We start from the raw sequence: 45,420 nt of genomic DNA on the forward strand, positions 1-45,420 counted from the left end.
GGCGAACAGAGCACTCTACGCGACACGACAGGCAATCATCGAACATGTCTTTGGCACCCTAAAACGAAGCATGGGGTTCACGTACTTTCTGACTCGTGGGTTAGAGTCAGTCAGAGCGGAGGCTTCTTTGGCATTTTTAGGGTATAACCTCAAGCGGGCGATTTCGCTGCTCGGCGTGGAACGGATACTCAAGGAACTGGCTAGTAAGGCGGTAGCCATTTCTTTTGTGCTCTGGCCGAACCGGGTTCGCATCGTCATTTTCCGCGAAATACTCGGTTAACCACGCAATTATCATCTGCTACAACTCCCGTTTGAGCACGGTCTGACGTCCCTCAGCGACAGTTCCCGCAACAGCTTCTCCGGCACGCGGTTTGGCGCGGAGGTCATCAGGCACTGGGCGCTTGTGGTTTTGGGGAAAGCGATGCAGTCGCGGATGGAGTCGCGCCCGGCGAGCAGCATGACCAAACGGTCGAGGCCTAAGGCGATGCCGCCGTGCGGCGGTGTGCCGTACTCGAAGGCTTCCAGCAAAAAGCCGAACTTCTCCGTGCATTCCTCGGGCGTGAGGCCGAGGCAGGCGAACATGCGCTCTTGCAGCTCGCGGCTGTGAATGCGGATGCTGCCGCCGCCAAGCTCTACCCCGTTAAGCACAAGGTCGTAAGCGCGCGCGCGGGCTTCTGCCGGCGCACTGTCTAGTTTTCCTAAGTCCTCGGGCAGCGGCGAGGTAAAGGGATGATGACACGCGGCAAAGCGGCGTTCGTCTTCGTCCCACTCTAGGAGCGGAAACTCGGTTACCCACAGGTAATTGAACTGCCCGCTCTTCTTTAAGCCCAATTGCTCACCTAACTGCAGCCTCACCGCCCCAAGTGATGTAAGCACCACTTTAGGTTTGCCGGCTACGAACAAGAGCAGGTCTCCCGGCTCGGCGGTAAGCCGCGCGACGAGGTTGTCAAGCACTTCTGTACTTAGGAACTTGGCAATCGGCGAGCGGATGCCGGTTGGTTCTACGGCCATCCACCCTAGCCCTTTGGCGCCGTATTTCCCGGCTATTTCGCTTAGCCAATCGATGTCCTTGCGGCTGTAGCCGCCACAGCCTTTGGCGTTAAGCGCACGCACGGTTCCGCTCTTAGCTGCTTCTGCAAAAACTTTGAAGTCACACCCCACTACCACATCGGTCACATCGACTAGTTCCAAGCCAAAGCGGGTATCAGGCTTATCTGAGCCAAAGCGGTCCATCGCCTCGCGGTAAGTAAGGCGCGGGAAAGGAAGCTCGACTTTCTGCCCTAAAGCCTGCTCCGAAATGTGAGCAATCAAGCCTTCGGTCATCGCCTGCACGTCTGCCTCGCTGACGAAAGACATTTCTATATCTATTTGGGTAAACTCGGGCTGCCGGTCGGCGCGCAGGTCCTCGTCGCGGAAGCAGCGCGCGAGCTGAAAGTATTTGTCATAACCCGCGACCATTAAGAGCTGCTTAAAGAGCTGCGGCGACTGCGGTAGCGCATAAAACAGGCCTGGATTGACGCGGCTCGGCACCACATAGTCACGCGCGCCCTCGGGCGTAGACCGCGTAAGCTGCGGCGTTTCTATTTCGAGGAAACCCTCGCCGTCAAGAAACTTCCGCGCGGCCATGGCGACTTTGTGCCGCAGCACAAGCGCGCCCTGGAGCTCCGGGCGCCTTAAATCTAGGTAGCGGTAGCGCAGGCGCAAGCTCTCGTCCGCTTTAAGCTCCGCCTGAATGTAGAAGGGCGGGGTCTTGGCTGCGTTAAACACGATGAGCCGGCTTGCCCTCACTTCTACCTCACCCGTCGCCATATGGCGATTAATGCCCTCCTCCGGCCGCAAGGCCACGCGTCCCGTGACCTCGATTACGTACTCACCGCGCAATGACTCGGCCGCCATATGTACGTCCTTTTCGTCCGGGGAAAAAACCACCTGCACGATGCCGCTGATGTCGCGCAGGTCGACGAAAATTAGCCCGCCGAGGTCGCGGCGCTTAGCCACCCAGCCGCACAGCCTAATCTCCTCTCCCACCCTGCCGCTGTCCACGTGACCGGCATAACTACGCTTAAGAATCATCTTTCTTCCTCCATGCGCTAAGCAGTGCGCGCTTTTCTTTAATTAGCTCGGGCAAACGCTGCAGGTAGAGGGCCGCATCTTTGGGGTTCGCGTGACGCTGCCACTCTTGGCCCGGCACCGGAAAGATGCTGTTGGCTCCCGCACCTACGCCGATAACCCCGTGCGTTTCGGCAATCATCATAACATTATACAAGCACTCCCGCCCCGGCCGACTCCACCCGGTGTTCTCTAGTCCGCCTAGAATAGCGCGCTGGCGGTAGAGGTAGTACGGGTGCATGGCAGGCCGCAGCTTACCCACGGCCAAATCGCTCGCCGCACGGGCATCCGCGTCGCTCATGCGCTCCCACGCCTCGCCCCCGCCAAAGCGCGAGGCGCGCTTTGGGGAAAACATGTGCAGCGTCACGCTCTCAGGCTCTAGGTCTAGTACCTGCTCTAGACTCGCGGCGATGTCGGCGGGAGTCTCCCCCGGCAAGCCGACAATTAGGTCCATATTGATGTTGTTAAAACCTAGCTGCCGCGCCAGCGCAAAGCTTTCCCGCACGTCTGTGGCCGAATGGCGCCGCCCGATGGCCAGAAGGGTTCGGTCGTGCATGCTCTGTGGGTTGATGGAAAGGCGGTAGTCGCGCGGGATTGCGTCTAGCTTGCCCTCGTCTAGCGTGTCCGGGCGACCGGCTTCAAAGGTGGCTTCCCTTGGCCGCTCCCACGTAGGACATGCCGCGAGTGCCGGCAGCAATACGCCAATCTGGGACGCCTCGAGCGTAGTAGGTGTACCCCCGCCAATGTAGAGGGCAGAGAGCAGGAGCCCGCAGTTATCCATGGCCTCGGCGACAGCTTCTATCTCGCGCAGCAGTCCAACTAAGTACTGCTCTCTCTTTGCGCGCCGGTACTGCTCTAGGCTGTGGCTGGGGAAACTGCAGTAGGCGCAGCGCGACGGGCAAAAAGGAATACTTACGTACATTGCCACAAGCTCTTGGCGCCCCTTAAACGGCGCAAGTATAGCCTGCTGCGTAAGCGCTATTTCTACCAAGAGACGCGCGCGCACAGGGTCCACCCCGCGCTCAAGCACCAAGCGATGCGCCACTTCCGCGGCAGGGAAACCAAGTGCGAGCATGCTGTCCGCTAGTTTTCCCGGGCGCACCCCGACTAAATCTCCGTACGGCTTGCTCACCAATAGCGGTTGCTCATCCTCTCTTTGCCGATGGTCGTGGCTGGACCGTGCCCGGGGTAGACCTCTACCTCCGCCGGCAGTTCCTTCAGGCGTGCTAACGAACGCGCGAGGGTTTTGGCGTCACCACCTTGCAGGTCCGAACGGCCGATGCTCCCGCGAAACAACGTGTCGCCCGAAAACAGGACCTGTTCCTTGGCATTATACAGACAGCAGGAGCCGGGTGTATGGCCGGGCGTAGCCAGCACGGCAAATTCTATACCTGCCAAGCTGACCGACTTAGCGTCCGACAGGTCTACATCGGGCACGATGACCTCGGTTAGGCCTAAAGCTCTGGCAATCATATTCTCCGTCGCGCGCAAAAGATAGCTGTCCGCCGGATGGGCCAAGATAGGCGCCCCCGTTAGGCGCTTCAGCGCGGCAGCCGCCGCCACATGGTCGGCGTGACCATGTGTAAGCACAATGCTCTTTACTGCGGCCCCTTCGCCGGCTAAAAGTGCCATAATGCTGCCCTCATCTGCTCCCGGGTCAATGACAGCAGCAGAGTTTTCGTGCACGACTATGTAGCAATTCGTCTGTAAACTTCCGACAGGGCATGTCAGTACTTTCATCTCAGTCCTCCGTTAAAACTGCCGCGCGCTATCGAGTAGTAGCGTCACCGGCCCAGAATTTACTAGCTCAACCTCCATCATGGCCCCAAACACGCCGGTCTGCACACTGCCTACCCTGCCGCAGAGCTCGGCGACAAATCTATCAAACAGGGCGACAGCTGCGCTTCCCTCCGCTGCGGCCGAGAAGCTCGGGCGTTTGCCGCGGCGGCAGTCGCCAAGCAGCGTAAACTGCGACACCGCCAGCACTTCGCCGCCCGCCTCCGTTACGCAGAGGTTCATCTTGCCCTCACTGTCAGGGAAGATGCGCAGGCCCGCGACCTTCTCGGCAAGAAACTGCGCATCGCTTGCGGCATCTGTCTGCGCTACGCCAACGAGCACCAACAGACCCGAGCCGATGCTTGCCACTGCTTCGCCCGCTACGCTTACTTTCGCCCGACTAACTCGTTGTACTACCGCTCGCACTGCTCTCGCCCTCTCTGTGTGGAGTAACGTACGTTACACGCCGCACGGTAAACACGTCGCGCAGCTTGCGTAAGCGCGACAGCACCCGTTCGAGGTGAATCAGGTCCTTGACGACAATCGTAAAACTCACGTGCGCTTCCTGTTCTTTTGTGGCGCGCGCCTGCATGGCGGCGATGTTTGTCTTGTACTCGGCCAAAGAGTGCACCACGTCTGCCAAAAGCCCGGGCCTGTCCATGCCGATAAGCTCTACCCGCACGGGATAACCCGGCGCCGTCTGGTTACCCCAACTGACGGAAATTAGCCTCTCCTTCTCCCGCTGCAGCGACGGCACATTAGGGCAAGTACTGGTGTGTACCGTGACTCCGCGCCCGCGCGTGACAAAGCCGATTATCTCATCTCCGGGAAGAGGGTTGCAGCACTTCGCAAACTTTAGCAGGGCATTCTCAAGCCCAACTACCTGTACTTCGGCGAAAAGCTCAGTAGGAGCACTAGGTGGCAGCACAGGCAGAGGTGCCTCCTGCGGCTTAGCGCGCGCGTGCGCTGCCGTGAGGCGGTTTACCACCTGCACCAAACTGACGGCGCCATAACCAAGTGCCGCTAACAGATCTTCGTCGGACACGTAGTTTAAGTGCTCTGCCGCCTCCTCCAAGTAGGCCTCTACCAGCAGTTCGTCCACCGGTAAGAGCAGGCGCCGCAGTTCGCGCTGCAGCATCTCGCGTCCCCGCTCGATGTTCTCCGCCTTCTGCTCTTTTCTAAACCACTGGCGGATTTTGCTGCGGGCCTGCGGCGTGCGCACTAACTTCATCCAGTCCCGGCTCGGCCCGCTCGCCTGCTTGGAAGTAACTATCTCCACGATATCGCCGGTCTTTAGCTCATGAGTTAGCGGCACCATGCGCCCATTGACCTTTGCGCCTACACAACGGTGCCCAACATCAGTGTGCACGCGGTAAGCAAAGTCTAGCGGCACTGAACCTACCGGCAAGTCGATGACGTCTCCTTTGGGCGTAAATACGAACACTTCATCGGTAAACAAATCCATCTTAATGCCGTCCACGAACTCGTCGGCGCCCGGAAGTTCCTGCTGCCACTCGAGGATGGAGCGCAGCCAGGTAAGTTTGTCAATTAGGCTCTTCTCTAGCCTGCCGCCCTCCTTATACTTCCAGTGCGCGGCAATGCCGTGTTCGGCAACCTGATGCATAGCCACAGTCCTAATCTGAAACTCGAGTGGCTGACCGCGCTCGCCTACTACCGTAGTGTGCAGGCTCTGGTACATATTGGGCTTAGGCGTGCCGATATAGTCTTTGATGCGCCCGGGGATAGGGTGCCAGAGGTTATGCACTATGCCAAGGACGGCGTAGCAGTCGCTGACTGTGTCGACGATGACGCGCAGTGCCGTCAGGTCGTAAATCTCCTCAAAGCTTTTGCCTGCCTGCATTTTTTTGTAGATGCTGTAGAAATGCTTAGATCGTCCGCTCACGTCAGCTCTAATGCCTGCGTCGGCTAACTGGCCGCGCAAAGCATCGAGCACCTCGGCAATCACGGCCTGCCTGTCTTCGCGCCTAGCCGAGACGCGCGCCGCAATGTCGTGGTAGGCGGTGGGCTCTAGATAACGAAAGGCCAGGTCTTCAAGTTCCCACTGCATACTGCTGATACCGAGGCGGTTCGCCAAGGGGGCGTAAATATCTAGCGTCTCTTTGGCGGTGGCCTTTTGCTTGACGGGCGGCCTAAACTTAAGCGTGCGCATATTGTGCAAGCGGTCCGCAAGCTTTATGAGCACTACCCGCAAGTCTTCGGCCATGGCGAGAAACATCTTGCGCAAGGATTCGGCCTGCTGCTCCTGCCTACTGGTGTACTCAAGCCGCGAGAGCTTCGTTACGCCGTCTACCAGTTTGGCGACGCGCGGGCCAAACTCCTGTGCCACTTGAGCTAAGTCAACCTCTGTATCTTCAGCTACATCGTGTAAAATGGCTGCCGAGAGCGTCTCCATATCCATATGGATGTCGGCTAAGATGAGAGCTACCTCTAGCGGGTGACCGATATATTCGTCGCCGGACTCCCTAAGCTGCCCGGCATGGGCACGCTCGGCAAAGTCAAAAGCCCGCCTAAGCACCGCCACATCGGCTTGCGGGCTGTGTGTTTTCACCCGAGCTACCAGAGTCTCAAAGAGCTCCGCCTTGTCCATACTCACGCCCCCGCGCCGAACATTGCTGCCTTAATACTGCTTAATACTGAATCAAAGAGAAAACGGGATACCCGCCGAGCAACTTTCGCCCATCTAGGGCGGTTAACTCGATAAGAAACGCTGCACCTACGACCTTGCCGCCTAACGACTCCACTAAGTCTACCGTGGAGCGAATAGTGCCGCCCGTAGCCAACAAGTCGTCAACCACTAGGACGCGCGTGCCTGCCGCGATGGCGTCCTCGTGGATTTCGAGTTTGTCCTCACCATACTCAAGCGTATAACTAGCGCGACGCGTCTTCGCCGGCAGCTTACCGGCTTTGCGCACCGGCACAAAACCCTTGTGCAAGCTATACGCCAGGGGTACGCCCACAATGAAGCCGCGCGCCTCCGGCGCTACCACGAGGTCAAACTCGATGTCGCGGCAGAGCACGGCAAAGTCGTCTATCGCTTGCCGCAGCGCGGGCCCGTCCTTTAACAGCGTCGTAATGTCCCGAAACAGAATCCCTGGCTTCGGAAAATCTGGGATATCCCTAATCTTGTGCATAAGACCTTGACCGAGACCTAAACCCGACATAACTTAACCTCCTTGTTTGCTCCAAGCGGCAAGCGCCACAAAGGTAGCTGACTGAGACAAATCCTGCTTAGTTATAGGTTGAACCGTGCAGTGCACGGCGACGCCATCGAAGCTATACACAAGCAAGTTGAGCTCCGCATAAATCCTAAGCGCGGCAGCTGCGACGCTTAGGGCTACAGCCTGCGGGAGCCTAAACTCCTCCGCAAACTGCGCGGGCGTAAAGCTTTGGCGGCTGGCCATAAAGCGGTACATAGCCAAGAGGGCCCTGCGGTCAGGCACAAGTAGGGCACACTGCCCTGTACCATTATACATTACATCCGCCTCGGCAAAAGAGCAAGCAGGAGCAACTACGACACACGCGTCGGCTTCGTCTAAGGCGAGTTTGGGGTGAACTTCAAACTGCGCGCCCTTACGCCGCAAGTAGAGTGGCGTAAAGAGATGCGGCGGCGTAAAGAACGCGGACTTTACTGCTTGCGGCAGGCGAACAAAGTGTGCGTCGGAAAGGAGAGGCGACATTATCGCCCACCACTCGGCGCCGACTTTAATGTCCTGCAGGCGAAAGGACACCTGTGTTTGCCCGCGATACTCGTCGGTACCTAGGCGAAAGGCAATGCTTAGCCGGTCCCCCACCGCCAAATCGACAGCGCGCTCGGCGGCTCTAAACATAATGCCCGCGCCCGTCCTTCCTTCTGTCGACGCCCACATAATGCGCAGGTGCTCCTGTGCTTTGCCGACAAGGCGCTTCTCGGTAAGGGTGAGATTTTTGCCGCCAAACACGGGCTCCGGATTCCCTACCCCAAACGGGGCCAAGAGCTCGATGGCCGCAGCCAAATCGGCGGTCGCGTCCGCAACATCTAACTCGGCATCGATTCTGACGCGGGGCACGAGTACTGCCTCAGGTATTTCGTTGGCCACCGCCAGGAATGCAGCCCTAAAGCCCGCCAAGTGTTCGTCAGTAAGAGTCAGGCCGGCTGCTAGGCTGTGCCCGCCGCATTTTGTTAGCTTATCGGCACAGCGCCTAAGTCCCGCCACAAGGTCAAAACCCTGCACACTGCGCCCTGAGCCTCGCCACTCTCCCTGCTCTCCTTGGCACAACAAGATTACCGGGCGGTAGTACTTCTCTACCAAGCGTGCGGCGACGATGCCGACCACGCCGTGCGGCCAATTTGGCGCCGACAGAACAATGGCTTTTTCCCTGGTATCGACCAAAGCGAGGGCTTCTGTCAGCACGCTCTGTTCGAGGCGCTGGCGCTCGCGGTTAAGCTCGTTTAGTTCCTCGGCAATTGCCGCCGCTTTGTTTTCATCGGAGGTAAGGAGCAGTTGCAGGGGGAGTGAGGCATCGGCAATCCGGCCGGCGGCGTTAAGGCGCGGTGCTAGTGCGAACGCTATATGCCCCGCTCGTATACCTGCGGGCTGCACCCCGGCCACCTGCATAAGAGCGGAAAAGCCCAGCGCGGGGGTTCTTAAAAGCTGCAGCCCCTTTTGCACATACAGCCTGTTCTCGCCCACGAGCGGTGCCACATCGGCCACCGTGCCCACGGCGACTAGGTCTAGGAAAGCGCGTGCCTTCTCGCCTAGGAGAGCGCACGCTAACTTATAGGCCACGCCGACGCCCGCCAGTTCTTTGCCGGGATACCCGCACGTGCTAAGGCGCGGGTTAATGAGCGCAACCGCGCGCGGCAAGACGTCGCCGGGCGTATGGTGGTCGGTAATAATCAGGTCTAGGCCAAGCGCAAGCGCTTCCTCGGCTTCGTTCACAGCGGTAGTCCCGCAGTCGACCGTAACGACTACCGTACACCCTTTCTCTCTGGCCAGCAGAAGTCCTTCCGACTGCAGGCCATAGCCGTCCTCGCGGGATGGTATGTAAACATAGGTCTTAATCCCCATGGACGCCAGTGCCTTATACATTAGGGCGGCGGCGGTAATGCCGTCCGCGTCGTAGTCGCCGTGCACCATTACTTTCTCTTGGCGCTCACGTGCTGCCAGTAGCCTCTGCACTGCCGCGTCCATGCCTTGGAGCAGAAAGGGGTCGTGTTCGTGGGAGAAATCCGGGAACAGGAAGCGCAGAACCTCCTGTTCTGTCGTAAGCCCCCGCTGGTGCAAAATGCGCGTTAAGACAGGATGCAGGCGGCTGTTCATGGCGTCCCCCTTCTGACAAAATGAGAATCAGTGCCAGGCAGCACTGATTGTCTCGTGTGCATGTATAGAGTTCGCCTTGCCGAACGGAAACTCCTTCCCTGTTACGTGCGCGAGGCGAGGGCCGCCCTTCGCTCTTGCTCTACAATCGACAAGAGCAGCGGAGCGGTAATCTCGTCGATTACATGCACACTCCCCCCCGCTGCTTCCGCTATGCGGCAGAGCAGCCGCTGGTTTGGCTGTAGCCCCACGCAGCAGAGGTTAAGGCGTCGCTTGCCGATGTCTTTGGCTTGCTGCAGCACTTCTTCCATGGGGTCACCGGCGGACATGGCCATGGTGGGGATGCCGTCAGTAATAACGATAAGCAGCGAGCGCTCGCGGCATGAGTGTTTGCTGAGGTACTGCGAAGCCCTAAGCAGCCCTAGTGCCAGCGGTGTCAGGCCGCTTGGTTTAATCGACCGCAGTCCGTTCTTTAAGAGAATCTGGTTACGGGTAAAGGGCACCGCCAATTCCACGCGGTCTTCTTGAAAGTAGATAACCGAGAGGCGGTCGTCCGTAGCATGTACCAACTGTCGCGCCAGCTCCTTAGCCGCTTTCATGCGCCGCCCCATCATACTGGCGCTAGCGTCAATCAACAGGCAGATGTCTAGACGCTGCCGAGCTGTCTTAGCCTGAAAGTGCAAGTGCTGCTCCAGAACGCGCCAAGCGCGCTGGGCCTTAAAGGCATCGTACAAGCTAGCCGAGATTGTCGGCACCAAGGCGAGCTCGCGTTCGCCTTCTATGCGGTGCGGGCGCGCCTGATAGCCGCGCGCTGCGCGGCGGTGATTGTTCACGCGCCCGTAACCGTGTTTGGCTGCGGCTAGCGCAGCCTGACGACCGAGGCGGTGGTAATACTTAAGGTCGCATTCTAACTGCCGTGTAGAGTGTGCCAGAGACTCGTACAGGCGCATTCCCGAGAGCGAGAGCAGGTAGCGCTCGTCCTTGCCTTCCACGTAGCCATAGCCCTTAAGCTTGGTCCATGTTTCTGCCAACCGCACCTGAAACAAGCGAGACACGGCGGCGCTAGCCGGCATGGGCACGCCCCTGCTGTTTACGGCGGGGTGCATGGTGTAAAGGAGATGCCGCAGCTCCGAAATATCTTCCATCTCCTCCAGTAGGTCGGCTAGGTGGGCTAGCTGCAGAGCGTAAGTGTCGGCCTTCTCTCCGCCTTCTTTGGCCGGCCGCGCGGGCAGAAGAAAGGAGTCTGAGGCGGCTCTGTAGGAGTCAAGGTCTTGGGCAAGACCGGCGTTAGCGTGGGCGTGAACTACCCGCTCTATCTTCCTCAGTTCGACCCCTGTCTCAATCAGGGCACGTTCTACTTCCTCGACGAGCAAGAAGATTAGCGCGAGGTCGCGCTCCGCTAGGAGCAGGGTGAGGTGCACGTGATTCTGGTGCGCCTGCTTTAGGGTATCGCGCTGCCCAAAGGTCAGCCTGCCGGTCGCTCTCCCTCCCCCTGCCGCTGTCTGCAAGTCGATAAAGTGCGCCAGTTCGCGGTGGTCTATGTGGGTTTGCTGCCCGTACCGTTCCACGGCAAGACATGCTGCTTTCGCTACAACCTGGGGCGAGACTTCACTTAGTGAATGAAACACGTCTACATGGAGCACTTCATTAGCTTTTGGTCGCCGATAAAACACGCGACCGGCATCAGCGTCGCGCATCACGTGCACCGTGTCCGGCTTGTGCGAAGTAATGGTGTGTACTTTGCGGCTGACGACCGCCGTCTCGCCAAGGCGGCAGCCCTGTTCTATGCTAAGTACAGCGGCAAGTTTTTTTACTAGGGGCAAGTGCGCGTTCATCTTTTGCAGAGGTCCTCTTCCGTTTGCACGCGGGTAGCCACGGGAACATCGGCTAGGCGCTTGGCAGGTAGCGGCGGGGCGACAACGGGCGAGTCGCCTAATGCGGGCTCCGCAGACCCCATAGCTCTTAAATCATATGTCTGTTGCAGCGCGGATACGTTGCCTTCCGGGGTATAGGTACCGACACTCGGGACGCGCGCGATGGACGCCGGTTCCTTAAAGACCTCGCGCAACCGACTGAACAAACCACCTGCCGTTTTTGTGGGTTCGGGCATGGCGTCCCGCGGCAAACTGCCCTGCTGTCGATGTGGGATAGCCGACGATGCCCCTTGCCCCTTCTGCCTAAGCTGCGCCAGTATTTCCGACAGCACTTCCGGCGCTACGCGGTGGCGCAAGGCTAGTGACGCGCCGGTGCAGATGTCGCTTAACTCAACCCGCCGCGCCTCGCGTCGCACACAATGCATGCGCGCGGCAACAAGAATGGACTCCGCCGCACGAATGCTCTCTAACCCAAACTCCACAAAGAGATTTGCCACGACATCGACCATAGGTGGCGGCAGTTCCACGGGCGGTGCCACAGCTTCCGTACGTTTAGCGTTTGCTCGCGGCGCGACTTGGCGCGCAGAGTGGTGTGCTTCGTCACCTAGGAGCAAAATCTGGGCCAGTACTCGCGTGTCTGACGGACGCTTGACTCCGACCGAGAGGTCGAAGCGGTCGGATAGCTGGCGCCGAATGCCGTCAAGCGGCCCCGGGTCTTCGTCAGGATTAGAGGCCGCCCAGACCGTCACTTTTACCGGGAGTTCCACGCGCGGTAGACCGGCCTCCTCAATCTGCAGACGCCCCGGCTTAGTGCCCATGACATCGAGGAGCACATCGGCAATCTCGGGGTTTGTGTCGGCGAGCCTGTTTATTTCATCGATAAACACGACGCCGCGGTGCGCTTGCGCGAGAATGCCCGGCAACATCGCCGCTTCGGGAGCACGCTTGTCGGTGAGGCGCTTAAGGTCTAGGCTGCCGACTACGGTCGCCATTTTGGCGGAGTGGGAGATTTCTAAGTAAGGCATGGCGATGCGCTCTTGCCCGAGCGCCGCGACATCTTCCTGCCCTAAGCCGCGATGCTCCGGGCAGTGTGGGGCAGCCGGGTCGCAGTTGTAGATGCAGTTAACGATACGCGTAATACTCGGCAACACATCGCGCGCCGCCCGCAAAATACTCGTCTTGCCTGTACCCCGTAGTCCCTCCGCGTGCAAGTGCAGTGAGGTAGGGCTCACAGCCGCCAGCACAGATAGCTCTACCGCCAGGAACAGAATCTCGTTTTCGTTGTGTCGCACCAAACGGTGATACTCCTTAGGCATAACAAAACCTCCCACCAACCACTTCACCGTTAGTGTTGCCAGTCCGGTGAAAAAAATGATTAGGGGAGGGCCGGTCGCGCATAGCTATAGCTCTACTCGTACTAGGTCGCGGTCAATTAGGTTAATGCAGCGCGAGAGCTTCGCGGTTAGGTGTGGGACTTCCCGCAGGGCGTGGCGCATCTGGCGCAGCAGGTCAATCTCGCGTCGCAGCAACGCTACAATGTCCCCTTCGTCGAGATTGCACTGGTTAAGAATGGTGTAGAGGTCCTCCCCCTTGGCCCACAGGTAGCCGATGGGCGAAAGGTAGCCGGAGTACACAACTTCCGCCTGCGCGCGCTCGCTAGCAAAGCGGTTTATGAACTGCCACCACTTCTGAAGCTTAAGCTCTTCGCAGGGGAGAACTGTGTCAAACTTGCGCCAGGGATAATCCACTCCGAGCAGCAAGGCTACAATCTCGGGCTCGGTCAAGTCCTCGAGCATACCCGCAAAGATTAGCTCGGTAATGAGGAGCTCCTGAATATAGATCTGCGCCGCCATCTCGCCGCGCGGCAGCAGCGTATCGGCGTCGATGTATTTAAGGCGCCCTAGTGTCTCCCGGCGGCGGGCAAACTCGGCGACAAAGGTGTTGGCTGGTGGCAGGCGGTCTAGCTCGGCTTGTACTAAGCTCACGCGGTGCAGAACTTGGTTATACTGCTTCTTGAGGGAACGGCATTTGCTGCGTTTTTTGGACGAACACCGCTTCTCAGGCGTGCTGTCGAGCAACGTGCGCAGTGTTTTGCAGCGCTCGGCAAGGTCTGTGTCTTCTTTGGATCTACGCGTAAGTAGTTTCTCGTAGCTCGTCAGCCTGTTCTGGAGTTGCCGCCGCGTCACGGGGCAAGCAGGGTCGTTAATGGCGGGACAGCCTTGCTGCACTAAGGCCTGGCTTTCTGCTTCGACCTCGCGGTAGCGCGCTAACACGCCTCTCCTGTCAATGTCTGCGAGGTAGCTGGCAAAACTCAAAGTAAGCGCTTTCTCTTGGTCCTCGGGCGCTACGTACTTAATTAAGTTTAGGACGCTGTTGAAAGTAAGCTTAAACTGGCTATTGAGCCGCTCTATTTCAAGCTTTGCGTAGTTCTCTAAACGCGTGCGGTAGTCCGACACAAGCGTAAACACATAGCCCGCTTCGTCCATGCCGCGCCTGCCGGCCCGTCCCGCCATTTGGAAGTACTCCTGCGCCTTAAGCGGCCGCACGCTCTTGCCGTCGAACTTGCGCTGGCCGTCAAAGCATACCGCGCGCACCGGGTAGTTAATGCCGACAGAGAAGGTCTCGGTGCAGTAGAGGACTTTTATAAGCTTCTGTGCAAACAGCTCCTCTACCATGTCTTTAAGTACAGGCAAGAGCCCGGCGTGGTGATACCCGACGCCGCGGCGGAGGACGCTCCTTAGCAGGCGGTAGTCCCCGCTCTTAGCTAACCCGGAGACTTCGCCGTAGCGGGCAAGCACCGCTTCTACCTCGGCTAGCTCGCGCTTGGAAAGCAGCTGCAACGCCAGTGACGTGTCGCGCGCGTTAGCGGCGCACTGCCGCCTGCTAAAGACAAAAAACAGCGCAGGCAGGTAGCTGCCTTTAATGGCTTTAATTAAGTCGAGGTGGGTAATCTTTGCGTCGGCCACAAACGGCGGCGGCTCGGTGTTGCTCATCGGCCGCATAATGCGCTTGCCGCTCGCGTCAAGCAGGTAGAAGTGGTGCATTAGCGGCACGGCGCGCTTAAGCTCCACGACCTCGGCAAACTCTTCACCGCGCACTGTCGACAGCCAGCCCACGAGCTCCGCGAGGTTGCCGATGGTAGCCGAAAGCCCGAGCACGCGGATATGCGGCGGGGCAAAAATAAGGCTCTCTTCCCAAGCGACGCCGCGGTCGCTGTCGATGTAGTGGATTTCGTCAAAAATAACGTGGGAGATATCCGCGACAAAAGGCTCTTTGGCCAAAACCATGTTGCGGAATATCTCGGTCGTCATCACTAGGCAATCGCCGCGCGGGTTAATGCTGACGTCGCCCGTGACAATGCCTACCCGCTCTTCGCCAAAGCGCAGCTTAAACTCCTTGTACTTCTGGTTGCTTAAAGCCTTGATTGGCGCCGTGTAGACAATCTTGTGCCCTCTCTGTAAGGATTGGTCGACCAAGAAGTCTGCCACTAGCGTCTTCCCGACGCCGGTAGGAGCACAGACGATTACGGAACGACCCGCGGCGATATACTCCATCGCTTGCTGCTGAAACTTGTCCAGTTGAAAGTCCCTGTAGGAAGTAAGTTGCATGATAATCTCCTGTCAATTGTTGCTTGTCGCTTGTCGCTTGTCGCTTGTCGCTTGTGGGAGCACTGTGGGCTGTGAGCTGTGGGGCAATCGTGAATCGTGAATCGTGAACTAGGGGCGGGGCTTAGGCGTTAGGCGTTAGGCTTTAGGGCTGTGAGCGGTGAGCAGTGGTTCCACTGCGACACGGCTCTACTGAGCACTGAGCACTAGGCACTAGGCACTTCCTCTAGCACGCCGCGTCCACTATGCAACACCCTCGCGCTAGGGTATACTTGGTGCAGAAGTTGAGGAGGAGTGTTCGCCTTAATGGACTCGTACTTATGGCATTTAGTAGCGCTAATGGCCCTACTAATTATGTCGGCTTATTTTTCGGCCATGGAGACTGCCCTTATGTCTTTAGGCAGGCTGCGTGTGCGGCACCTCGTAGATGAGGGCGCAAAAGGCGCGAAGCGCATTGAACGGCTGCTTAGTAACCCCGGTCGACTGCTCAGTACAATTCTTATCGGCAATAATATGGTAAATATCGCGGCCACCTCGGTAGCCACCTTTCTCGCCATTAACCTGTTTGGCGAAGGCGCGGGGCTTGGCATCGCCACAGTCGTTATGACCTTAGTTATTCTCATCTTCGGCGAAATCTCTCCCAAGACATTCGGCTTACACCACAATCAGCGTATTTCGCTGCGCTACTCCGGCTTGCTTTCCGTCTTCTTTGCACTCTTTAATCCACTCGCCATAGTGCTTGAGAGTATCTCCAAGCTCCTACTTACCTTACTCGGCGGGCACTTTCGTACTTCTACGCCAACATTTAGCGAAGAAGAGCTGCGCACACTCGTCACCGTAGGTCAAGAAGAGGGAATCTTAGAAGTCGAAGAAAAAGAAATGATAACCAGCGTGATTGAGTTTGGCGATACTCTGGTTAAGGACGTGATGACGCCGCGTACGGAGATTGTGCGCGTGAGCGTGCGCATTACTTATCCGGCGCTACTAGAGATTCTTAAGCGAGACGGCTACTCCCGTGTACCTGTGTACGACAACGGCATTGACGACATTGTGGGTGTACTGCACGCCAAAGACCTACTTGGCTTGGAACCACCGGACCCCTTCGACGTAAGGCCGCTGCTTCGACCGCCGTATTTTGTACCGGAGTTTAAGCGGGTTAGCGAGCTCTTAGCAGAGTTTAAGCGCAAGAAGCTACACATGGCCATAGTTGTAGATGAATATGGCGGAACGGCAGGTTTGATTACTTTAGAAGACTTGGTTGAAGAGATTATGGGCGACATTGCCGACGAATACGACGAGGACGAGCTGCCCGACTTCACCTACGTTGACGACAACACGATTGAAATGTCTGGCACCCTAAACATCCGCGATGCCTCAGAGGTTATCGGGCGCGACCTACCTGATGGAGAATACGACACTGTCGGCGGCATGATTATGTATAGTCTAGGCACCGTTCCCGCGTCAGGCGACTGCGTAATGATAAACGACCTGCAGTTCACGGTAAAGTCTATGGACGGCTCACGCGTAGAGGCTGTGACGATTGTGCTAAACACCGAACAATCCTAACCAAAAGCCAGCAAAAGCGGCCGGAGAATTCCGGCCGCTTTACCGTTCCTAAGCTCTCCGTACCGCGCCTCTAGCCAGCTCGGCCTCTTTCCAGTCTACCCAAATGGAGCTAGCCATAAAAATAGAGGAGTACGTTCCGGCTATAATGCCAATGACTAAGGCAAAGGCTAGCGGGCGCAAAGTTACGCCACCGATTAGCAGGACAGCTCCGATAGCGAGGAGCGTGGTAATCGATGTGTTGAGGGAGCGCCACAAGGTCTCCATGATGCTGGTATTGACGAGCTTTTCAAAGTCACCTTGGCGCTTTTGCTTGTTGAGATTCTCGCGGATACGGTCAAATACGACGATGGTGTCATTAATGGAGTAGCCGACAATAGCGAGAATGCCCGCTACGAACTCGCTGTTAACTTCTATGCGGAGCAAGGCGAAGATTGACAATACCACGAATACGTCGTGCAGCAGAGCAATGACGGCTGCCACGGCGAACTTCACCTCGAACCGGAGGGCAATGTAGATAAGCATGCCAATCGAGGCGAGTACCAAGGCGATAAAGGCATTGCGTGCCAGCTCAATGCTAAACACGGCATCGACGCTAGACGTCGAGATATGCTCGGCTTCTTTCCACTTAGCGCTGACGGCTTCAATAGCCGTGGCCAGCTTCTGTGGGTCGGTCTGGGAAGTGCGAATTTGCACTAGGGTCGTCGTCTGTCCGCCCTCGCGTACATCGCGTACTTGGTACTTTTCTAGGTGCGCATCTACGACTTCATTGACCTCGGCAATGGTAAAGGATGTTTTAAGGTCAATCTCTAGCAGGGTGCCGCTTAAAAAGTCGATGCCAAGATTTAGGCCGCGGGTCAGCAGCAGAACCACGCCGACGACTAAGATAACGGCCGATACTTTGTAGAAGTGACGGCGCTTGCCGATAATATCGAAGTTTAATTTCATTTCTTGGCTCCTCCTGACAGAAGGGAGTGCTGCGTCTTTATAAGCGAGGAGTTTAGCATCAGCACGAGGAACAGGCGAGTTATGGTCAGAGCCGTAAACATGCTGACGACGATACTCATACTAAGCGTTACAGCAAACCCGCGGATTGGGCCTGTGCCAAAATAGTACAACACCGCTGTGCCGATTAGGGTTGTAATGTTAGCGTCAAAAACTGTCCACAGGGCACGCGTGAAGCCTGCACCTATAGATGCCCTAAGCGACCGCCCGGTGCGGAGCTCTTCTTTAACTCGCTCGAAAATAATCACGTTTGCGTCGACAGCCATACCTATACCTAACACTATACCGGCAACGCCCGGAAGAGTAATTGTGGCGTTAATTGCGGCTAATCCCCATAATACGATAAGTGTGTAAACTACTAGAGCGAAGTTAGCCGCTACGCCGAAGCCACGGTAGACTACCAGCATAAACAACACGACCAGTCCAAGTCCAATTAAACCGGCTAGAACGCTCTTATCTAGCGAAGCCTGCCCGAGTGTGGGGCCCACGCCGCGGAAGTCGCGCACTTCTAGGTCTACCGGCAGGGCGCCGGACCGCAGCATAATGGCTAAGCTACGCGCTTCGGCCAAAGAACCTAAGCCGGTGATCGAGCCCTCTACGCCTACCTCGCCCTCGATGGTGGGGGCAGATATAACCGCTTCGTCTAGAGTGATGACGAGTCGTTGGCCGATGTTTTTGCCGGTAAACTCGCGCATCTTGCGGCCGCCCTCGTCGTCTAGCCTAATGTTGACCACGCCGCGCCGCTGCTCATCGAGGTCTTCGCGTGCGTCGCGCAAGCTGTCGCCGGTGAGGATGACATTGCCGTTAATGTCTGTAAATCTTAGTACGGCAGTAGTGCCGATTACTTCGAGTACCGACTCTTGGTCTTCATACTCTGGCAAAGAGATGCGAATGCGGCGCTCGCCTTCGCGCACGACCTCAGGCTCTACGACACCTAAAGCGTTGACGCGCTGACTGAGGATGGCGACCGCTCTGGTCATGGCATCGTCGTTAATCTCGGGCACTTCTTCTGAGGGCACTGCCTCTAAGAGCACGGAGATACCGCCGCGGATGTCGAGACCAAACGTAATGTCCTCGGACAGCGGCCGATAGGAATAGTATGCCGCCCCGCCGATTAAGGCGAGTATCAGCATAAACAAGATTAGGTACTTGGTACGCAACTTAGTTTCCTCCTAGCATTGTCTCTTTCTCTTTCTCTTTGCCCCAACAATTATAGCCCCTGTCTTATAAATGGGTCAACACTAAAGAAGTCGCGCCTCATTTACTACAATCGAAAACTGGCAGCCTAGACGCTCGGCCGCACGCTTGCACATCACCATCCGCGTCAGGAAAATCTCAAAGTAGTCCATTACCGGGCAAATCGCTATATCAATGCTTAGACGTAAGGTAATGGTACGTTGTTCCCTGTCAATTAGCACTTCAGATTTTTCGGCTGCATAGTTTACGCGGTCGTGAATGTCAAATTTTACTAGGTCGCGGTTGCGCACGCGGGAACGGTGCACGTCGGTCTTATCTGCGAGGATTAGCGCTGCGGCCACGTCGTTCACCGGCTGACCGTACTGCTCTTCGTGGTTGCCAATCGCGGACGTAACCACGGCTATCTCGGCAAAAGGCATACCCATTTCTTCGAGTGTCTGCATGACAATCATGGCTGCGCTCTGTCCGTGGTTGTGGCGGCTGATAACATTGCCGAGGTCGTGCGTCCAACCCGCGATGGCCGCGAGTTCTGCCTCCCGCTCGGAATGGCCAAGTTCGCGCAAGATGCGCGCCGCGACTTGGGCTACCACAGCAGAGTGGCGCAGGCCGTGTTCCGTAAACCCCATGGCCGCCAGGTGGTCGTTGCCGAAATTAAGGTAGGTCTGAACGCGGGGATGAGCCTTCACGACACGTAGCGTAATCGGTTCTTTCATTACTTCGTTGCTCCTTTATGAACTTGTTAATGGACTGCACGGCAAGGGCAGCCACATCGTCCGCTGTTAAGGGGTCTGTGTCGACGACTAGATGAGCATGCTCTTTGGCCTCGGCTAATATGCCCCACTGCTCATCTAGGCGCTCTTGCCCCCACTCGATAGGGCGGCGGGTGCGGGCTACCGGCAACGTACAACTTAGGTAGATCAGGAAATCGGGCTTAATGCGCCGCCAAAAACGCCGCGATACGGAATGCTCTTGCGGAATATTGATAGCATTATGCCCCAAAGCGCGGAGCTTACTTACCAGCGTGCTTTTGCCGGCTACGCAATTCCCTACTACGCCTATGCGCAACGCAACCGGGTCTAGCACGGCAGGTGAACGTTTAGAGTGCGAATCTTGACGTCTCGGGCGTGCTCTCCGACGTACAGCACACACACCGCCATATCGTCTTGCGCTCGCATGGAGTCTTTGCGCAGCGAAGCCTCTAAGATCTCCTGCGCCAAAAAGCTCGGGGAAGCGGCGTGCAGTTGCAGTAGGGACTGCAGCTCTTCTTCTTGCCACGGAACGCCTTGCGCTCGCCCCGCCGCGTAGATGCCGTCCGTCATGGCCAGAACGGCGAGGCTCGGCTCAAGTGGCACTTCGCACACATTTGGCTTCATGTTGCGGTGTACGCCGATAGGCTGCGAACTCGCGTCTAACGTCATACTAACGTCCGATTGGAGCAGAAACACCGGCGGCCCTGCGTTTTGTGAGATTACCAGGCTCATGCTCTCTAAATCCGCAGAAACGATAGTTAGCGTAGCCGAGACTTTTCCGTCGCGCAGCGCAAACAACATGTCGTGTACGGCGCGCGCTACTGCCCCATCTCGTGCCCCTTCACTAATAAGCGAGGCACATTTGGCGACGACTAACCGGCTGTTAGTGCGCGCAGATTTTCCGCTACCCTGCGCGTCGGCAAGGACAACCGAGAGGCCACCGCGCGGTCGCTCGGTGACCTCGACACTGTCTCCACTAGCGGAAACAGAGTACTTGTTGGTCTTGGCAATAGCAATCTTTATCTCTAACACAACGCACCACCCAGCCTAAGACGAGAAATCCCCTTACATTATTTCCTCATCACACCCCTAGATTCCTGCCGCCGCAGATATAGCTTGTGCCGACACGGCGCGACCAAAACGCCCGCTCAAAGAGCAACGCGCGCGCCGTATGGGCGAGGGCTACAGTCTGGGTAAGGACTATGGGAACGACAGCACCGTTTACTAACACTAACGTGCTATCGCCCGCCCTTGCCTCTAACTTGTGGATGGCCTGGATGCGGAAGTAGCCGTAGGCCGCGTCCCCTTTGACTAACGGTATATGTACTTTTAGGGGTGCAAAAGTGCAGCCTAGGGCGAGCGGCAAGGGCACGAGATTGCGCTTGCCCGAGACAAACTGCGCCGCGTTGCGGAGAGCCTTTGGGTCGAGCGCGAACTGACGGCAGGCCTGACGGACAAGCGTACTAACCGCAGTAGGCAGAGTGGCAGTCTGCTCAGGGTAAATGACTATACTCACTAGTCCTTGTGCCGTATAGTCGGGATAAAACGCGAGAACTGAGTCCCAGTCTATAGTCATAAAAGCACCTCCCTGCGTGCAGTATACCCTAGCGCGGTTGCAGGTAGGTTGCAATACAAAACATTTTTGGGTAATTTACTGCAACATGACAGGCGCCTGTGGGTTGAAGGAATAGCCGAAGCCGCGCCGCGTAATAATCCAAGTCTGCCCATGCGGCAGCTTACCCCTTAGGCGCGAAACCTGCGCCTTAATGCTGCGCTCCCCCAGATAAAGCTCCTGTCCCCCTGTTAGTTCGGCATAGATTTGCGCCGCGCTATAAACCCGGCCGGGATTAGCCGCGAGCAAAAACAGGATGCGCATCTCCTGCGGAAACAACGGCAGCAACCGCCCGCCGTAGCGCACTTCCATGGCGCATCTGTTCACCACTAGCCCGGACTCACTGCTCTCTGCGAGCTTTAGTGCTAGGTTGACAGCGGGCACCGGGCGTTCGCGTGCTAGTCCCTGGCGGCGCAAGTCTGCGAGCGTAGGCCGCGCGCCGACAATGCGGCGCAGCCGGCCGTGTTTGGCGCTTTCCTGCACTGCTTTGTACACCGCCTGTGGGCCTTGCTCGCAACAGCGCAAGCCGCGCGCTAACTCGCGCGTGAGCTCAGGTGAGCCGCCTGTCCATGCATAAAGGGCCAAAGCGACAGGGTCGTTACTTGGACGAGCAAGCAACTTGGCCACCTCCTGCCGCGTAAAGTAGCTAAGTGTCAGCTTGGCGCCCTCCCACTTGCCGCGTGTGCCTAAGACCACAAACACCTGTGTGAGGCTTTTGCAGAACATGCGCTCGCTCGCAAAAGCCTTAAGTAACCCCGACAACTCGTCGCGTTCGCGCTGCGCTAAGCACTCTAACCCGTCGAGCAACACGACTAGCGGCGCCTGCTTTGCTAACGCTGCCAAAAGCGAACGCGGGGTAACTTCCCCCCACGCCTGCCCTAGCTTGCGACCTAGCTCCACTAGCACGGCGCCTTCGTTGTGCACGGCGTTAATGTAGACAATGCTGCCTTTAACCTCGTCCGCCACGTCGCCGCCAAGCTGCGAGAGAAACAACGTGAGGCCAGCCCGCGGCTCTGCCTCCACTACCAGGTATCCTTCCTCGTACAGCAACGCTTTGGCCTCCGGCGTAACCTGCCGCTCTACTCTCACTAACTTCACCTCCACTTTTGGCTTATGATATACGAACGTTTGTTCGGTGTCAAGAAGTGCTTAGTGCCTAGTGCTCAGTGCTCAGTAGAGCCGTGTCGCAGTGGAACCTTTTCCCCTTTTACCTTTTACCTTGTACCTTTCCACCCTTTTGCTCACCGCTCACAGCCCTAAAGCCTAAAGCCTAAAGCCTAACGCCTAATCTCCGCAAGCTGACTGCTGAGCGCTGAGTGCTGAAAGCCTCCTCCCGCAGTTCACGATTCACGATTCATGATTCACGATTTCCCCTATCACTCACAGCTGCCCGCACTCCCACAAGCGACAAGCGACAAGCCACAAGCAACATGCATGCCACAAGCCACAAACGTCAAGCGCAATTGTTTGACATTTGCGCTCCGTGGCTATAATATTTGATTGGATTGACGCAACTGCCAACTATGACACAGTTTTTGCATTAAGGGGGCGAAATGTGAACTGCAGCGTGTCATGGCAGTTGTGCACATCTAGTAATGGGAAGGACGTGAATGCATGAAACTTATCGCTCGTCTTTTCGTCGCTATCGTCGGTGGCATTATGCTAGGTCTTTGGGCGCCCGCTTTCCTCACGCGCATCCTTATTACCATTCAAGGACTCGTAGGTCAGCTTATCTTCTTTAGCATTCCGCTCATCATTGTGTTCTTTATCGCTGACGGCGTCATCGGACTAGGCAGCAAGAGCACCAAGCTTGCACCGCTCACAGTCGCCTTTGCCTACATGTCGACCATACTCTCCGGCTTCCTCGCCTATTTCGTCACTGTCGGGTTACAGCCGGTGATCGCCGGGGTAGCGGGACAACTCGCATCCGGAACCAAGCTCACCCCATATTTCACCCTCGCCATCGCCCCTGTCTTTGGCGTTATGTCTGCTTTAGCGCTTGCTTTTGTACTTGGCCTAGGAGTGGTGGCAACCGGCAGCCAAAACATGGCGCGCCTGCTTGGTGAAGGGAAAAACATTATAGAGAAGCTTATCGCCAATGTCATTATTCCGCTTATTCCTTTATTCATCGGAGGGATATTTGCCGGAATGGCCGCCGAAGGCACCGTATTTAACACCCTGCGCGCCTTTGGTTTGGTGCTCGTGCTAGCTGTCTTGGTACAGTGGGTCTGGATCTTCGTTTTGTACGGATATGCCTCGCTTGTGACCAAGAAGCCTGTGCTCAGCTCAATTAAGTCTATGCTGCCCGCCTACCTGACCGCGGTAGGTACGATGTCTAGCGCGGCCACCATGCCGGTGACCCTGCAACAGGCGCGGCAGCTGCCAATCCGTAAAGAAATTGCAAGCTTCGTTATCCCCCTTTGTGCTACCATTCATCTCTCAGGCAGCACCATTGCTATTACTATGTGCGCTATGGCGGTTATGATTATTAACCCGGCCTATGTGTTGCCTAGCTTCGCAGGGGTAATTCCGTTCATCTTTATGCTAGGCATCATCATGGTTGCAGCCCCCGGCGTGCCCGGCGGCGCAATTATGGCGGCCTACGGACTACTTGGCACCATGCTTGGCTTTAACGAAGCCGCGCTCGGCCTGATGGTCGCTCTCTACATGGCGCAAGACAGCTTCGGTACCGCTACTAACGTTACCGGCGACGGCGCCATCGCTATCCTAGTCGACAAGTACGCCGAATAAATATCGCAGTGCAGAAGAAGGCTCGTCCGCAGGGACGAGCCTTTCTTTATGTGGGGGGCTAGTAGTGGAGCACCGCTTCGCACTTGGCACTCAGCACTTTGCACTTAGCACTTAGCACTTGGCACTTTGCACTTCGTAGCTCGCCGCTTAAAGCTCGCTGCTCACAGCGGACGACAGTCCCACAAGCGACAAGCCACAAGTGACAAGCGACACACCTCTACGCTAACACCATACGCGCTATCGTAAAGTAGATTACTAGCCCTACTGTATCGGCGACAGTCGTAATTAGTGGCCCGCTGGCAACCGCAGGGTCGATACGCAGGCGCTTAAACACAAAGGGCAGCGCGGCGCCCACTAGATTAGACATGACCGCCATCAGCACCATAGTTAGCCCTATGACTAGGGCCAGTTCATACCCTCCGCGGTAGAAGCCGAGCACAGCGGCTGCTCCACCCATAAGCAAGCCGAGCAGACCACCTACGGCGGCTTCTTTAGCTAGCGTTGTGGCCCAACGACCTAAAGTCAGGTCTCCGGTTACCAAACCGCGAATCATCATCGTCGCGGCTTGCGAGCCGATGTTACCGCCGCTATCGATTAAGAGCGGCATAAAGAAGGCCAAGGCTATAGTGGCCGATAGTGTCTCCTCGAAAACCGCAATAACTCCTGAAGACATGAGATTCACGATAATCAGCCCGAGCAGCCACCCCATGCGCTTCTTCACTAGCGGTACAATTCCGGTCGCCGTGTAGACGTCTTCGAGAGGAGCGATAGCTGCGGCACGGTGAAAGTCCTCGGTAGCCTCTGTTTGGGCGACGTCCATCATGTCGTCGAAAGTGACAATGCCCACCAGCACGCCGTCGGTGTTAACTACCGGCAAGGCAAAGGCGTCGTGCCTCTGCATGGTGGCTACGGCAATTTCTTGGTCGCTAAAAGCGTTTAGGCTTATCGCCGGCGTCCGCATCAGGTCGCTAACTTGGGCAGTCGGTGCCGCGAGAATAATGTGCTTTAGGTCGACCGCCCCGTAGAGGTACCAGCGTTCGTCGGTTACGTATAGCGTATTGATTGTCTCGCTGTCTCTGCCGCGCTGGCGAATGTGGCCTAGCACTTGTTCAACCGTCCACGTGGGGCGCACTGCCACGTACTCCGGCGTCATCAGTCTGCCGACGGAATGCTCAGGATACCCAAGCAGCTCCCGCGCCTCGCGCAAGTCGTCGGGGCTTAGCAGGTTGAGGATGTGCTGCGTAACTTGCCCGGGCAACTCGCCTAGGAAAAACGTGCGGTCATCAGGCCGGAGACTCGCTATCAGGTGCCTTGCCTCCGCGTCACTAAGCTCTTGGATAAGAAAGTGCAGGTCATCCGGCTCTAGGTAGGCCGCCACTTCTGCTGCTAATTCCCTCGGCAGAATGCGATAAATCAGCACACGTTCAGTCTTCCCAACCTCTGCCAGCACTTCGGCAATGTCGGGATAAGGCAACTTAGTGACAGCCGCCCTGAGTCCTTCCCAGTTCTTGTCGGCCATCAATGCATTGACGGTGTCAACGATTCTCTTTTCCACAAAACTCACCTCCACTATTTGTCGCGGCCGGTCGTCAGAAACACGGCCAGTGTTTGGTGGCGTGGTACAAGAGAACGCGTAGGCCTAATTCAGGGCATGCCAACAGAAGCGAGCTGCCTCGACCAACGACCCCGGTGCTCTTATGCCACTACCACTATGGCTTCTAGGCCTAGGCCCGTCGTCCGTTTCCATGCAGCTCACCTCCCTCGGTCTTCATTCTATGCCATGGCCGAGAATGAAGTCAACTTCAACTAGATAGAACAGGAGCCTCAGCCAGTGCACGCTGCAACATTCCGAACAGCGCGCTCCCGGACATGGTTTCTAGGTTAAGCTCGTCATTGCCTGTGGCCTCCATGTAGAGCAGGTTATGCATCCCGCAGAAGACTACGTTACATTCTGCGTGCACTACTTCCCTCGGCGGATTGACATGCCCGTAACTTACGCTAAACACGTACTCAGGCAGAAGAAAGTTAGTCGCAAGCTCCAAGGATTCGCCCTGCAGAAAGAATAGTTCTCCCTCTCGCCGCACCATGCGTTTGCCGAGCAGTTCATCAAGAGCCGCAACGGGTAGCTCTGCACCAAGCAGGGACGGCTCTACTAAGTCCTGTAAGTTGCGCGCTAAGGCCATATACCCTTGTGGCTGACTCACGGCGCGCGCCATAATCTCCCCTTTAGTGCAGCCAAGTTCGTTAGGTTCCCCTGCCAGTATTTTTAGTGCGCGAACCCGGGTCAGGTCGACTAAGGCCAAAAATGCGCGTGCGCCCATCAGAGATAGCTTTGCAGCAAACTCCACGTTCACTAACCTACTGCTTCCGGTGAATTCCTCTAGCGCGTACAACGCGTCGGCGGTGCTCGGCGGCATGGCGATGTCAAAAGTACTAGGCCCGCTGTCGACAGAGCAGGCTAGGTTGTTGTGGAAATAGGTTACCTTGTCAACCTGCGACATGGCGCCTAGAATGCGAATGCGTGAATATGACCGAGCCTCCTTCAACACGTTAAGCACAGCTGCTGCTTCGCCCGTTATAGTTCCGTCGGCCGAAATGATTCCTTGCGCCTTAAGCTCATCAATTACGCTCTCGTCAACCTCTTGCGCCTCCCCTTCTCGCACAGCTAGGGGAGAGATTGGGCTAACTTGGTCAAACGCTTGCGACAACCACCGGAAGCCGCCCGGAGAAATGCTATACTTTGTTGGCATGAATTTAGCCTCCTTCCTTATCGACAAACCCTAGAGGGGTACCTGTGGCATCAACAAGAGCACCTTTAACCATGTCCTTTCCTTTAGACCAGATAAACTCCCGCCCGCCAGTTTTTAAGAGCCCTTTAGACAGCGGGTTGTTATTTAGAATCTGCGACACCGACATGTCGCCCACATCGACGCTAGTACCTTTGGGCATAGGTATGCGACTGGTAAGCGCTGCCGGGGCTTTCTTAATTGCTGTCTCTAGCCCATGCTCTGTTACTGCATCTAGTGCCCCTTTGCCGACGCCTTTAACCGCGCCCTCTAAGACGCCCTCCCCTTTGATGCTCGCGTCAAGGCCGCCCTGAGCCGCTTCGTTGGCCATGCCCGCTAGCGCACTCTTCATTTTAGATGTCAGGCGCCCATCCTGAAACCTGTCTTTAGCCACCTCGGTTACCGCACCGATAATGCCTTTGGCAATGTGCTTGCCTGCATTTTTGGGGTCTGCCATGCCTTCACCGAGACCCCCGGCTACGCCCTTGCCCGCCGTGTAGGCAAGCTTTATCTGTTTCCCTGCCGGGCCCGTAATGTGCGAAAGGGCATCAATGGCTACATCCGCGCCAAACTGCACGCCTTCTGCGGCCTTAGTCGCCAAATCCCAGCGGTTAGCAGACTTCATTGCTTGTGCAAGTTCAGCCTCGGCCTTAGCAATCTTAGCCGCGATTTCAGCGCGACGGCCTGCGTTAGCATAAATCATGGCCTTCTCTGCGTCGGCCTTTTGCTTGGCTAAGTCCTTCACCATTTTGTCAAAAGCCGCACCGGGGCCTACGCTACCCCTGTCGCGCGCTGTGTACTCAATGAGTGCGTCATTCTCGGCAAGTGTTGTCGTCAGTCGCTTTTCGTTCTCGTCAAGCTGCTTAAGCCGCCGCTCAATCTCTGCTACGTTGTATCCGGCAGACCCATACCCCTTTTGCGTAGCTATGAGAAGGGCCTTCTCTTCTTTGACGGCGATGAGATCTACCTGTCGTTGTCGCATCCACTCGCCCTTCGCCTCTATTGCTGCCTTCTCCTCGGCCTTTTGCACCTGAACGAGGTGCTTTTCATAATCCTTTTGCTTAAGAGAGTCCTGCAAATGCTTTATGTACGCTTCATACTGCTGCTTAAGCTTGTCGTAACCTGGGTCTGTTTTGTCGGCAGTCTTGTCTGACTCTGCCCACAGCTGGGAGTATTCGTCAATTTCCTTTTGAATTTGTGCAGCTTCGCTGTCGATGGTTTTCTCCGCCTCGCTGTATCCCTCCATTACCGCCGCTTCCTGAAAATCTGCTTCTGACTCCGCGCCTGCGGCAATTTCTTGCGCCATGGACTGTGCGTCACTTAAAGCCGACCCTTGCAGGCTGCCGGAAAGCATACCCTTAGCCGCCTCAATCAGCACTAACAGCCCGCCTGCACTAACCACTGAGGCGACCGTGTCGATAGCTACAATCCCAAAACTTTCGCTCGATGAGTTAGTGACAAAATCAATTTTGACCTTCATTCCTATCCCCCTTTACAAACCCTGCTGGTCACATAAAGTCACTTCGGGCAAAACTGGGCATCCCCCAAAGCACATCTCATAACGCTGGCAGGAGGGACAGCGGCCTACAAACTTGCGGCGAAACCGCATGAACTGCTCCCCGTTCCACGCGTCTTCTAGGCTTCCCCCTCGCAAGGGCACGGCATAGGCGGGGTCTTGTTCAAAACTACACGGGTAGAGCGAGAGGTCAGGCGAAATGTAGGCTGAGAACCTGCCGGCTTCGCACGGCTCAATTGACGCCGGCCAAATCCGCGAGGTATAGCCGAGCAGCCCGGGCACGCTACAGCTGTCAAAGCCTGCTTTGGCGATGTACTCATTGTCGTCAAACAAGGAAAAGAACTCCTTGACGCGAGAATCGTCGTTCCTCAGCACGTTTGCCTTGCTGCCCCTGCCCACCGGCTTATGGAGCAGAAAGATGATGCGGTTGATCCCTGCAGGGAATTTATGGTATCGCATGCGCTCGATGGCCTCATCAATCGTGGCGTTGCTTAGGCAGTAGTGGATGTTAGTCTTTATGCCTGCCGCGAGAAGCATCTCAATTGCACCTAGGGTGTAAGAGCTGCGGTACCAACTTACGGCTACCGCCCCGCAGCTAGCTTTAATCGCCGGCATCAGCTCCTGCCGCAAAGCAAATCCCGAGGTCGTAAAATTGGGCACTACGCCTTGCTTGCGGGCATAGCCGATTATCTCCAGAAAGTCGTCGTGCATGTCTGGGTCCCCGCGTCCGCCAAGCGCCACCTGAAAAGTTCGACCGCGGCATTCGTCGATTATGCGCACAAAATCACCTAGCGCCATGTTAGGCTGGCTTTTCTCGTCGCCGCTTTGGTAGCATTCAACGCCAGACATCAGGCACCGTCCGCTTTGTCCATGGGCGCACCGCCCCATTATCCCGATGTCCAGGAGCTCAGGAAAACTTGCCTGAAACGGATCCTTACCTGTGTCATGCCCGCGTTCGTCAATCATGCCAGAGCGCACGCTGACGCCTGTCTCGGGGTTAAATACCGCAACATAACGATGCGTTCGATCGACGACGGTCATCATGACGGTTGCTGCGCCCGTCGTATGCGCGGCAACGCAATTGCTCCGACCAAAGCAAGCGCGCCCAAAATGTACCCCCCATACATCAGCCGCATGACGATTAACGGGGCATCAAGAAGTAGCCCGCCGACAAAGCCGCTCAGCAAGAGGAAGGTATACTCGTCGCTGTAGCTGAAGGGTCGCTTAAGCACACGGGCGAGGTCGCTAGCAGCTAACCTGCCGAACTTAAACAGCCAACCTCGCTTACTTTCCCCCAAGATGTAGCTGACGGCAAAAGAAATCACCAGCACTACAAAGTACTTGTCAAACTTGTTGCGCGCACCGCCGAAGCGACTGTAACTAGCGAAGTAGTTAGCAACGATTAGCCCGACGCCGCCCCCGGTTAACAAGAGAACCTGCGCTTGCTCGCCGAGCGCATGGTACGCTTGTTTAACTTCAGGCACAAGCTGGCGAATGGGCTGCAACGCAACTGCTAAGCCGTCGGTTCGTATCTTCTTAAAAAGGCGAGTCCCAAAAGTGAAAACAATGACCCAGTAGATAGTCTTTGGAATGACGTCGTTGTAAGTAGCAGTGAGAAAAACGATCAACATCACCAGCGAGCCTAAAGGGTCGGGCAAGGTGTAGGTCTTAAGCGGCCAAAAGATAAAGTTGACGGCGGCAACAATGCCGAGCTTTATCGTCAGCTGCTTGTACATGGAAGGCAATGTCCTAACCCCTGCCCGGGCCATCTCCTTTAGCCAAGAGAGCAATGTCTCCTGTGCTATAGGTGCACGGCGCAATGATGGCGGCGCGGCAGGCGCACTCAGCTGCACAGGTTGCGGCAAACGAGGGGTCAATTTACTTATCGCCACGCGAGAATCACCCTTTCTGCATTTGATGAGCGACAACAATGAGCAGTGCGCCCGCTGACGACGAATGCCTGTGACAACGGCAGTAGCAGTCTCGCCAAAGACTCCTAGTGCCAAGTGGGCGCCTCCATACACGATGAAGGCGATGCCAAGCAGTGACAGCACTATGCGCCACATAAGCACCCTCGCCAACCCTACCCCTTTAGTCTGTCTGCTGCCACTCATAAATGTAACGCGTGCCTTGTGTCACGCGGGCAGACAGGCTAGTGCGTAGCGCAATTTTATCTCCCGCGGCTTTTCCCGCCGGCACGACGGCAGTGAGTGTTTCACTTACGGAGTACACCTTTACCGTCTTGTATGTGTCGATGGTGAAGCTCGTCTTGCCGTCTTTGTTGCGGAACCTAATCGCGCCTCCGGTTATATAGCCTATGTCTACGTCCCACTTGTCAAAGTCGGCGCCTGCAGTGGCCTTATCCGTGAAGTACGAGAGCTTTTGCGAGCCAAAGGAGAGCTTCATGTCTAGCGAGACGACTTCTCCTGCTCGTATAGTGCTTGGGGGCACACTAAATGTAGCTGTTGAGGTGCTGTTTTCGCCATGCAACACATCAGGGTCGTAGTAGGTATCGGTCTTGCCGAGGTACCTCCACGTACAGCTGTAACTGCCCGGAGCGGAGCTGTTGCTAACTTCGTAGACACCGCCTTTGTTAGTCGCACGCACCTGTTCTTGTCCATCGTAATTTACTGTGCCTACCAGCACCCAAGCGAAGGTGGGGTCGGCCTTAATCGCTTCTTCAAACATCCCCGTCTCGCGCAGATACGCAAAGAAACCCGCCTTGTCGTTCTTCTCTGACTGTGCTATCCAAACGCCGATAGCACGCACTAACCGCACATGGTCAAGTTCTGCCCTTTTGTCGGGGTCGATACAGCTTAGGACTGCGTTGCGGATGGCATAGAGCCGCGTCAGCCTAGTTTCTACATCGTAGTTGCTGCCGCGCTTGTCTATGCCGAAGTAGGCTTGATGGGTAAGGTAGGACAAAAGTCCTTGCTTTTTCATCTCAGCGATGAAAGCCTCTTCACTCTGCCTTAGCTTAGCGATTTCCGGTTCACTAGCCTTGCGTTCCTCAAAATACTGCCTTAGGCCGCTCCACGCCCCTGTGATGAGCTTTTCTCTGGCGGCGCTGCCTAAGTCGGCCTCATTAATGCCGTACTTCTCGCAGTGCGCCTTGACTATGCGAATGTTCATTAGGGCTTCGGCATTGCCTTTTAAGGCAAAGATGCTTTGAAAATCGCCTGCCAAACCACTCTCTTGGTCGAGATACATCTTGTAGGCCTCTTCAATCTCGGCTTGCGTCCAGTACGCCTGCGCCGCATCCGCAGCTTGTTCAATTCCTGCCTTAGCATAGTTTAGTGTCGACACCAGTAGCTGCACTTTTGGCCCGCTTAGACTAGTCAGCATGCCGGCCACGGCCTCAAAACCAGCCTTAGCATCGCCGCCCGCAAACGCCCCTGCCGCTGTTCCTAGGCCTCCTAAAACAGTGATGGCCTTCGCAGTTTTATCGATAGCGCCTGTCTGCACGTCCTTTACCGCAAAGAAGGCCTTATTGGCGTTAACGCTCTTCTCTACACTAAACGCTATCGCCTTCGCGTAAAGTTCCATAGCCTTGTCGTTAAACTCCTGCTCACCCGCGGCTCCTGCTTGCGCCGAGTAGGTCATGCGCACTAGTGTGTCTACCGGTGCAAAGTCCTTTAGGGGGTTGCCCTGAGCGAGCAGCTCGTCGTAGGCAGCCGACTCTAAGTAAGCAACAGCGTCTTTAACGAGCTGGTCGCGGGCCGACCTGCTGGTTACGCCTAGCGACTGCAGCAGCTCGTCGAGCTGTCTGCCTACTGCCCCGTTGAGCCTAGCTTTCTTTTGCAGACGGCTGTGTTCAGAGGCGGCGTAAGTAGCAGCAAAAGTTCTTAGCTGTGCCTCCTCTGAGGGCTTGCCAAAACCTAGCCAGCTAAAGTGACTTGCCCTAAGTACGGCCGTTCCCTCTGCCACATTGACACTGTCCGGAACTAGGAACCTCCACGCGCCATCCTCATACGTGGCAAAAAACAGCTCTTCCGCCGCCAAGTCCTTTTGCCTAAGCGCGGGGATTTTCACTGTCACTTGCACGGGCTCGGCAAACCAAATGTCGTGCACGCCCTCGCCCGCCACCTCAAGCGGTGTCCCATAGAAGACGAAATCAGATGTCTGCTTGCTCTTGGTCTCCTCGGCCGAAAGCACCCGCAGGGTTATACCGGTGCCGCGCTCCATAAGGCCGTCGGGAACGTTAAGCTGCCAACCAGTCTTAGCGGTACTGCCCACTTGTGTGTCCTGGCCAGTCTGCACCTCGGCTTGGGCTTTTGCCCCTCGGTCATACGGGTCACGTCCGCTACCGAAGGGGCCTGCAAATATGAAAGCTGCCACAGCTATTACCAGTACACCGGCAACCGCCGGAATCAGTAAGCCCTTAGAAGGCGACGATTTACTCAAGGCGTATTCCTCCCCTGCTGGGTGTAATCCCGGTTTCGTAGCGGAACTTGCGTGAAACCGCTTCAAACTCGACTTCGTCAAGCGACTTACAAAGCAGCGTAATTGAGTGCTGCTCGTTGTCTGTGCCGTACTTCATTAGAATAGACTCCTGTCCCATTTCTACCGCTAGGAGGCGAACTGCGCCTTGGTTAAACACGATAACGGTTGAATCAAGTAAGATGCCAAAGCCGGAAACAAAAACTTCAATGCTGCCGGAAGCTAGGTGAGCCTCACTACTTTCTGACCGCTTAATGACCGCAGGCTGTATGTGCATGATCTGGTTTTCGATTATTAATGCTGCGGCTTTGACGCGGCCAAATTCCCGCACTGCCAAGAGAGCTGCAGAGAAGGCCACACCGAGAGTCACAAGCAAGAAATACCATACGTGCCCTCCGCCATGCACTAACAACCCAAACGAGGCTAGCACGAAAGCGACACACAACCCGGTGAAGGCTAAGAGCCTTCGCTTAAGCGCAATCAGTTGACACCACCACCTCTGTGTCTAATCCTTTGCTCAAAGCATAGGCCATAGTCGCCGAATTTTCTGTCACCTTGCTAGGTGAATCGACGCCAAAAGCCCCTCACCTTTTCGGGTGAGGGGCCATGAAACATGCCTGCGTATTGGTGCGCCCGCAATCGGGTGCTATTTAGGCGACGATTTCGCCTCGATAAAGTTGCTCATTAACTCTGCCCGACTCTGCACGCCAATCTTTGAGTAGATGTTCTTAACATGAGTCTTCACGGTGTTTTCGCTTACATGCAGTTCCCCCGCGATCATGCGATAGGTGCTGCCTTTAACTAGCAGCGCGGCTATTTCACCCTCGCGCTCCGTCAACATACCCCACACCCTCGATTGTGCTATCGTGCGGTCTTGCTCTCCTGCTGGCAGTGCGGTAAACGCCGCTAAGAAAGCGTGGCTTTTTAGCAGGGCGTCAAGGCGATTGTGCAGCGGAGGCAAAAGAACTAATGCCAAACAGACAATACTCAGTGCCAAGAGGGTTGGGTTCTGGCTCTGTATACCACCGCCAAAAATATGCTCGCCCAGTAGTCCCCCGAGCAGTACACCTAGGACATTCGCCGCAAGTCCAGCCCCCATTATTCTAGCGGGGTTCTTGCCTAAGTCGAGCATCTCCCCTAAGGTCGTGCCCCAAAACAAGTCGAGCATACCGCAGGCGCCAAGCATCAACGTGTCAACCACAAGGTAGTCTAGCCACGAGCGGCCAAGCAACAAAAAGAAGATAAACGAAAACCCAATCATAGCAATGGCTACGTAAAGACTGTAAGCGCGGTTCTGATTGCGCCGCAAGTTCCGTAAGACCAGCAAAGCCACGATGTAAGGCACGGCCCAGTACCAACTCGTCAGCCACTCCAGGTGGGCAAAGCTAGGCCTTTGTACGTGGTACATCAAACCAGAGTTAATCGTAATAACCAGTATGAACAGGCAAAGAAAGGTCAGCGGGCCAAGCGTGCTGTTATGTAAGCGGTCGGATTCGGCCGAGCTATGCTTTACCTGCAAATCACCACTCGGAATCGGAAGCAAACGTGCAAAAAGAAATGCAGCGACAAGAGACAGTATTGCCAAGCTAAGCCCAAAGTGCGGCGACAAATGAACCGCGCTCAAATTGAGCAGAATCATCAGGATGTTGGCAGAAATAAGTGCATCTGCCATGGTTACTAGGCGCTCTTCCTTAGGCGTGTCGTGCTTAAAGTAGAAGCCCCATGCGGCAACGCTAACGCCAATCATGAACGCTGCCGACAGCAAGGCTATAGTCCAAAAAGGCGAGGGCGGGAAGAAGAACGCACCCGAAGCCAAGCCACTAAAGGCAAAAGCAAAGAGCAGGAGCTGTTTCGCGGCGCCTATGTTCGTCACCATGAAGCCCGCGGTTAGTAGTCCCGCAAAGTGGGCGGCCATAGCCCCAAACACGAGGTGATTTGTCGCCAGGCCATGGTAGCTCGTAAGGGCGTAAAGTATCTGTCCTTCAAAAGGGAAGGCCAGAAGCCAGGCAAAAGACAAAGCAAACACGATGACGGATAGCCGGCGCGAGCTAAATCCTATTTGCTCCATCCCGTTACCCCCCCTCCCATGTCGCCGCAATCAACGCTGTCGCCATTAAGCACATTCTAACATATCGTGCCAGACATTACGCTGAGGACAAGGCAAAAAAATTCTGTTGCATTTCTATGCAGTTCTATGTATAGTATTGCACATGACAACCAAGGAGGGCTTGCGGATGAAAATTGTGCTGGCTTATTCAGGAGGGCTCGATACCTCGGTCATTGTGCCTTGGCTGAAGGAGAATTATGACGCCGAAGTTATCGCCATGGCGGCTGATGTGGGTCAAACAGAGGACTGGGAGCTGCTCAAGCAAAAAGCCATTAATTCTGGCGCGACCAAAGTGTATGTAAAAGAGTGCCAGGAAGAGCTTGTGGAGAGTTACATCTGGCCCACACTGCGAGCCGGTGCGGTTTACGAGGGCAAGTACCTGCTTGGCACCTCGTTTGCCAGGCCCATTATCGCGAGGAGTCTAGTGGAAGTGGCGCTCGAGGAAGAAGCCGACGCCGTCGCCCACGGCGCGACAGGCAAAGGCAACGACCAAGTGCGATTTGAACTGACCATCAAGGCACTAGCTCCACACCTCAAGGTAATCGCCCCCTGGCGCTTGTGGAGCATCCGCTCGCGCGAGGATGCCTTAGACTACGCCGCGGCGCGCGGGATACCCGTTGTCGCGACCAAAGCGCGCCCCTATTCTTTGGATCATAACCTGTGGCACCTCAGCCACGAGGGCGGAAGCCTCGAAGACCCAGGCAGCGAGCCCCATAAAGATGTTCTCCTAAACACCGTCCACCCCGAAGCTGCTCCGGATGCGCCCACCTATGTGGAAGTAGGCTTTCGCGCCGGGACACCTGTGTCCCTTAACGGCGTAGAGCTGCCGGGAGTGAAGCTGCTCGCAGAGCTAAACGCGATTGCCGCCGCTAACGCTGTGGGCATAGTTGACCTAGTTGAAAACCGCCTCGTCGGCATGAAATCTCGCGGCGTTTACGAAACCCCCGGCGGCACGGTGCTGTATGCCGCGCACCGCGAACTAGAACACCTCTGCCTAGATCGCGCTACCCTGCACTACAAAGACATCTTAGCGCAGCGCTACGCCGAGCTGGTTTATGACGGCATGTGGTATCACCCCTTGCGCGAAGCCCTGGACGCTTTTGTAGATGTTACTCAGCGCACGGTAACGGGCACGGTACGCCTTAAGCTCTACAAGGGCAACTGCACGCCGGCCGGCGCAAGTTCCCCCTACTCGCTGTATGACCAAGAGCTGTGCACCTTTGGCGAGGACAACGTGTACAACCAAAAGGACGCCGAAGGCTTTATTAACCTCTTTGGGCTGCCGCTCGTGGTTAACGGCAAAATGAAACGCAAGGCTGGTTTAATATGAGCAAGCTCTGGGGAGGCAGGTTTTCCAAGGACACCAACCCCTTGGTTGACGCCTTTCATTCATCCTTAGCCTTCGACCGGCGGCTGTACCAAGAAGACATTGCGGGCAGTATCGCGCACGCTACCATGCTCAGCGAACAAGGCATTATCTCCCCTGACGAGGCCTCCGCCCTAGCAAACGGGCTGCGGGACATTCTGGCTGACCTGCACTCTGGCGCTGTGCAACTAGACGAAACGGCCGAGGACATACACACAGCCGTGGAGCAGCTTCTTGTCGCTAAGCTCGGGCCGGTAGGCAAGAAGCTCCACACCGGCCGCAGCCGCAACGACCAAGTCGCCCTAGACTTAAGGCTTTACTTGCGCAAGGAGACTAGGGAGATTCGCCGGCTGTTAACCGAGCTGCTTAATGTCCTGCTCGACCTAGCCGCGCAGCATGCCGCAATTATTATGCCGGGGTTTACGCACCTGCAGCGCGCTCAACCGGTAACCTTAGGGCATCACCTGCTGGCATATGTGGCCATGTTTAAGCGCGATTACGAGCGTCTAGGCGACGCGCTCGTGCGCACTAACGTATGCCCCCTTGGCGCCGGGGCCTTAGCCGCGAGCACCTACCCTATAGCGCCCGCGCGGGTTGCCGAATTGCTTGAGTTTCCGGCGACGGCGCTTAACAGCATGGATGCGGTTAGCGACCGCGACTTCGTCATTGAGTTTTGTGCGGCAGGCGCACTAATCATGATGCATTTGAGCCGTCTGAGTGAAGAGCTTGTGCTCTGGTCAAGCGCGGAGTTTGGCTTTATTGAGCTTGACGATGCCTATACTACAGGCAGCTCAATTATGCCGCAGAAAAAGAACCCGGACGTAGCGGAGCTGGTGCGCGGGAAGACAGGCCGCGTTTACGGCGACCTTATGGCTGTCCTCACGCAAATGAAAGGGCTGCCGCTCGCGTACAACAAGGACATGCAAGAAGACAAAGAAGCGGTTTTTGACGCCGCGGATACGCTGAAGGGCTGCCTGCTGGTGTACCCTCCCATGCTGGCTGGCATGACGGTCAAGTCCGACCGCCTGCTAGGGGCGGCTGCCGGGGGATACACCAATGCTACCGATCTCGCCGACTATCTGACAAAAAAAGGCGTTCCCTTCCGGGAAGCGCACGAGATTGTGGGTAAAGCAGTACTGGGTGCGATTGCGCGGGGCCAAAGCCTTAGCGACATCGACCTTGCACAATACCGTGAGTGGTGCCCTGTGTTTGACGCCGACCTTTACGCGGCTATCGAGCTTAAGACCTGTGTGGACAAGCGCCTGGCGGCGGGCGGACCGGCCCCCGCGGCGACAATGGCGGCAGTTGCCGCGGTTAGAGCTTGGCTGGGCTCATAAACTCCCGTTGCACGTTGCACAGACGGCTGTATAGCCCGCCGCGGGACGCAAGTTCTTCGTGACGCCCCTGCTCCACGATTTTGCCCTCGTCTAATACCAAGATGGTGTCGGCCCGCTTTACGGTGGAGAGGCGGTGAGCAATGACGATAATAGTGCGGCTGCCGGCGAGCGAGTTAATGGCGGTCTGTATCTGTGCTTCCGTCTCCACATCGACAGCGGCCGTGGCCTCGTCAAGGATAAGAATAGGCGAATTGCGGAGCACCGCGCGGGCGATCGCTAGACGCTGCTTCTGCCCGCCGGAGAGCCGCATGCCACGCTCACCGATGGCCGTGTCATAGCCGTCTCTGGTGGCCATTATAAAGTCGTGCGCTTGCGCCAGCTTGGCGGCATTTAAAATGTCGTCCTGGGTGGCGTTTTCCTTGCCGTAGGCGATGTTAGCGGCGATTGTGCCATTGAAGAGAAACACATCCTGCAGCACAACCGAGATTTGCTCGCGCAAGGAGCTAAGTGTAAGGTCGCGAATATCGTGCCCGTCAAGCAGTATGCACCCTTCCCGCGGGTCGTAAAAGCGGGCAATCAGGCTAATAATCGATGTTTTGCCCACGCCGGTAGGCCCGACGAGGGCAATCATTTTCCCGGGCTGGGCTTCAAAACTTATGTTCTCTAGCACCTTTTGACCGTCCTGGTAGCCAAACGAGACATCCCGAAAGGTGATGTGCCCTTGGCACTTAGCTAATTTTGTCGCGTCGGGGTGTTCCTTAATGTCGGGCAAAGTGTCTAGCACCTTAAATACCCTCTCGCCGCCTGCAAACGCCCTTTGAATGTCTTCCATAAGGCGGGCCATGGCGGTAATTGGGTGGTAGAAGAGATTCAGATAGAGCATAAACCCAACTATATCGCTGCCGCGCATGGTGCCTTGCATGGCCAGCACGCCGCCAAAAAAGATGACGATAACGGTGCCGAGCGAAGTGAGGAACTCAATCGTGGGGTGAAAAACTGCGTTTAAGCGCAGTGCGACCAGAATAGCCCGCACATAGTCTTGCGACTTTTCGTCTACATTGTTGCGTTCAACCGCCTGCTTGTTAAAGATCTGTATCTCTTTAAGGCCGGATAGATTGTCTTGGATAACCGCGTTTAGCTCTGCAATCTTCGCCTGCGCTAAGCTAAAGTTAGGGCGGACTTTTCGCGCGTAGATGCGCGTCGCCAGAATAAGGAGCGGCACGGGAATGAGCGTGAGCGCCGCCAGGGTAGGGTTCATGCTAAAGAGGATGACCGCGACCCCAATTAGCACCAGGATGTTAGCGCCGACCTCGGGTATGGCATGCGCTATGAGCGACTCGAAAGTCGCCACATCGTTAACCGTAATAGACATAAGCTGTCCGGTTTGCTTGTCCTGAAAAAACCCGAGCGAAAGCTTCTGCAGATGGTCATAGACCTTAGTGCGCATGTTCGCTACTAAGCGCCACGAGCCGACGTGCGACATGTAGCTCGCCAGGAACCTAAACACAATCTTTAGGCCATAGAGGGCCAAAAGCCCCAAGGCAATGGGCCGCAGGCGCTCCATGTTAAGCATGCCTTCTGTTTCAACGTAGTAGAGCATGCGACGCACCAGTTGCGGTGCGATGAGGTCAAGTCCGGTTAGGGCCACAACAGCAATAGCAGTAATTAATAGATAAGGCCAGTAGGCTTGCGCTTCCTTTAGCAGGCGCCGCAGAAAATCCATAGTACACCCCCTGGTGTGTTATTTCGGTATGCCAAGCAAAAATCCTGCACGTCGGGTGCGGCCTGAGCATAAGAAAGCCCCGTGCGTAGCTGCACGGGGACATTCGAACATGTGAAGCAAAAAGATACGTCCCTTTTGCTTCAGCCTCACAAGGCGATGCGGTATATTTTCTCTCCCTCGTCAATTTCGCCGGTAAACTCAAAGCCTAGCCGAATGTAAAACTCCTCCGGGCCGTTTTCACCCGGCACACAGCTTAGCTTTAGCTCCTTCGCCTGCGGCAGCGTGCGCACGTGGTCAAGGATTAGGCCGAGCGCTTCCTTGCCGTAGCCCTTCTTTTGGTGCCCTTTGTCTATCATAAAGCGCCACAAGAAGTACTCCCCTCGCTCGGGTACTTGGTGCAACATCACAAACCCGACCGGCGTCTCGCCGTGATAAATGGCCGAAACCAGGCCTCCTGGCAGAAGTAGGCTTGGGCAATAGAGACCGCATTAGGCGCGACAAAATCCTCTTGGCTCTTGTCTACTGTGAGCCTGCATATCGCACGCACAGAGTCCGCGTCTATCTCGCGCAGTGACAAACGTTGGTTGTGAAGCATGGTAATCAATCTCCCTTCGGCATTAGCGTGTGTGTTCTCTTACCGCAATTCGCTAGGTGGTGCGCAAAACCCTGCTTGAAGCAAAAAGCTCCGTCCCTTTTGCTTCCTACTGCTTCGCTAACTGCCAAGCGGTAGTTCCGGCGAGGAGCGCAATGCCAAGGGCGGTGAGCCAAACGATTTCGGTGTACTGCCCATTAAACTCGCTCATGTGCCGCGCTAGGATGCCAAGCAAAGCCCAGGCCACTACTCCGGCAAAAACGCGGTCGCGCTCGCGCAAGAGCATGGCCATGGCCAGCACAATCGCCACAAGGATAACGGCAAGAGTCAGCCACGTAGCCAGTATGCCAAAGCCCATCATGCCGCGGCTGACCAAGGTGATGGCGGTGTTGGCGATGAGCGCGACGCTAATCCACCCTAGATACATGCTAAAGGTAGCGCGCACAAAAAGAGTGTCGCGCCAATCTACCGCAGGCATCGCCCTAAGTCGCATGTATATCCAAAGCAGCGTGCCAAGGAGCGCGAGCATAACGACAAGCGACAAGCTGATTAAGTTGTTGTGCCAAGCCAACAACCAAACGATATTAGCTAGGCAAGACGCCACAAAGGGCACACCCACTTTTTGCGCTACCGCTGCCCCCCGCCCTTGGGGGGCTAAAACCCCTGCCTGAAACAAAACAAAGAAGCCAAGAAACAGGTAGATTACTCCCCAAATGCCAAACGTGAACCCCGCAGGCTCAAAAAGTGTCCTGTTGAGTCCGGAAATCTCCCCCGTCTGCCTGCCACCAAGCGGCAAGGTGTTAGCCAGCGCGTTAAAGACCAAAACGGCGACGTAGGCCAGCAGGCAGGCGCACTGCAGAGCTGAGAGCGAGCGCGTGTGCTTGAACATCTTAGACAAGGCTGTCACCGTCCTTATAGATTAATGCGAGAGGCTTCTTAACTTGGTTGCTTCGCTACTGCTTTAGCTTGCGCATGACGTGTGCCATGTTCTTGGCGAAATGCTCAAGAATCTTTATCCCCTCGGCGTCGTTTTCCGCGTCCCTAGCCCCTTTTGCTCCGGCCACGCCCACATTCCAATAGATAGAGCCGGGGATAATCATGTCGTTGATGAAGTACCAAAGCAGAAGCTGGGCAAAGGCAAACGTATGCCCTGTTCTTCTGGCTACGGTAATGGGCGCACCTACCTTGCCGGAAAAGAACTTGCCCGACATGCGCCCGGCAAATCCCGCCCGCTCTAAGAGGCACATCAGCTGCGGTACTGCCGAGGCGTAATAAACAGGCGAAGAGACAAGAATCCCTTGCGCCGCGTGCATTTTGTCAAAGAGCTCGGCGAAGTCGTCGCCCTTCTGCACGCACTCCTTGGCCTCGGCGCAGCCGTAACACCCACTACAGGGAAGCAACGTCTTGCCGCGCAGGCTCACCAGTTCTGTCTCTAAGCCCTCTTCCTCAAGGAATTGTAAGGTCTTCTTAAGAAACCACTCCGAATTTCCGCTCTTTCGCAACGAGCCGCTTATACCTAGGACTTTCATAGGGACACCTCCGGTGAACTGATTCTACTTGTCTTACTAAACTGCTACTTCGCTTTATTGAAACGTTCTCCACTCACAGGCCGATTCCTGCAGCGCTTGTCAAGATATGTCATGTCGTTTAAGACCCCCTTGCCAACGCGCAAGAGGGTGAATGTGTGAAGCAAAAGGCTCCGTCCCTTTTGCTTACGTACGTTGTGTAAGTAATGTACAACATGGTAAACTAAGAGCGGAGAGTGATTGCTATGTCAGTAATGCCCGTACGCAGCGCAACCGAGGTAAGAGAGAACTTTAGCGCATATCTGGACGATGTTGCCCGAAAAAGCCCACAAGCTATTAAGCGGCATCGCGATTCGTTTATCACGATGTCTGCAGAGCACCTCAATGCATTACTCACGGACGTGTCCCTTACCTTGACTTATGACGTGGAACACGACGGCTCCTACTCTGGCACCTTAGAAGAGGTAGGCCTCAGCGCAAACGCCGACAGCCTACCCAATTTGGCCACTGCGCTGGCCCTGCACCTGCTTGATTATGCACAGGATTACCTAGAAGACTTCAACCAGTACTTTTTCAGTCCTAACCGCAGAGTACATTTCCCCTATGTGATGAAAGCCGTGGCGCAGCGCGACCTTGCAGCTGTGGTGTCGCTATTTAAACATGCCTAGTTGGAGAGAACTGCGCGACTTCCTGCGACAAGAAGGTTTCGTTCTCAAGCGGAGCTCTAAAGACGAAATCTGGGAAAGAGTGAGCATCGACGGCACTATTGACAGGGTGCGCTGCTCTAAAGGCAATGGTGAGATTTACGGCGGACTGTGGAACAGAATTCGCAAACACGAGCTGGCCGGGATCACAAATGAGGAGTTCAACCGACGCAGGAAAGGAAAAAGATGAGGCTTCGCCTAGCGCTGCAGGACGACGACATCCTCGTCTAGCCCTTGCCGCAGGATGTCGAGCCGGGGCGAGGGAGCACCTAGGCTTTGGGCCGGGATGGTCGCCAGGCGGAGCGGGAAAAGTGTCGGGCTACCGAGTACCTCCTTAAGGAGGGCTGAGTCAGTGGCGCGGCTATGTAGTGCCGCCTCGGTCAGCCAAGCGATAAGCCCGGGCTCTTCTACCGCGATGACGGCGCCCGCAGCATACACGCCCTTCTCGCCTGTTTCCTGCAACACGCCCCAATCGTGAAAAGAACGCAAAATGCGACGCACCGCGCGAGACACTGTCTCGCGCTCTCCGTACTGCTCGCGCGCGCGCCGTTGCACGTGTGCGGCGGCCACACTGCCTTGTAGCCTCAGCAGGCGACCTACTATGGCCGCAATCCCGGCCCAAAAGGGGTAAACCGCCATGACCATGCCCCAGTGGACGACAAGGTGCCGCTCGCGCGGCAGGCGCGCTAACAACTGCAAGCCTTCGTCGCGCAGGCAAACAAGCTCTTTAGGCACCGTTAGCCACGTCTTGCGGAGAATCACCATCGTCTTGTCGCGGCTGCCGCCTTTGCCGTGCCCGCCTACGGACAACTTGTCGCTTAACATTGCCTGCAGAGCCGCGTTAACCGCAGCTCTATCGTTGCCAGCCATCACTAGGTAGGCTGTCTTGTCGAGCCATTCCAAGCGCACTCTTTGACTAAACCCGACTTGCCCAAGCCTTAGCATGATGCACTCCCCTTCCCTGCCAGCGCACAGGGCAGAGGCAAGTCAATCTGGACGAGCGGGACGATTAGCTCCGCGAGAGAGTTTCCGCCGTGGCAAACCGCGCGTTCCCCGTGCCCAATAAAGGCCTTGCCGGGAGGTGCGAAAAGCGCCAAGAAGTTCTCGGGCAAGCCCGTGGCCGGCCATGGCATGGTGCCTGCGAACTGGTCTTTTACTTTGTTGCGCAGAGATGCGTCCGCATAGACGCGCACGCGCTCTCCCTTAAGTTCTGCTAGGCTGCCTTCTGCGGGCGAGCCGCAGCCTGTCGCCTCGGTATTGCCGTGGTCGGAAGTGAGGTAAACCCGAAAGCCACGCTCTAGCAGCAGGCAAATCAGGTCGCCTAGATAGGGCTGTTTGGCCCACTGCTCGATTTGGTTGTGCAGACCGGCTGTGCCAAGTTGTATGCCATGCGCAATTTTGTCGACTTTGTCGACTACAAGCCCGACAACCCGCACTTCTGGGTGCGAAAGCCTCTCCGCTACTTCAGCCAAGCTGCCTTCGCCTAATCCCTTTATGTACTCCACCTGCTCGGCAGCACACCCCTGCTCCGCCCAGAACTGCCGCCAGAGCGCCGGTTCTTTGGCGGTGGTATGGATGCTGCTCGGGAAAAACCCGGGTATCTTGCCCGCAAAAACTGCTTGGCGCGATACAGAAGTTAAGGTTGGCAGCCAGGCAAAGACCGCCTGTTCGCGAAAGCGAAACTCGGGCACGCGGGCTGCTAAGGCTCTCTGCACGATGAGCCATTGGTCCATGGCTAGCCCGTCTATTACGAGCAGAGCAACCTTGACGCCTTCGTCATCGGCTAGGCGGGCCAACATGCGCGGCACGTGGTGCAGCATTACCGGTGGAACCGGCGGCAGGTTAGCAAGCCCGGCGTAGCGGCAGAGAAGCCATGCGGTAAAGGCCTCCTCCACGCTCGATTTTAGTTCACGCGCCGCAGCTAGCTCTACTCCCTCCCCGACGGTACCCGGTTGGTGCACAAGTACCAGGAGTTCGGCCCAACCTCGCGCGAAGTGTAGCCATTCCGTGTATTTCGCGGCGCCAGACGGGACAGATGAGCGCAGTGTGGCCACCAGTTTCTCTAGCCGGCGGGAGCGGTCCTCGCCCGGCACTGTTTTGATGCCGATGTGCAGCCAAGTCTTAGGCAAACGCGCCGCATCGTCGCGCTGCACCGCGCTTAACAGCCCCTCGGCAAACAGGTTGTCGATGTAGACGCGCACATCGTGGTGTGCAAAAGGAAGGTCGGCGGGACCGGGCACAGTATAGCGATGCTGTGCCGCTTCGCGCACATGTGATGCTTGCCCGCCAAGCTCGCTGTCGACAAACGTCGGCCACCGCTCCTGCAAAAAGCGAAAGAAGTCCTCGCGCCTTGTCACCAAGCGCTCTAGCGGCCATTCACCAAAGCACGCGTTTTGCCGCAATAGTGTGACCAAACGCTCGTCTAAAAGTGCGGGCAGACACCGGCCGTAGTAGTGGCGGCGCAGCAACATACTGAGGAGGTCTGCCGGTTCCCTAATTAGCTCCGGCGCGACGTGATACACGTGGCGGAGCACAAAATCCTTGGTTGCGTTCTCGCTAAGCCCACCGGGCGCGTTTGTCGCGTAGGCCAGAGACAAAGCATCGAGGTCGCTCCTATCTAGCGCTGCCACTACGGGGTAACTCAGGCCCGGAAAGATGTCGCCTAGGTTAAAGGCCAGCCGCCTGCCTGCCTGCAACAGGTCAAAAGGCAGCGTTTCGTCCATCTGGCCATCCAAAGAGCGTAGCACAACGACGAGCTCTGCCTGCTCGCCCTCATCCCAACGCACGCGAAACTTTGCTTCATAGGCATAGCGGAAGGCAACGTGGTCCTCAAACGGGAGGAGTGTAAAGCCCCGCTCGCGAATGCCTGCCAGGACGCCTTCTTCCGACAGTAGCCCGTCCGGGTCTTCCACCAGGGTCAGCCGCGCGACGTGCGGCGTAAACTCCCTGAGTATCTTCTCGCGCCAGCTTAGTTCACTTGGCATTAGCTCCCCCCTACGCGCAAAATAAGCAGCGGCACCAGTTCGGGATAGATGTGCGCCATCTGCGCAAGCTCTGCGGCATACTCGTGCTCTTCTTGTGCCAAGAGGTTGAGGCGATAAGCTCTAACCTGGGGCAAGCCGACGCGCAGAATGCTTTTTTGGCGCGCGGCAAAAGCATACGCGGCCTTTTGGCGCTCGCGCGCAAGGCGGGCGAAGTGCGCCTCCTTGAGCGCTTCATAGATGGGCCGCCCGAGTTCTAGAGCCTTGCTGTTGAGCCTAGCTAAAGCCGCCTGCGTGGCTCGGGGGCTCTGCAGTGAGGTTACCTCAAGGGTTGTGGCTAGGAGCTGATCCCACACATACTTAGCGGTCGGCAAAAAGACTAGGCCGTTGTCAGCCAGAAACAAAGGCATAATGCGCCTAGAACCGGCAGCCGCGGCCGCCACGTAAGCAATCTTCTCCGGCAATATACCGCTGGCTCCGTCTAGCGGCTTAAGGCGCGCCGCGGGAATGCTCACCACCGTATCACTCTCAAGAAGCCAGACGCGGCACAAAGTTTCGCCCCAGAGCTTTTCAACCTCCAGCACCTTGCCGATTGCGCCCGTGTCGTTTAGCTGTACCCAATCGCCCTGGTTCAAGAGAGGCCACTCCTAGAGCCGGTAATAATGCCCCACACAGCGCGCATCCGGGTTCCGTCCATGGCCAGGTTGGCATCCTTCGCTACTTGCTGCCACGTGACGGCTGAACTTTGCTCAAGCCATGCGCGCGCGCGCTGAATGCGCGGGG

General features: G+C 56.4%; 40 protein-coding genes. 7 read left to right on the forward strand and 33 right to left on the reverse strand.

What is annotated here, in order from left to right; translation table 11 throughout:
- A partial coding sequence (locus KGZ66_09515; GenBank protein ID MBS3985817.1) for a transposase occupies window positions 1-280 on the forward strand: 280 nt, incomplete at its 5' end.
- A gap of 11 nt (window positions 281-291) precedes the next feature.
- Here KGZ66_09515 and aspS read toward each other — a convergent pair.
- The 10 genes from aspS to KGZ66_09565 form a co-directional block, all read right to left on the reverse strand.
- Window positions 292-2,073 carry an aspartate--tRNA ligase gene (gene aspS, locus KGZ66_09520; GenBank protein ID MBS3985818.1) on the reverse strand — a complete coding sequence of 594 codons (1,782 nt, stop codon included), beginning with the start codon at window positions 2,071-2,073 and terminating at the stop codon, window positions 292-294.
- Complete coding sequence (gene hemZ / locus KGZ66_09525) at window positions 2,063-3,241, reverse strand: coproporphyrinogen dehydrogenase HemZ (protein ID MBS3985819.1); 1,179 nt, start codon at window positions 3,239-3,241, stop codon at window positions 2,063-2,065. The genes aspS and hemZ overlap by 11 nt, the downstream gene beginning before the upstream one ends.
- Window positions 3,238-3,849 (reverse strand): MBL fold metallo-hydrolase, encoded by a 612-nt coding sequence (locus KGZ66_09530; GenBank protein MBS3985820.1) that lies wholly within the window; start codon window positions 3,847-3,849, stop codon window positions 3,238-3,240. Before KGZ66_09530 ends, hemZ begins: the two co-directional genes overlap by 4 nt.
- 12 nt (window positions 3,850-3,861) lie before the next feature.
- On the reverse strand, window positions 3,862-4,311 hold the full coding sequence (gene dtd, locus KGZ66_09535; protein ID MBS3985821.1) for a D-tyrosyl-tRNA(Tyr) deacylase: 450 nt from the start codon (window positions 4,309-4,311) through the stop codon (window positions 3,862-3,864).
- Complete coding sequence (locus KGZ66_09540) at window positions 4,286-6,493, reverse strand: bifunctional (p)ppGpp synthetase/guanosine-3',5'-bis(diphosphate) 3'-pyrophosphohydrolase (protein MBS3985822.1); 2,208 nt, start codon at window positions 6,491-6,493, stop codon at window positions 4,286-4,288. The genes dtd and KGZ66_09540 overlap by 26 nt, the downstream gene beginning before the upstream one ends.
- Before the next feature lie 40 nt (window positions 6,494-6,533).
- On the reverse strand, window positions 6,534-7,037 hold the full coding sequence (locus tag KGZ66_09545) for an adenine phosphoribosyltransferase (GenBank protein ID MBS3985823.1): 504 nt from the start codon (window positions 7,035-7,037) through the stop codon (window positions 6,534-6,536).
- A 33-nt stretch (window positions 7,038-7,070) separates the two neighbouring features.
- On the reverse strand, window positions 7,071-9,206 hold the full coding sequence (gene recJ, locus KGZ66_09550; protein MBS3985824.1) for a single-stranded-DNA-specific exonuclease RecJ: 2,136 nt from the start codon (window positions 9,204-9,206) through the stop codon (window positions 7,071-7,073).
- A 101-nt stretch (window positions 9,207-9,307) separates the two neighbouring features.
- On the reverse strand, window positions 9,308-11,038 hold the full coding sequence (locus KGZ66_09555; GenBank protein ID MBS3985825.1) for a VWA domain-containing protein: 1,731 nt from the start codon (window positions 11,036-11,038) through the stop codon (window positions 9,308-9,310).
- Window positions 11,035-12,393 (reverse strand): magnesium chelatase, encoded by a 1,359-nt coding sequence (locus tag KGZ66_09560; GenBank protein ID MBS3985826.1) that lies wholly within the window; start codon window positions 12,391-12,393, stop codon window positions 11,035-11,037. The genes KGZ66_09555 and KGZ66_09560 overlap by 4 nt, the downstream gene beginning before the upstream one ends.
- A gap of 84 nt (window positions 12,394-12,477) precedes the next feature.
- The gene (locus KGZ66_09565; GenBank protein MBS3985827.1) at window positions 12,478-14,685 is read right to left on the reverse strand and encodes a DEAD/DEAH box helicase; all 2,208 of its coding nucleotides are present in this window, start codon (window positions 14,683-14,685) and stop codon (window positions 12,478-12,480) included.
- 303 nt (window positions 14,686-14,988) lie between these two features.
- On the opposite strand from KGZ66_09565, the gene KGZ66_09570 reads away from it, so the two are divergent.
- Window positions 14,989-16,248 carry an HlyC/CorC family transporter gene (locus tag KGZ66_09570; protein ID MBS3985828.1) on the forward strand — a complete coding sequence of 420 codons (1,260 nt, stop codon included), beginning with the start codon at window positions 14,989-14,991 and terminating at the stop codon, window positions 16,246-16,248.
- 48 nt (window positions 16,249-16,296) lie between these two features.
- Here the strand turns inward: KGZ66_09570 and secF are convergent, their stop codons facing one another.
- From secF to KGZ66_09605, 7 genes are all read right to left on the reverse strand, one after another.
- Entirely contained in the window at window positions 16,297-17,193 is an 897-nt protein-coding gene (gene secF / locus KGZ66_09575; protein MBS3985829.1) for a protein translocase subunit SecF, read from the reverse strand.
- Complete coding sequence (secD, locus tag KGZ66_09580) at window positions 17,190-18,410, reverse strand: protein translocase subunit SecD (protein MBS3985830.1); 1,221 nt, start codon at window positions 18,408-18,410, stop codon at window positions 17,190-17,192. The genes secF and secD overlap by 4 nt, the downstream gene beginning before the upstream one ends.
- An 81-nt stretch (window positions 18,411-18,491) precedes the next feature.
- Window positions 18,492-19,160, reverse strand: coding sequence for an HD domain-containing protein (locus tag KGZ66_09585; GenBank protein ID MBS3985831.1), 669 nt, complete (start codon window positions 19,158-19,160; stop codon window positions 18,492-18,494).
- On the reverse strand, window positions 19,099-19,530 hold the full coding sequence (locus KGZ66_09590) for a hypothetical protein (GenBank protein MBS3985832.1): 432 nt from the start codon (window positions 19,528-19,530) through the stop codon (window positions 19,099-19,101). The genes KGZ66_09585 and KGZ66_09590 overlap by 62 nt, the downstream gene beginning before the upstream one ends.
- Window positions 19,524-20,228, reverse strand: a complete 705-nt coding sequence (locus KGZ66_09595) for a serine/threonine-protein phosphatase (GenBank protein ID MBS3985833.1) — start codon at window positions 20,226-20,228, stop codon at window positions 19,524-19,526. The genes KGZ66_09590 and KGZ66_09595 overlap by 7 nt, the downstream gene beginning before the upstream one ends.
- Before the next feature lie 49 nt (window positions 20,229-20,277).
- Complete coding sequence (locus KGZ66_09600; GenBank protein ID MBS3985834.1) at window positions 20,278-20,772, reverse strand: hypothetical protein; 495 nt, start codon at window positions 20,770-20,772, stop codon at window positions 20,278-20,280.
- 75 nt (window positions 20,773-20,847) lie between these two features.
- A complete protein-coding gene (locus KGZ66_09605; protein MBS3985835.1) occupies window positions 20,848-21,897 on the reverse strand; it encodes a winged helix-turn-helix transcriptional regulator in 1,050 nt (349 codons plus the stop codon).
- 525 nt (window positions 21,898-22,422) lie between these two features.
- Between KGZ66_09605 and KGZ66_09610 the strand changes: the two genes are divergently transcribed.
- Window positions 22,423-23,559 carry a dicarboxylate/amino acid:cation symporter gene (locus KGZ66_09610; GenBank protein ID MBS3985836.1) on the forward strand — a complete coding sequence of 379 codons (1,137 nt, stop codon included), beginning with the start codon at window positions 22,423-22,425 and terminating at the stop codon, window positions 23,557-23,559.
- Between the two features lie 217 nt (window positions 23,560-23,776).
- Here the strand turns inward: KGZ66_09610 and mgtE are convergent, their stop codons facing one another.
- From mgtE to KGZ66_09650, 8 genes are all read right to left on the reverse strand, one after another.
- On the reverse strand, window positions 23,777-25,114 hold the full coding sequence (gene mgtE, locus KGZ66_09615) for a magnesium transporter (protein MBS3985837.1): 1,338 nt from the start codon (window positions 25,112-25,114) through the stop codon (window positions 23,777-23,779).
- A gap of 247 nt (window positions 25,115-25,361) precedes the next feature.
- Window positions 25,362-26,309 (reverse strand): hypothetical protein, encoded by a 948-nt coding sequence (locus KGZ66_09620; GenBank protein ID MBS3985838.1) that lies wholly within the window; start codon window positions 26,307-26,309, stop codon window positions 25,362-25,364.
- A 4-nt stretch (window positions 26,310-26,313) separates the two neighbouring features.
- Window positions 26,314-27,825: a hypothetical protein gene (locus tag KGZ66_09625; GenBank protein ID MBS3985839.1), complete on the reverse strand. Its 1,512-nt coding sequence runs from the start codon at window positions 27,823-27,825 to the stop codon at window positions 26,314-26,316.
- A 12-nt stretch (window positions 27,826-27,837) separates the two neighbouring features.
- Complete coding sequence (locus KGZ66_09630) at window positions 27,838-28,905, reverse strand: radical SAM protein (GenBank protein ID MBS3985840.1); 1,068 nt, start codon at window positions 28,903-28,905, stop codon at window positions 27,838-27,840.
- A complete protein-coding gene (locus tag KGZ66_09635; protein ID MBS3985841.1) occupies window positions 28,902-29,927 on the reverse strand; it encodes a hypothetical protein in 1,026 nt (341 codons plus the stop codon). The genes KGZ66_09630 and KGZ66_09635 overlap by 4 nt, the downstream gene beginning before the upstream one ends.
- A 25-nt stretch (window positions 29,928-29,952) precedes the next feature.
- Window positions 29,953-32,265 carry a hypothetical protein gene (locus KGZ66_09640; protein ID MBS3985842.1) on the reverse strand — a complete coding sequence of 771 codons (2,313 nt, stop codon included), beginning with the start codon at window positions 32,263-32,265 and terminating at the stop codon, window positions 29,953-29,955.
- Entirely contained in the window at window positions 32,258-32,731 is a 474-nt protein-coding gene (locus KGZ66_09645; protein MBS3985843.1) for a hypothetical protein, read from the reverse strand. The genes KGZ66_09640 and KGZ66_09645 overlap by 8 nt, the downstream gene beginning before the upstream one ends.
- A gap of 216 nt (window positions 32,732-32,947) precedes the next feature.
- Window positions 32,948-34,369, reverse strand: a complete 1,422-nt coding sequence (locus tag KGZ66_09650) for a hypothetical protein (protein ID MBS3985844.1) — start codon at window positions 34,367-34,369, stop codon at window positions 32,948-32,950.
- 142 nt (window positions 34,370-34,511) lie between these two features.
- Between KGZ66_09650 and KGZ66_09655 the strand changes: the two genes are divergently transcribed.
- Both KGZ66_09655 and argH read left to right on the forward strand, forming a co-directional pair.
- Complete coding sequence (locus KGZ66_09655) at window positions 34,512-35,738, forward strand: argininosuccinate synthase (protein MBS3985845.1); 1,227 nt, start codon at window positions 34,512-34,514, stop codon at window positions 35,736-35,738.
- The gene (argH, locus tag KGZ66_09660; protein MBS3985846.1) at window positions 35,735-37,111 is read left to right on the forward strand and encodes an argininosuccinate lyase; all 1,377 of its coding nucleotides are present in this window, start codon (window positions 35,735-35,737) and stop codon (window positions 37,109-37,111) included. Before KGZ66_09655 ends, argH begins: the two co-directional genes overlap by 4 nt.
- On the opposite strand, the gene KGZ66_09665 is transcribed toward argH, so the two are convergent.
- From KGZ66_09665 to KGZ66_09685, 5 genes are all read right to left on the reverse strand, one after another.
- Entirely contained in the window at window positions 37,089-38,834 is a 1,746-nt protein-coding gene (locus KGZ66_09665) for an ABC transporter ATP-binding protein (GenBank protein MBS3985847.1), read from the reverse strand. The two genes, argH and KGZ66_09665, sit on opposite strands and share 23 nt — an antisense overlap.
- 146 nt (window positions 38,835-38,980) lie before the next feature.
- The gene (locus tag KGZ66_09670; GenBank protein MBS3985848.1) at window positions 38,981-39,238 is read right to left on the reverse strand and encodes a GNAT family N-acetyltransferase; all 258 of its coding nucleotides are present in this window, start codon (window positions 39,236-39,238) and stop codon (window positions 38,981-38,983) included.
- Window positions 39,238-39,429: a hypothetical protein gene (locus tag KGZ66_09675; protein ID MBS3985849.1), complete on the reverse strand. Its 192-nt coding sequence runs from the start codon at window positions 39,427-39,429 to the stop codon at window positions 39,238-39,240. The genes KGZ66_09670 and KGZ66_09675 overlap by 1 nt, the downstream gene beginning before the upstream one ends.
- 106 nt (window positions 39,430-39,535) lie before the next feature.
- The gene (locus tag KGZ66_09680) at window positions 39,536-40,324 is read right to left on the reverse strand and encodes a hypothetical protein (GenBank protein MBS3985850.1); all 789 of its coding nucleotides are present in this window, start codon (window positions 40,322-40,324) and stop codon (window positions 39,536-39,538) included.
- 55 nt (window positions 40,325-40,379) lie between these two features.
- Window positions 40,380-40,955, reverse strand: a complete 576-nt coding sequence (locus KGZ66_09685) for a flavodoxin family protein (GenBank protein MBS3985851.1) — start codon at window positions 40,953-40,955, stop codon at window positions 40,380-40,382.
- Window positions 40,956-41,197: 242 nt separating this feature from the next.
- On the opposite strand from KGZ66_09685, the gene KGZ66_09690 reads away from it, so the two are divergent.
- Window positions 41,198-41,620, forward strand: a complete 423-nt coding sequence (locus KGZ66_09690) for a hypothetical protein (GenBank protein ID MBS3985852.1) — start codon at window positions 41,198-41,200, stop codon at window positions 41,618-41,620.
- Window positions 41,613-41,846, forward strand: a complete 234-nt coding sequence (locus KGZ66_09695; protein ID MBS3985853.1) for a hypothetical protein — start codon at window positions 41,613-41,615, stop codon at window positions 41,844-41,846. The genes KGZ66_09690 and KGZ66_09695 overlap by 8 nt, the downstream gene beginning before the upstream one ends.
- Before the next feature lie 8 nt (window positions 41,847-41,854).
- On the opposite strand, the gene KGZ66_09700 is transcribed toward KGZ66_09695, so the two are convergent.
- The 3 genes from KGZ66_09700 to KGZ66_09710 are packed head-to-tail and all read right to left on the reverse strand — an operon-like array spanning window position 41,855 to window position 45,272.
- Window positions 41,855-42,601, reverse strand: coding sequence for a hypothetical protein (locus KGZ66_09700; GenBank protein MBS3985854.1), 747 nt, complete (start codon window positions 42,599-42,601; stop codon window positions 41,855-41,857).
- A complete protein-coding gene (gene pglZ / locus KGZ66_09705; protein ID MBS3985855.1) occupies window positions 42,595-44,640 on the reverse strand; it encodes a BREX-3 system phosphatase PglZ in 2,046 nt (681 codons plus the stop codon). The genes KGZ66_09700 and pglZ overlap by 7 nt, the downstream gene beginning before the upstream one ends.
- Window positions 44,640-45,272 carry a hypothetical protein gene (locus KGZ66_09710; protein ID MBS3985856.1) on the reverse strand — a complete coding sequence of 211 codons (633 nt, stop codon included), beginning with the start codon at window positions 45,270-45,272 and terminating at the stop codon, window positions 44,640-44,642. Before KGZ66_09710 ends, pglZ begins: the two co-directional genes overlap by 1 nt.
- Window positions 45,273-45,420 lie beyond the last annotated feature (148 nt).

The organism is Selenomonadales bacterium, assembly GCA_018335585.1.
Classification (GTDB): Bacteria; Bacillota; UBA994; order UBA994; family UBA994; genus UBA994.

What these genes read in the sequence shown, in the direction of transcription:
- KGZ66_09600 (MBS3985834.1), bottom strand. Translation starts at nt 20,772, where the DNA reads ATGACTATAGACTGGGACTCAGTTCTCGCGTTTTATCCCGACTATACG.
- KGZ66_09625 (MBS3985839.1), bottom strand. Translation starts at nt 27,825, where the DNA reads ATGAAGGTCAAAATTGATTTTGTCACTAACTCATCGAGCGAAAGTTTT.
- secF (MBS3985829.1), bottom strand. Translation starts at nt 17,193, where the DNA reads ATGAAATTAAACTTCGATATTATCGGCAAGCGCCGTCACTTCTACAAA.
- KGZ66_09610 (MBS3985836.1), top strand. Translation starts at nt 22,423, where the DNA reads ATGAAACTTATCGCTCGTCTTTTCGTCGCTATCGTCGGTGGCATTATG.
- KGZ66_09540 (MBS3985822.1), bottom strand. Translation starts at nt 6,493, where the DNA reads ATGGACAAGGCGGAGCTCTTTGAGACTCTGGTAGCTCGGGTGAAAACA.
- KGZ66_09690 (MBS3985852.1), top strand. Translation starts at nt 41,198, where the DNA reads ATGTCAGTAATGCCCGTACGCAGCGCAACCGAGGTAAGAGAGAACTTT.
- KGZ66_09675 (MBS3985849.1), bottom strand. Translation starts at nt 39,429, where the DNA reads ATGCTTCACAACCAACGTTTGTCACTGCGCGAGATAGACGCGGACTCT.
- KGZ66_09570 (MBS3985828.1), top strand. Translation starts at nt 14,989, where the DNA reads ATGGACTCGTACTTATGGCATTTAGTAGCGCTAATGGCCCTACTAATT.
- KGZ66_09650 (MBS3985844.1), bottom strand. Translation starts at nt 34,369, where the DNA reads ATGGAGCAAATAGGATTTAGCTCGCGCCGGCTATCCGTCATCGTGTTT.
- KGZ66_09545 (MBS3985823.1), bottom strand. Translation starts at nt 7,037, where the DNA reads ATGCACAAGATTAGGGATATCCCAGATTTTCCGAAGCCAGGGATTCTG.
- KGZ66_09700 (MBS3985854.1), bottom strand. Translation starts at nt 42,601, where the DNA reads ATGCTAAGGCTTGGGCAAGTCGGGTTTAGTCAAAGAGTGCGCTTGGAA.
- KGZ66_09555 (MBS3985825.1), bottom strand. Translation starts at nt 11,038, where the DNA reads ATGAACGCGCACTTGCCCCTAGTAAAAAAACTTGCCGCTGTACTTAGC.
- KGZ66_09560 (MBS3985826.1), bottom strand. Translation starts at nt 12,393, where the DNA reads ATGCCTAAGGAGTATCACCGTTTGGTGCGACACAACGAAAACGAGATT.
- KGZ66_09620 (MBS3985838.1), bottom strand. Translation starts at nt 26,309, where the DNA reads ATGCCAACAAAGTATAGCATTTCTCCGGGCGGCTTCCGGTGGTTGTCG.
- KGZ66_09565 (MBS3985827.1), bottom strand. Translation starts at nt 14,685, where the DNA reads ATGCAACTTACTTCCTACAGGGACTTTCAACTGGACAAGTTTCAGCAG.
- KGZ66_09635 (MBS3985841.1), bottom strand. Translation starts at nt 29,927, where the DNA reads ATGTGGCGCATAGTGCTGTCACTGCTTGGCATCGCCTTCATCGTGTAT.
- aspS (MBS3985818.1), bottom strand. Translation starts at nt 2,073, where the DNA reads ATGATTCTTAAGCGTAGTTATGCCGGTCACGTGGACAGCGGCAGGGTG.
- KGZ66_09670 (MBS3985848.1), bottom strand. Translation starts at nt 39,238, where the DNA reads ATGTTGCACCAAGTACCCGAGCGAGGGGAGTACTTCTTGTGGCGCTTT.
- KGZ66_09530 (MBS3985820.1), bottom strand. Translation starts at nt 3,849, where the DNA reads ATGAAAGTACTGACATGCCCTGTCGGAAGTTTACAGACGAATTGCTAC.
- KGZ66_09585 (MBS3985831.1), bottom strand. Translation starts at nt 19,160, where the DNA reads ATGAAAGAACCGATTACGCTACGTGTCGTGAAGGCTCATCCCCGCGTT.
- recJ (MBS3985824.1), bottom strand. Translation starts at nt 9,206, where the DNA reads ATGAACAGCCGCCTGCATCCTGTCTTAACGCGCATTTTGCACCAGCGG.
- KGZ66_09630 (MBS3985840.1), bottom strand. Translation starts at nt 28,905, where the DNA reads ATGATGACCGTCGTCGATCGAACGCATCGTTATGTTGCGGTATTTAAC.
- KGZ66_09655 (MBS3985845.1), top strand. Translation starts at nt 34,512, where the DNA reads ATGACAACCAAGGAGGGCTTGCGGATGAAAATTGTGCTGGCTTATTCA.
- KGZ66_09695 (MBS3985853.1), top strand. Translation starts at nt 41,613, where the DNA reads ATGCCTAGTTGGAGAGAACTGCGCGACTTCCTGCGACAAGAAGGTTTC.
- KGZ66_09685 (MBS3985851.1), bottom strand. Translation starts at nt 40,955, where the DNA reads ATGAAAGTCCTAGGTATAAGCGGCTCGTTGCGAAAGAGCGGAAATTCG.
- pglZ (MBS3985855.1), bottom strand. Translation starts at nt 44,640, where the DNA reads ATGCCAAGTGAACTAAGCTGGCGCGAGAAGATACTCAGGGAGTTTACG.
- argH (MBS3985846.1), top strand. Translation starts at nt 35,735, where the DNA reads ATGAGCAAGCTCTGGGGAGGCAGGTTTTCCAAGGACACCAACCCCTTG.
- KGZ66_09665 (MBS3985847.1), bottom strand. Translation starts at nt 38,834, where the DNA reads ATGGATTTTCTGCGGCGCCTGCTAAAGGAAGCGCAAGCCTACTGGCCT.